Below are 57,671 nucleotides of genomic sequence, written 5' to 3'. Positions count from 1 at the left end.
TATTTAAATCAATACTTACCAAATGATATTAGTATTACTGATGTGGAATTAGTTTCGGAGCGTTTCCATGCCCGTTACAATTCGAAAGCGAAAACGTATTTATATAAGATTTGGAATGAAGAACATACGAATCCATTCATGCGTAAATACAGCATGCATGTTGGGAAAAAGTTAAATATTGAAAGTATGAAAAAAGCAGCTCAATATTTTATCGGTTCGCATGATTTTACAGCTTTCTCTAATGCGAAGTCGAAGAAAAAATCTATGGTTCGTGAAATCTATTCATTAGATGTAACGGAAAAGGATGGCTTCGTTCAAATTAGAGTAAGCGGAAACGGATTTCTTCACAATATGGTGAGAAAAATTGTTGGAGCGTTAATAGAAGTTGGATTAGGTCAGTTAGACGCTGAAGCAATACCACAAATTTTAGAGGAAAAACAACGAAATCAAATCAATTGTCTTGCTGATGCAAGTGGATTGTATTTGGAGAAAGTTGATTTTTAGGGGGAAATAAAGGCCGTTTTTTAAGTTAAGTAATTCAGTTATTATGGAAAAATCCTAAATAACAGACCAAAAAGCTCAGAGCAAAAAAGCTCTGAGCTTTAACAATATTCTTCAAATCATTTCCCCAGTTTGCTATGGGAAAATTGAAATTCGTTCAATAATCTTGTCCTTTAATGGAATACAGTTTAATCATTTCAATGAGCCATATTCCGCAAGCGCCCCCGTTAATTTAATAAAAGTAATAATGTAATTTCCTTGATTACATAATACTAACAAACAAATTATGAAAGGAATGCAATATAATAACCGACCAAAGCGATCTTGTCTTTTTAAATATTAATCCAAAGAATATGCCAATTAGAAAAACATAGATATGACTCCAAAGGTCAAAGAATACACCATCATAGATCCAAATAGCGTAGTGTATGATTAGAAATAAAAAAGAAGTGATTATGTTAGCCTTCCAAAAAGATAATATTTTATTAAGTTCTTGTAAAATGAAGCCTCGAAATACAATTTCTTCAGTAATTCCAACCAACAGAATTCCATTCATATAGTTATTTAAAGATAATTTAAAATTAAAAGATTGATCATTTAAAATGTATACTTCAAAAGCAAAACAAAGACCTAGAAGTAGCGAAAGAGATATTCCCCAAAACATACCTTTATTTACATTTTTTATTTTTAGATACTTAATTGGATTAGCGTGTAAGTAATACTTTATGTATAACCAAACAGGGAATATCCATACTAAACCTTAATCGATGCATTTAAAAATGTGGATGTAGCTTCACTCAATGGTTCAATATACTGTACTAACCATAATTCTTTAAAAATCCAAACAGAGTTGAATAGAAATAGATAAATTAATAATATTTTTACATTATTTTCGATCTGTTTACTTTCTGATTGTAATTTTATTTCCATTATTCCCCTCCTGAAATGTAAGAGACTAATATTGCAACTGTAAAAATTATACTATAATTCACCTATTATTCTGATTTTTTTCTCTTAAATGTCAATTTTAATAGCACCCTAAATACCGTTTGGTAATAACTATTGTCATGATTGTAATCGAAGTGTGATTTTATGTTCACGCATGCATTTAACCCTTATAGAACAAGAAAAAATCGAGTATAAAACCTTTGAGATTTCGTACTCGATTTATACTGTTTCTATTGTTTCTCCACGTTATCTAAACCATTTATCCCGCATTAACGGGCAGTAAGACCCCCACCTCAAGGTTGAGAGAGAATCGAAGAAGATAGGTGGGGGATAACTGCCCGTAAAAGCCCGATTGGGCGGGCTTTCCATCAGTGGGAGATGAAGAAACCCCCCACTGATGGAAGTTTCACTTTATCTTTAAGAATGGTCGCCTGCGCTTCTAGAAACCTCTAAGATTACGTATTCAACCCATACTTTTTTAAGCGATATTGCAGGTTTTGCCTACTTAATCCTAAGTATTTTGCGGCTTGCGAGATATTTCCATTATGTTCGCTAAGAATTTCGATGATATATTCTTTTTCCATTTCTTTTATTGTGTTCTTTAAAGTTTTCGATTGATTGTTTTCCCATCTGGCTAGAGGCGGATGAATGGGAAATTCGTTTTTTGTTAGCTCATAAAAACGGGTTGGGATATGGGATGTTGTAATAACGTCCTCATCTTCAATTAAGTTCATAGAGCCTTCAATGATGTGCTCTAACTCACGTATATTACCGGGCCAGTCGTGTTGATAGAAAAAATTTATTACGCTGTCATCTACACTTTGTACTTGTAAGCCAAACTGCATATTATATTTTTCAATAAAACGATGAAGAAGCGGTAAGATGTCTTCTTTACGCTGTCTTAAAGGTGGGAGAAATAAAGTAACGACGCTTAATCTGTAATATAAATCTTTTCGCAGACGATTATGCGTAATAGCTTCAATCGGATCTTCATTAATTGTAGCTATGATGCGAACGTCTACTTCTTTTTCTTGTGTTCCTCCGATTCTTCGGATTGTTTTATCTTGGATGGCACGCAGCAATTTAGCTTGCAGTGCTGGGCTTAATGAGTTAATTTCATCTAATAATAAAGTTCCTCCATGTGCTTCCTCAAATAAACCTGGTTTATCGATTGCCCCTGTAAAAGCTCCTTTGTTTGTACCGAATAATAAGCTTTCCATTAAAGTTTCAGGTATGGCCGCGCAATTTTGCGAGATAAAAGGCTTTCCAGCACGATGGCTTTCATTATGAATACTTTGTGCAAATAGTTCTTTTCCAGTTCCTGTTTCTCCCACAATCAGTACAGAGGAAGAGGTACGTGTTACTCTTTTTGCTTCTGTAATAACCGATTGAATGGCGCTAGAATGACCTATTATATGATCGAAGGTAAATTTAGTATGATGCCCTCGAATGGCGTTTCCTTTACTAATTTGTTTTAAGGGAGGAATCTCCTTTACTATTTCAATAGCGCCCTTGATTTTTCCATGCTTCACTATAGGAAAGGTATCATTAATCGTTGTAATCTCTTGTCCTTTATTATTAAAATAAGTTTGTTTTATATTTTTCTTCGCTTTTCCAACTGTTAATGCCTCGATAAGAGTACTATTCTGGTTTTCTTCAAATGCAAATACTTCTAAAAGATTTTTATATAGTACATCTTTACGATCCATCGATTCAATCTCCATCATTTTGCGATTATAGATGATTGTTTTGCCTTCTTCATTAATCATGTGAATCCCAATATCAATTTCATTAAGTAAAGTCTCATATAGCATATTCATTTCAATTAATTTTTTGAAATTGATTTCTTCTGTATACATGTTTCATCTTCTCCTTGTTACACCCTGTGAAGACTGATTTTTCTTAATTTTAATAAAATTTTTGCGAGTATGCAAAAAAAATTTGCGCTTTTAAGGTTAAAAGTCTTTAAGAGAAAAGAAAGATTTTGCGTAGAATGAAGGTTTTTTCAGTATGAACTCTTAATCTCAAGTCAGAAATTAGGTTGGTACATATCTTGCATAAATAATAATTGAATTCTAGCAATTTGGAGGTGGGTTAAAAGGCTTACAAGCGCACTTAATAAGGAAGAGAGGTTTAAAAGATGAAAACAGTAGTAGAAAACGTGTACAGTCCTTGTTATGGCAGAGTTGCAAAATTATTTATTGATGAAAGCTCTTATGTTTATGAGTGGGAGAAATTGGCTTTAATTGAAACAATGGATAAACAAAAAGTAGAAGTTAAAGTGGGAATTAGCGGCTATGTGGAATTGCTAGAAGTAGAAGAAGGACAAGCTATCACGAGTGAAACATTATTAATAGCAGTTAGGGATGATTTATTAATCACAGGAAGTGATTGATATATATAAATTAAAAAAAGCGACATAAAAACTTCCTTTCTTTTTAAGGGAGGGCGAGAGCATCTGGCCATGTATAGAAGCGGTCAGGCCTTTTCCTGCCACATGCGAGGTTTGAAACAAAGGGAGAAAGCAGGTAGCGGTTATGTTGTATTGTGCATAGCAGCGACTTACGTGTTGCCAAATGAAATGGATTTATAAAGTCCCTCTGGATAATGTACTGTTTTCTGTTAATCTTTTAAACAATTATGGTAAATGATAAAAAATTTTTCGTAGCAACTATCTATCGGGTTATCGGTATTTCCTTGGATTGGGAGATTTTCTTTTGAAACATCTCCCTCCTGTTACAAATCTATATTAATAATGAGAATGCACTTTATTCTTTTTATATTATTTTTAAAGCGTTTACATCTTTGGGTAAGGGGGATTCATATGGAAAAGCAAAACCAGGAGTTAAAGCGAGAGCTAAAAAGTCGACACATATTTATGATTGCACTTGGAGGGGTTATTGGTACAGGGCTTTTCTTAGGATCTGGCTATACGATTCATGAGGCTGGACCAGGCGGTGCACTTGTCGCGTATCTTGTTGGGGGCTTTGTTATGTATTTAACGATGCTCTGCCTTGGCGAATTAGCAGTTGCCATGCCGAATGCAGGATCTTATCAAATGTATGCTACAAAGAATATTTCGCCTGCGGTAGGTTATGTAGTCGGTTGGATGTCATGGCTAAACTGGTCTGTTACGATAGGTATTGAACTAATCGCAGTGAGCATTTTAATGAAGCGCTGGTTTCCACATGCTCCATCTTGGATTTGGTGCGTTGCTTTTGCAGTACTTCTTTTTGCTATTAATGCATTATCATCACGGAGTTTTGCAGAGGTTGAGTTTTGGTTTGCGAGTATTAAAGTCATTACGATTATTGCGTTTATTATTTTAGGCGGTGCAGCGATGTTTGGTTTTTTACATATGAAAGGAAATGAAGCAGCACCGATGCTTTCAAACTTTACGGATCACGGGGGACTGTTCCCGAATGGACTGAAAGCGATTCTAGTTACAATGATTGCCGTCAACTTCTCCTTTCAGGGAACTGAAATTGTTGGTATTGCGGCTGGGGAGAGTGAAAATCCGGAGAAAACCGTTCCGAAAGCAATTAATAACACGGTTTGGCGTATATTCGTTTTCTTTATACTTTCGATGTTTATACTTGCTGGCTTATTCCCATGGCAACAAGCGGGATTAGTAGAAAGTCCGTTTGTAGTTGTATTTGATAAAATTGGGATTCCATATGCTGCAGATATTATGAACTTCGTTATTATTACAGCGGTGTTATCAGTAGCAAATTCTGGCTTATATGCAACTTCTCGTATGCTTTGGTCTATGTCGAACCAAGGGATGATTAGCCCGATTTTTGGGAAGTTATCTAAAAAGGGTGTTCCAATTTATGCATTAATTACAAGTACGATTGTTGGTTGTCTTTCCTTATTATGTGGTATATATGCAGAGGATACAGTTTATTTATGGCTTCTTTCAATTGCAGGATTCGGTGCAATACTAGTCTGGGCATCTATTGCTTTATCAAATCTTTTAGGTAGAAGAAGGTACGTAAAGCAAGGCGGGGATATTAAGGATCTGAAATTTAAAACGCCGTTGTATCCGTTTGTGCCGCTTCTTTCTTTCATATTAAATATGACGGTAATTGTGAGCATGGCTTTTATTCCAGATCAACGTATGGCATTGTATTGTGGCATTCCGTTTATGTTAGTTTGCTTACTGTTTTATCATTTTTCTAAGAATAAAAAAATGAAACAGGTTGAAGAAACGAATACAAAAGAAGTACATAGTTTATAATAAAAACAAAGAAAATCGGGGCATGTTGCCCCGGTTTTCTTTGTTTTTTATGTGGAATCATTTATTCTTCTTTCTCCGATTTGTTTTTAATCTCAATTAATTTTTCCTTTGCTAATTCTACTGCAATTGCATCATCTAAGTATCCAATGGGAAATACGTAATCTGGAATAATATCTGTTGATAAAACGAAATAGAGCAAGGCACTTCCGATAATTACTCGTTCTTGCGGTGTAATGGCTTTGTTGCAAAATTGATGATACATATCTGTTAATTGATCAATGAAAGGACCTGTACTATCAAGTTGTTGCAATTTTGTTGAGAATCCTTCATGAATAAGGCGTGTGCCTTCTGTTGTTTGTGCATAGCGTTCGTAATTTTCAAGCTCTTGTTTTACACGAGTTGTTGTGTACTTGTAATCAAATAAGTTGGAGGATTGTAATGTGTTTTGAATGGCATCAATTGATGTATACATTTCAGTCTGGGGTTCAGTAGTTTGTTGAGGCTGTTTGGCATACGTTGCATCATATAAGAACTGTATAGGGATTTGTAGACATTCTGCAAATTTTTGAAGATGCTTTTTCTTCACTTGTTGCTTTCCATTAATAATTCGTGAAATGGTGGAAGGATCAATAGCGGTTAGCGTTCCAAACTGCCGCATCGATAATGAACGCTCTTGTAACAATTCTTTTAATACCGTACCGAGTTGATGGTTTATATTTTGAGTAGACATAGTTTTAGGCGCTCCTTTTTGTTTCTGAAATGTTGAGATTTTATTAAAAGTATATGAAACAGACAGGCACAATTGCTCAATATTTGCATACGATGCAATAAAAAGTGCAATAAAGGAGTGCTTATTGGTGTATATAACAAGTTTGCTTTCCATTCTTTTTATTGGGATTGCTTCAAATTTAGATAATGCGGGTGTAGGCATTGCTTATGGGATTCGGAAGATTCATATCTCATGGTTCAACAATTTTATCATAGCTTTCTTTGGCTTTTTCTTTACACTCTTGGCAGGTTTTTTCGGGAATTGGCTTTCCTTGTTTATTTCAAGTGCTGCCGCTAATACGATAGGCGCTATCGTACTTGGAAGTATTGGCGTATTGGTATTATGTCAGCCGCTGCTTAGTAAAGAGGAAGGAGAAAGAAAGCAAAGCAATGTGTTGATGCGTATTTTACGTAATCCAGAAGCAGCTGATTTTGATGAGTCTAAAATAATTGGCTTTTCAGAAGCAATTGTACTTGGCGTTGCATTATCCATTAATAACATTGCAGGTGGTTTTGATGCAGGTGTGACAAATTTGAATTTGTGGATAACGGCTATAATTTCAGGTTGTTTTAGCTTCTTATGTGTTAGGTTCTGTTCGTATATCGGTAAAAAATACTTAGCGCTATATCTAGGGAAATGGGCAACTATCATTGCTGGAGCTTTGCTTATTATCATTGCAGTTAAGCAGCTTTTGTGAAAGCTATATAAGTTAAAGAACGACATAAAACCCCTTTTTTAGGAGGGACGAGAGCATCTGGCCGTGCATAGAAACGGTCAGTGCCTTTTCCTGCCACATGCGAGGTTTAAAAACAAAAGGATTAAGCGAGCAGGAGTCATGGTGTGTTTTGCATAGCAGCAAGTATAGAGTAAAGCGATTCTACTGCTCGTTAAGTAACGAATAAAACAATTTTCTACCATTTCCTCGGAAATACAACAAACTATTGCATATGTCGACGCCCTTTTATTTATACTAACATAGACTTTAGGTAAAGGAAGGTGTTAGTATGGGACGCGGTAAATCCTTTGATCATAAGAAAAAAGGACACGATCATCAACCTCCAAAAGGTGCGTATATTCATAAAGATGTAAATGAACATACGTTAGAAGAGGAAGAATTACCAGTGAATATTGAAACGTATAAAAATAGTTTGAAAAAACATTAAAAAGCACCTAAAAAGGTGCTTTTTCTACATGTAATGGAAGCTTCATCTTACCGAATATCTTCAAATAATTGTTCCGTTTCTTCATACATTTCATAGTCACTTAGTACTTGAATACAGCGCCATTTTAACTCTTCGATATTTTGTTCTAAATCTTCGGGGATTAAATTTTGAATGTCTTCTAATTCAATGCCAAAATGGATAATTTCTAGTACTTTATCATCAATACTTCGATCCATTAACAATTCCAGCACATCTAGATTAAATATGTATCGATAGGCTTCATCAAGGGAGACAACTTTTAATTTTAAACTTTCAACGATACTTAATACAAAAAGAAGGATGGTCTTCTCAAGAACTGCCTGATCTTCTGTTTGAAGGATGAGTTTCATGGGTACCTCCGTTTTATCCAGTTTGTTCACCGAATACTTTCCGTAAGAGCTGATTAGTTTAAAGATATTCCTCGCATGGGAGTTTCATGTTATAAAACATTAGGTTGTACTATACTATTCAAACCTGTACAAAGAATATGCACAATTATAAAGAAAAAAGCGCCTTTTTAGACGCTTTTTAGAAAATACTCCAGCCTTCTTGTTCAGAAAGCAATTCTAATATTTTAAGTCCAGCAAGGCTATTTCCGTTTTCATCTAGTGCAGGGCCGAAAATTCCAATACCCATTTCACCTTTGACGCAGCCTAAGATACCGCCAGCTACACCACTTTTCGCTGGGATCCCAACGCGAATTGCAAATTCTCCAGACTCGTTGTACATACCACATGTCACCATAAATGTTTTACAAATTTTTGTAATATGTTTGGGGATAATTTGTTTATTATAATATGGATCATAACCATCCATTGCAAAGATGAGTCCAATACGAGCTAAGTCGATGCAACTTACTTCGATTGCACATTGACGTGTGTATAGGTCCATTAACTCTTCGATATTCCCATCAATAATGTTGTTTTGTTTCATATAGTAACAAAGAGAACGATTTAAAAAAGCCGTTTCTAATTCAGAGATGGCAACTTTAGAAGAGTAATTAATGGAAGGATTATCTGTTATATCACGAACAAAGTGAAGGATACGTTCCATTTTTTCTTCATTAGAATTTCCTGCAATCATACTTGTAATAGCTAATGCCCCGGCATTAATCATTGGATTTAATGGTTTAGATGGGCTTGTTGTCTCTAGCTTAATAATAGAATTAAAAGGATCACCAGTTGGTTCCATGCCAACTTTAGAAAATACATACTCTTCACCGCAATCTAAAAGTGCGAGTGCAAGGGTAATTACTTTTGAAATACTTTGGAGTGTAAAGAGTGTCTGGGATTTTCCGGCATGAACGTAATGGCCGTCTTTATGATAAATGGTGATTCCTAAATCATCAGGATTTGCGTTTCCTAACTCAGGAATATACGTTGCAAGTTTACCTTGTTTCGTATAGGGCTGAACTTGATCTAATAATTGTTGTAAGTTGTTAGTCTCGATACACTGCATAATAAACACCCCTAGTTGTATTAGTTATTAAATTTAACTTTCCCGACAAGCGTGGAAATAAATAATAACATGAAATTGAGGAATGATAAAATGCAACTTCTATTCATTTCCTTTATATATATAGGAAATGAATAGAAAACCCTCTTTTTAGGCGGTCGAGAGCATCTGGCCGCGCATAGAAGCGGTCATCTTTTATTCTGCATAGCAGAGACTTATATGCCAGAAAATTAAAATGGATATATATAGAATTAAATAAAGGAACATAAATTTATAAAAAAATCGATTATAATAACTACACATCTATACAACTATATGTTATTATGATTTTGTAATAGAAAGCGTTTTCTAAAACTTGTTTACAAATGGTAACGATTTCATAATTTTAGATAGGGGGAATTCACATGTTGCAGTTTTTACAACGTATTGGTAAAGCGTTAATGCTCCCAATTGCAGTATTACCAGCAGCGGGTCTATTACTTCGCTTAGGGCAGCCTGACGTATTTAATATTCCTGTTATGGCACAAGCCGGCGCAGCAATCTTTGATAATTTAGCACTTATTTTTGCAATTGGTGTTGCTGTTGGGTTGTCTGTTGATGGCAGCGGTGCCGCAGGTCTTGCAGGTGCGATTGGCTATCTTGTTTTGAAAAATACGACCGATGCTTTAAGTAAAGGGTATTCAGCGGCAGAATTAAACGATAAATTGAAAAGTGTTCAAGATTTAGTTGGTTCTGTAGATCCAACTAAAGTAGCAGATACTTTAGGAAAGATTTCCAAAGCGGCAACGTTAGCACCAAAAATTAACATGGCTATTTTAGGCGGTATTATTGCTGGTATCGTTGCGGGATTACTATATAACAAATTCTATAAAATTAAATTACCAGAATGGTTAGGATTCTTTGCTGGTAAACGTTTCGTTCCAATTATTACATCTGTAGTGATGCTTCTGTTAGGTTTAGTATTTGGAGAAATTTGGCCAACAATTCAAAGCGGTATCGATGCGGTAGCACATGGTATCGTTAACTTAGGAGCAATTGGTGCAGGACTTTTCGGTTTATTAAACCGTTTATTAATTCCAATTGGTTTACACCATGTAATGAACACGTACTTCTGGTTTGTATTTGGTGAATTTACAAACTCAGCAGGAGCTGTTGTAAATGGCGACATTGCTCGTTTCTTTGCAGGAGATCCAAGTGCGGGTATGTTTATGACAGGTTTCTTCCCAATCATGATGTTTGGTTTACCAGCAGCATGTTTTGCGATGATTGCAGCAGCAAAGCCAGAAAAGCGTAAAGCAGTTACGGGTATGTTAATTGGTCTTGCCTTAACTTCATTTTTAACTGGTATTACAGAACCAATTGAATTCTCATTTATGTTCTTATCACCAGTATTATATGGGATTCATGCTGTATTGACAGGTCTTTCTTTGTTTGTAACAACAAAGCTTGGTATTCACGATGGTTTCTCATTTAGTGCTGGTGCAATTGACTACGGTATTAACTTCGGTATTGCAACAAAACCAGTATTATTAGCAGGTGTAGGCTTAGTTTACGCAGCAATTTACTTCTTTGTATTCTATTTCTTAATTAAGAAATTAAACTTAAAAACGCCTGGTCGTGAAGATGATGAGTTATTAGAAGAAGGAACAATTGCAGCAGGTGAAGCTGGCTCCATCGGTGAAATTTATGTAGCATCGTTAGGCGGAAAAGAAAATTTAACTGTTATCGACAACTGTGCCACTCGTCTTCGTCTGCAAGTCAAAGATGCAAACTTAGTAAATGAACAAGCATTAAAACGTGCTGGTGCAAAAGGTGTTATGAAATTAAGTGATACAAGCATACAAGTTATCGTTGGGACAAATGTTGAGTCTGTTGCTGATGATATGAAGAAGCATGTATAAGGAATATGAAAAAAATCTCTCATTGATAAATGAGGGATTTTTTATTACGAATGTAACGGCTATCTTGCATTTTGGGTGCTCTTTTTTATTTTTTTGCGCATAACGTTGGTAAAATACTGGTTGCGTGATAAAGTAAGATGTGAAATGAGCCACTATGTGAAAAGGCAGGTTTTATTGTTATGAAATCTCGCAGACCGATTGTATATATCAAACGCACGATTATTCTCAGTCTGTTGTTTGCCCTTGTATATTGGGGGTATACGAAAGTTACTTCTAATAATAAAGAAAAGGCAACGCTACAAGCAATAAAAGAAGTAAAACAAGAAGTGAAAAAAGAAGTAAAGCAAGAAGTAAAACAAGAAGTTGTAGAGAAACCAAAAGAAGAATTGATAGCTGAGCAACCTCCGCAAGAAATAAATAATAATGCCGAATTAGATGAGTATGTAAAGAGTAAAAACTTTAGTGGTACAGCGGTTGTTGTAAAAAACGGAAAGGTTCTTTTGAACAAAGGGTATGGACTTGCCAATCAAGAAAAAAATGTCGCTAATAATTCAGAGACATCCTATTATATTGGTTCAATTACAAAAGCTTTCGTCGCAACTTCTATTATGCAATTGAAAGAACAAAATAAATTAAACATAGAAGATACTGTCGCAAAATACATTCCTGACTTTCCAAGGGGAGGAGAAATTAAATTAGTACATCTTCTTACGCATACATCAGGGATTCCGGAGTACAGTGAGGGATCAGAGAATATCACCCATGAGGAACTAATCAAAAGAATAGGAAAGCAAAAATTGGCATTCCCGCCCGGATCAAAATGGAAATACTCCGATTCTAATTATTCTGTGCTTGCGTATATCGCCGAGAAAGTGAGTGGACAATCTCTTGAAGATTATATTCAAAAGAATATCTTTGAAGTAGTCGGTATGAAACATTCAGGGTTCGGTGATAAGTTTCAACAAGGAAAATATCCATCTACTGGTTATAAAATTGTAGATAATAAAATGACAACACCAGCTTTACCAAGTATGTCGCAATTATTTGGCTGTGGTGATATATATACGACTGCATATGATTTATATTTATTTGATCAAGCTTTATTTACAGGAAAGCTTATTTCAAATGAAAGTTATCATCAAATGTTTACAGCATTTAAAAAGGATTATGGTTTCGGCTGGTATGTGGACCCTGGTAGTTATTCAAATCATGGCGTTATGCCAGGATGGAATTGTTTAAATAGTTTTAGTAAAGATGGAAATACGTATGTTGTGTTATTATCTAACATTCAAAATAATATTAAATCGTTTGGTACCGTAAGTAATGATATTTATACGAAGGTACGGCATGTAGAAGGTTAGAAAGCTATCTTACGAGATAGCTTTTTTGTAGTTTTATATGGGGATTTTTGTGAAAAATAAAAATTTAAAAGCCTAAAAACCTAAAAACCTTTTCTTTTTAGGTGGGCGAGAGGATCTGGCCATGGATAGAAGCGGTCAGTGCCTGTTCTTTCCACGTGCGAGGTTTAAAACAAAAGGAGAAAGCGAGGGCAGGTTATGTTGTATTTTTCATAACCGTGATTTGTATGTCGAAAAATTAAAATGGATATATCCCCCCCTTTTTAGGTGGGCGAGAGGATCTGGCCATGGATAGAAGCGGTCAGTGCCTGTTCCTGCCACGTGCGAGGTTTAAAACAAAAGGAGAAAGCGAGGGCAGGTTATGTTGTATTTTTCATAACCGTGATTTGTATGTCGAAAAATTAAAATGGATATATCCCCCCTTTTTAGGTGGGCCAGAGGATCTGGCCATGGATAGAAGCGGTCAGTGCCTGTTCCTGCCACGTGCGAGGTTTGAAACAAAAGGAGAAAGCGAGAGTAGGTCAAGTTGTATTTTGCCTAGCCGCTACTTATATGGTGAAAAATTAAAATGGATGTATACATTTGGAAAAAGTGTTTGGGAATGAGATAATAATAAAAATATGTAAAAAATAAGGAGGTAAAAATGGGGATCCATGAGCACCATGCCCGGAATGGAAAAAGGTTATTTCTTTTTTCTATTTTTATATTTTTAATTGCTATTATAGCGTTTATCCTTGATTATGTTCGAACGCCGCATTTCCAATGGAACAAAGATACGATGACCTTTATTAGTATGATTATAATGGCCTTTCTTTTTATGATTTATAGTTTTGTAGAAAGAGAGAGGGCGAAGAAAATTGGTACAACAATTTGTATCGAAGGAGCAGCGTCGCTCTTGCATCAACATCGATTCGTTGTACGAAGAGAAGTATCTTTAGTGATTACAGTTACATACTTTTCGATGGATGGAAATGCAATGGGGATATTAAGAGAAGAATATAAAACAAAACTACAAAAATTATGGAAGATTTTCATATCGTTTATTTTGAAATCATTAAATGAAAAGCGCTTTGTTTTGTATAACGAACTGGGAGAAGAGATGCTGATTGTAAAGCAAAGAGCAGGCATCCCACTTTCTTATACGTTTTATGACTTAGCAGGGAATAAGATTTGTGAGTTGAAGCAAACATTAAGCTTAAAAAAGTTGAAGTGGCTCTTACTGACTGAGCATGATGAAGAAATTGGCGAAATTAATGGGGATTTGTATGCGAATATCCAAAAGGGACAATGGAAAGATGGGAGTTATATTGAAGTAAAGGAAGATGCAATTCCAGTAGAAGCGATTGAATATTTTTCGGCTAGTGGTGGATCGCTTGTTGATTTATCAATTGTGGAAACCACAAAGTACGAGAAGGCTTTATATTATGCGGTAGCTGCAATACTGACATTGAAAAATAGTTAGATATCTTTTAAATTATGGTAAAGTAAAGAAGGGCAGATGACATAGTGTATCTGCCTTTTTTACTCTGCTAGTGGGCATTGAAATACTTATTTATATATAAATTCATTTTAATTTTTCGTCATAGAAATCACGGTTATGAAAAATACAACATGACCCGCTCTTGCTTTCTCTCTTTGTTTTAAAATCTTGCAAAAGACCCTGACCGCTTCTATGCGCGGCCAGATGCTCTCGTCCCCCCCTAAAAAGAAGAGTGGTTTATCAGCTTTTTAACTTATACAAGTTTTTCTTTATTTAACAACCTCAATTTTCAGCAGATTTGTTGTTCCACGTTCGTTGACAGGGACACCTGCTGTTACAATGACGATATCTTGCGCAGTGATAAGCTGTTGTTCTTTAGCGTTACATAATGCTTGTTCAATTACTTCATCTGTCGTTTGTTTTGGTGCAGTGAAAAATGGATATACGCCCCATACGAGTGCGAGTTGCTGCATAACACATTGTTCAGATGTTGTTGCGATAATCGGAGTGCGCGGACGGTATTTTGAAATCATTTGTGCTGTATAACCGCTTTTCGTTGGTGTTAAAATTGCCTTTGCTTGTAAAGAATAAGCCGCTTGGACAGCAGCAGCACCGATTGTTTCTGTTATTTGTTTGTAGTCATTGTGAAGTGATTGCTTTTGGTTTTGGAATAAAGAAGATTCTTCTACTTGCAGAGCAATTTTATCCATCATTTGTACTGCTTCTATTGGATATTCACCGGCAGCTGTCTCTCCTGAAAGCATAATTGCATCTGTTCCATCAAAGATGGCGTTTGCTACATCTGATGCTTCCGCTCTTGTCGGTCTTGGATTTCTTTGCATAGAATCAAGCATTTGTGTTGCTGTAATGACTGGTTTTCCTAACGTATTACAAGTGTGAATTAATTGTTTTTGAATGATCGGTACATATTCTGCAGGGATTTCAATCCCCATATCACCACGTGCAACCATAATTCCATCCGTAACTTCTACAATTTCTTTTATATTATCAATTCCCTCTTGGTTTTCAATTTTTGCGATAATACGAATATGCGAGGCGTTATGCTCTGCTAATATATTGCGTACTTCTAAAATGTCAGTCGCTTTACGTACAAAAGAGACTGCGATGTAATCAATCTGTTGCCCTATGCCAAAAATAATGTCTTGTTTATCTTTTTCAGTAATACCAGGGAGTCGGATTTTGACATTTGGTACGTTTACACCTTTATGATCTTTAAGTATTCCACCGTGTATAACTTTCGTTTGTAATTCACCATTATCTTTGTTTGTTACTTCTAGCTCTAATAATCCATCATCGAGTAATAGATGAGACCCTACTTCTACATCATCATATAGACCTGCATATGTGACGGAAAATTGTTTAGGTGTTCCGAGAACTTTTTTCATTGAAACAGTGACAGTTGCACCTTCAAGTAATTCTGCTTGTCCTCCCTCAAATTCATCTGTACGAATTTTTGGTCCTTTAATATCTTGTAAGAGCGCAATGGTCTTTTTAGAGGCTACTGCGGCTTTTCGGATTGTATTTATACGTGCTTGATGTTCTTCGTGCGTTCCATGAGAAAAATTTAACCGAGCCACATTCATTCCGGATTCTAGTAAAGAAAGCAATGTCTCGTATTGTTCACTTGCAGGTCCAATTGTACAAACAATTTTTGTTTTTCGCATATAAAATTCCTCCTTTTTAAGTCACCTATTAGTGGATAGTAAGTTCAATACAAGTTTGAAGTTTCACCTTATTATGTTGGCAATTGTATATGCACTTCATGTATAGGTATGTGATTTGTTTTATAAAAAATGTGCAATTTGTTTAGTACCAAAATTAGCATTTCTGTATACCTTGATAAGTGTAGATAAGTTGTCCATACAACAAACTGGATATAGGAGGGAAGGGTAGTGTCTCTATTCAAAAGTTGGCAAAAACTTGCACGGGTTATTCGGGAGCAATTAGATTGCTTTTTTTATGAAAAGTTAATGCCTGCTCTAGAAGAAATATTATTTTCATCACAGTTTGCAAATTATATAGAATTTTATACAAAAAAAGGTGTCAAAGAATATATTGAGTCTGAGGAATTTCAAAACATCATTTGCCTTATTTTAAAAGAATGTAATGTTTCTCCATTTAAAGAAATTGCACAGCAATTGCTAGGAAAAGAAGTTGAAATTACTGTAACAGTTGGCATTTTAACAGGTGTAATTTCACAAGTAGGAGATGATTTTTTAACATTACAAGAATCAGCAGGAAGCATTATTTTATTACCATTTACAAGTATTCTTTCAATTCGTGAATTATAGGGATAGGAGGGAAGAAAATGAAGTTTATTGATGCATTACGGTCTCATGTGGGACAACTTGCTCAAGTTGTACTTGTTGGAGAAGCTGTGACGGGAATTATTTTATCTGTAACAGATGGAGTAGTTATTATACGAACAGCTCCGTCTTATGGTCCACCAGAAGATGTTATTGTAAGAATTCCAATTGTTTCATATGTTCGATTGTATAGTTAGGAGGAAGAAAATGCGTGTGTCTGTTGTGATTCCAGCACATAATGAGGCTCAAACGATAGGAGGTGTGCTAGAAGAAGTAAAAAAGGTACAACCTTATGAAATAATTGTTGTCGATAATGGATCTACCGATCGAACGAAAGAAATCGCAGAGGGCTTCGGATGTAAAGTCATTTATAGTAAGAACTCGTTAGGTAATGATGTTGGCCGGGCAATTGGAGCAAGGGAAGCGAAAGGAGAAATTATTTTATTTTTAGATGGAGATATTATTATTTCGCATCAAGAGTTACTACCATTTATTCAATGTATTAAACAAGGAAAAGATATTGCAGTTAATAATTTAACATGGTCTGTTTATTTGAAGATTCGTCCACATTATACAACAGTGAGTAAACTTATGTTAAATCGTTTTTTAAATCGAAAAGAGCTTGTTGTGGGTTCACTCATTGCCATCCCACATGCGATAAAAAGAACTGTGATTGAGAAAATAGGCTGGTGGAATTTAGCAGATCCAGCATTATTTCAAGCAATGGCCGTTATAAAAGGGATGACCATTGGGGACTTAGGATCTGTAGATGTCATTCATTCTAATAAGGTTCGCCCCGTTCATACAGGGACATCCCCTGGATCACCTTATCCAAAAGCGACAAGCCGTATTATGGGAGACCATTTGCGTGCATTGCATCATATGATTGAAATATATGGCACGCGGGGTGGATTTACAGATGGTGAACGAAATCGGGATGTTGTAAGTGATTACACTTGTTTTATTCCGAAAGAAAAAAAGGCAAAATATAGTGCAGTTATTCCGGCTGGTGCAGAACGAGAAACAATTACAGCTGTTATTAAAGAAGTAAAGCGAGCAGGAATTGATGAAATTATTGTGGTTGCTAATGGTGCAGATAAAGAGACGATTCAAAAGGCTAAAGCAGAACAGGTTATTGTAGTAGAGTTTCGGGAAGCGCTTGGTCATAATGTTGCAAGAGCAATCGGAGCGATGCGTGCAACGGCAGATGTTCTCTTATTTATTGATAGCGATTTTGTTATTCAAGCTGAAGAGCTATTGCCGTTTATACAAGCTATCGATAATGGTGTTGATATAGCATTAAATGACATGCAATGTTTGTTAGAGGAGTTTCATCCAGTGGATCCAATTAGCGCTGGAAAATATTTTGTAAACCTAGCAGTAAAGCGTCCGGACTTATGGAACAACTCTTTAACAGCTGTTCCACATGCGATTCATAGAAAAGTAATAGATACAATTGGCTATAAAGCATTAATCATTCCGCCGTTAGCTCAAGTAAAAGCGACATTAGCAGGTTTTTCTATCCAAGCTATTCATTATGTTGATGTTGTAAAACCGAATCGAATTCGTCCAGAACAACATCATGTTGTGAACGGACGAATACCCGCCTTTGATCGTATTTTCGGGGATCAATTAGAAGCTATAGCTTATTTATTAAAACATACAGATAAACGAGGAAGTTTTACAGATGGTGAACGTGACAGGGTGATTATAGACCAACTTAGAAAGGAAGAGGAGCATGGAAATTAATCATCGCAAAGTGGCGGTTATCGGTTTAGGATATGTCGGTTTGCCGCTGGCGATTCATTTTGCGCAGAAAGGATATAAGGTAGTAGGATTAGACAAAGATCAAGAGAAAATAAAAAGCATTCAAAACGGTTTTAGTTACATCCCTGATGTTACATCTAAAGTGTTGCAGCAATTAGTTAAACAGGGCGGCTTTAGAGCAACAACCCCAGAAAAAGGGGTGAAAGCATTTGAAGAAAGTACTCACATCATTGTAACGGTGCCAACACCGATAGATCAAAATGGTGAACCAGATTTAAGTGCCATCATCTCCGCCTCGCATTATATTCAAAAACATCTTCAAATGGGCCAAACCTTCATTTTTGAAAGTTCAACATATCCAGGTACGTTAGAAGAAGTAGTTATTCCGATTCTATCAAAAGGCGGTAAAAAGGCTGGGATAGATTATTATATCGGATATTCCCCTGAACGTATTGATCCTGCAAATACGACACATACAGTACAATCTATTCCAAAAGTTGTAAGTGGTCAAACAGAGTTGTGTAAGAAAAAAGTTATGGAATTATATGGAGATATATTTGATTATATAGTGCCAGTTAGCACGCCGAAAGTTGCTGAAATGTGCAAGCTCTTTGAAAATATACAACGGCTCGTTAATATTTCATTGGTAAATGAAATGGATTTATTATGTAAGGCGTTACAAATAGATTTTCGTGAGGCTTTAGAAGCAGCAGCGACGAAACCATTTGGATTCACACCGTATTGGCCAGGGCCAGGAATTGGTGGGCATTGTATTCCCGTTGATCCGTTATATTTCCAATGGAAAGTGAAACAATATGGTCTGGTTAGTCATTTTATTGATGTTGCACACCGTATTAATGAGGAAATGCCGAAACATATTGTGAAACAAGTAAAAGAACAAATAACAGAAAAGGCAAACGTGTTGTTAATAGGTCTCGCCTATAAGAAAAATGTAAATGACTTACGCGAATCAGCTGCTCTTATAGTTGCCGACTTGTTACAAAAGGAAGGATATAACCTGTCGTATCATGATCCATATATTCCGGTTGCAAACATTTCTGGTAAAAGTTATGAATCTATTTTATTAACGAAGGAAGCGATTGATCAAGCGGATATTGTAGTTGTTTTAACAGATCATTCTATTATTGATTGGAAGTTAATTAAACAAGCAAAGAAAGTATTAGATACACGTGGCGTATTAAAGCAGGTGAATATATGAAAAAGCGATGTTTAATTACAGGAGGAGCTGGCTTTATTGGCTCTCATTTAGCCGAAGAGCTTTTGCATCGTGGCTATGATGTAACGATTGTAGATAATTTTTATAAAGGAGAACGTAAATATCATTTAGAGTTAATGAAGAAAATTTCAACTGTAAAAGCAAGTGTGTTAGATAAAGAGAAAATTGAAAAACTGGTTCAAAGTCATGATGTCATATTTCATTTAGCGGCTATTTTAGGTGTAAGAAGCACGATGGAAAAAAGCGTTGAGCTCATTGAAACAAACTTTGACGGGACGAGAAATATTTTGCAAGCTGCTTTAAAAGGGAAGAAAAAAGTTGTATTTGCGTCCACATCTGAAGTGTATGGAAAAGCAAAACCACCTTTTTTAGAGGAGGGTGATCGTCTATATGGTGGAACTGCAAAAATTAGATGGAGCTATGCGATTTGTAAAACGTTAGAAGAAACGCTTTGTTTAAGTTACGCTCGCCAAGGATTGGCAGTAACAATTGTCCGGTATTTTAATATATATGGACCACGCGCTAAAGATGGTCCGTATGCAGGGGTTATTCCGAGGTTTATTAGTGCAGCTTTGCAAGATAAAGCAGTTCCTGTATATGGGGACGGTGCACAAACGCGCTGTTTTACGTATGTAACAGATGCAGTAGAAGCAACAATTAGAGCAATGGATGAGAAAGTAAATGGTGAAATTATTAATATTGGTTCTGAACATGAAATTTCTATTCAAGAAGTTGCTGAAATTATTCGAAAGACAATTCAAAGTTCTTCGGAGATTATTTATCTTCCATTTGAGGAAGTATATCCTGATGGATTTGAAGAAATTCCACATCGACGTCCGAGTGTAATGAAGTTAACTACTTTACTGCAATTTCAACCAAAGGTGTCATTTGAAGAAGGATTACAGAAAACCATCACTTGGTTTCGTGAAGAATTATATGGTTAAGTCGTTATCTATTATTATTCCTGTATATAATGAAGCCGATTCTATTCGAGAGGTAATCCTTTCTGCAAAGGAGCTGAATCCGCTTGAAGTTATTGTTGTTGCGAATGGATGTACAGATGATTCGGAACGAATTGCAAAAAAGCTGGGTTGTACAGTATTAAGTAGTAACGAAGTGTTTGGAAATGACGTCGGTCGTGCAGTCGGCGCCAAGTGTGCCAAGGGTGAAGTCTTGCTATTTTTAGACGGTGATTTTCCTATTCCTTCATCTAGCCTCAGTTTTTTTCTCAATCCCATTTTACATGGACAAGCAGACGTGATTCTAAATAATTTTGACGCTTTATTTAAGAAAAAACAACGTCCGTATTCAATTACCGTCTGGCGACAAATTTTGAACGATATAGTGAACCGAGCCGATTTACAAATTGATTCAATTTTATCAGTACCGCATGCGATAACGAAAGAAGCGATAGAAAGTATTGGTTATGATGCATTATGTAATCCGATTGTTGCGCATGTTCGTTTAATAACACAAAAATGGCGAATACAGAGGCACTGTGCAATTGATGTCATTACTCCAAACAAGTTTCGTCCAGCTGAGCATGAAGCATATGGGGATCAACTTGCACATGCAGAGCAACGAATGATAGGGGATCATATAGAAGCATTGGGCGAATGGTTGGCTAATTATGATAGCCGAGGAGTATATACAGATGGAAATAGGAGAAGAGATATTGTATTAGCTTTGCAAAAGCTCGGGGATCAAGCATTGCCGCCGTATTATAAAGGTTGGGGTGTTCAATCTAATTTATATAATGGTAAACAACTTTCTATTATCATTCCTGTTCAAAATGAAGAAATGACAATTGCAATGGTTATTCAAGAAGCACGTAAAATTGAACCGCTTGAAATTATTGTTCTTGTTAATGGATCAAATGATCAAACAGCAACGATTGCAAAGCAGTGCGGAGCTACAACTGTTGTATATGAAGAAAGACTTGGAAATGATGTAGGGCGTTCTATAGGTGCTCAAATGGCTAAGGGGGATATTTTACTATTTATTGATGGTGATTTTGTGATACCTGCAAAAGATTTGTATCCTTTTGCCAAAGCGGTTGCAGACGGGCAAGATGTGGTATTGAATGATTTAAATTACTATTTGGATTTACGAGCGCCATTACACCTTGTTACGGCGCTAAAATATGCTTTAAACTTAGCTTGCAATCGAAAAGATTTAGGGATAGGTTCGCTAGTAGCTGTACCAAATGCGTTTAGTAGGAGTTGTTTAGAGTGTATTGGGTTTGATGCTTTATTATCTCCATGTGTAGCACAGGTAAAGGCGATATTAGCAGGCTTTTTAATTTCTTGTGTGCATCGCGTGGATGTGGATCAGCTGAATCGCATTCGTCCGAGCGAACATTTTGCAGTGAAAGGACATGCTCCTGCTGTACTTCGAATTATAGGGGACCATATAGAAGGTATGTCATGTGTGATAGAGGAACTTGGTGTTCGAGGTGGTTTTCATGATGGAGGGCGTAAGAGGGAATTGGAATGAAAAAAGGTGTGCCGAAACAGGTACACCTTTATTTATTCTGTTTCAAAAAACTATAACAGAATAAAAGAGAAGAGTATTACAGTTTACAATAGGCACGATTCTTATACTACAGAGAAGGATTCCTTTATTTGAATGCCAAAAAAATAAAATTGCTAAAAGAGGGCTAATTTACCAAAGTTTCAAATGATGTTTTCACTATGTAAATAGGGGTTTGCTCAATTATTCACAAACATGTCACAACTTTAACGTTCACTTTTTTTAAAAAGTAGTATCCTAAATACGTAAGCTGTTATATAAAAATTCTTAGTCCTGTACTAATCATAAAATGGAGGAGATTAGGATGACTGAAGTATTAGAAAATGTAAAAAACGCATGGGAAAACTTTAAAGGTGAAAAGTGGAGAGCAGAGATTGATGTTCGCGACTTCATTTTAAATAACATAAACGTTTATGAAGGTGATGATACCTTCTTAGCCGCTGCAACAGAAGCGACGAAACAACTTTGGGATCAAGTAATGGATTTAACAACACAAGAACGTGACAATGGCGGCGTCCTTGACATGGATACAGAAATTGTTTCTACTATTACATCACATGGTCCAGGATATTTAAATAAAGATATTGAAAAAGTAGTTGGTTTCCAAACTGACAAACCATTCAAACGTTCATTACAACCATTCGGTGGTGTTCGTATGGCAGAGCTATCTTGTGAAGCTTACGGATACGAAATGGACAAAGAACTAAGCCGTATTTTCAGAGACTATCGTAAAACGCATAACCAAGGTGTATTCGATGCTTATACTCCAGAAATGAGAGCAGCTCGTAAATCAGGCGTTATTACAGGTCTTCCAGATGCATATGGCCGTGGTCGTATTATTGGTGACTATCGCCGCGTTGCATTATACGGTATTGATCGTTTAATTGAAATGAAAAAAGCAGATTTAAACTTAACGAGCAGTGTAATGAGCGAAGAGACAATTCGTTTACGCGAAGAGTTATCTGAGCAAATGCGTGCCCTTCAAGAATTAAAACAAATGGCAGCTTCTCATGGTTTTGATATTTCTAAACCAGCAACAAATGCACAAGAAGCATTCCAATGGTTATATTTCGGTTATCTTGCAGCAATTAAAGAGCAAAATGGTGCAGCAATGAGTCTTGGCCGTACATCTACTTTCTTAGATATCTATGTTGAAAGAGATTTAGCAAACGGTACATTAACAGAAGAAACAGCACAAGAAATTGTTGACCACTTTATTATGAAATTACGTCTTGTGAAATTCGCAAGAACACCTGATTATAATGATTTATTCTCTGGTGACCCAACTTGGGTAACAGAATCTATCGGTGGTATTTCACTTGATGGTCGTCCATTAGTAACGAAAAACTCATTCCGTTTCTTGCATACATTAGATAACTTAGGACCAGCTCCAGAACCAAACTTAACAGTTCTTTGGTCTAAACAATTACCAGAGAACTTTAAAAACTACTGCGCGAAAATGTCTATCAAAACATCTGCAATTCAATATGAAAATGATGACATTATGCGCCCAGAATATGGTGATGACTACGGTATTGCTTGCTGTGTATCTGCAATGAGAATTGGTAAACAAATGCAATTCTTCGGAGCACGTGCAAACTTAGCGAAAGCATTATTATATGCGATCAACGGTGGTAAAGACGAAAAATCAAAAGCACAAGTTGCACCTGAATATGCACCAATTACTTCTGAAGTATTAGATTATGAAGAAGTTATGCGTAAATTCGATGTGACAATGGAATGGTTAGCAGGTCTTTACTTAAATACATTAAATGTAATTCATTACATGCATGATAAATATAGCTATGAGCGTATCGAAATGGCACTTCATGATACAGAGATTATTCGTACAATGGCAACAGGTATCGCAGGATTATCTGTAGTAGCTGACTCTTTAAGTGCAATTAAATATGCGAAAGTAAAACCAATTCGTGATGAAAACGGTATTGCTGTTGATTTTGAAATCGAAGGAGATTTTCCTAAATACGGTAACAACGATGACCGTGTAGATGAAATGGCAGTAAACCTTGTAAAAACATTTATGAACAAGCTTCGTAAGCATAAAACATATCGTAACTCTGTTCATACAATGTCAATCTTAACAATCACATCTAACGTTGTATACGGTAAGAAAACTGGTAACACACCAGATGGCCGTCGTGCTGGTGAACCATTTGCACCAGGTGCAAACCCAATGCATGGCCGTGATACAAAAGGTGCACTAGCATCATTATTATCTGTTGCGAAATTACCATATGAAGAGGCAAGAGATGGTATTTCTAACACATTCTCTATTATTCCAAAAGCGCTTGGAAAAGAAGAAGATGTACAAATTCGCAACTTAGTATCTATGTTAGATGGGTATGCTGTAAAAGAAGGACATCACTTAAATATTAACGTATTTAACCGTGAAACATTAATGGATGCAATGGAACATCCTGAAAAATATCCACAATTAACAATTCGTGTATCTGGTTACGCTGTTAACTTCATTAAGTTAACTCGTGAACAACAAATTGACGTTATTAACCGTACAATGCACGAAAGCATGTAAGTAAAAAAGTTTCCCTCTGTTTTTCGTAGGGCAGAGGGGAGCTGTTTTAATAGAGGAGGAAGTAACATGGTAAAAGGAAGAATTCATTCTGTTGAGTCTTGTGGTACTGTTGACGGCCCAGGGATTCGTTATATCATCTTTACGCAAGGGTGTTTACTACGTTGTCAATATTGTCATAATGCGGATACGTGGGAAATTGGTAAAGGGAAAGAAATAACAGTCGAAGAAGTGATGCAGGATGTTACATGTTACATTCCTTTTATGGAAGCTTCCGGCGGTGGTATTACTGTAAGTGGCGGTGAGCCGCTATTACAGTTAGACTTTTTGATTGAACTGTTTAAGAAATGTAAAGAGATCGGCATTCATACGACAATTGATTCTTCAGGTGGGTGCTATTCTGAAGATGAAGAATTCCAAAGAAAACTAGATATTTTGATGGAATATACAGATTTGGTATTACTTGACTTAAAACATATTGATTCAAAAAAACATCGCAAATTAACAGGAAAACCGAACGAACATATTTTACAATTTGCTCGTTATTTATCAGATAAAAAGAAACCAATTTGGGTGCGTCATGTACTTGTACCTGGAGTTACTGATAGTACAGAAGACCTAGAGAAATTGGCAGCCTTTATCCAAAGTCTTGATAATGTACAAAAGATAGAAGTATTGCCGTATCATAAGTTAGGGGTCTATAAATGGGAGGCACTAGGTCACAAGTATCCTCTTCAAGGAGTAGAGCCTCCAACGGAAGAATGTGTTCAAAAAGCAAAAAGCATTTTAGGAGCAGTCTAATCCAATTTTGGATTAGGCTTTTTGCTTTCTTTCGATAAATAGTAGAGTAAAAATAAGGAAAAGAGTATACTTAAATTATATAATGACTATTTTTGTAAAGAAATGATATGGATAAATTTACGAAAATGTAAAGGGAAAACGAAACAATAGAAAGAATTAAGAAATAGTATAGTGCGTATCATGGAGTATAGATAAATGTCAAGTTATTGCGAAAGCAGTTATAGGAAAGTATAATGTTAAGATATGAGCAGATGGGATTAAGGGGTCAATAACATATGCTTTGTATATCCACGACAGGTACATATCCAGCGGGAAATCGTTGGAATTCAAACATGCAAAATTATAAGGAAATTGTTTTTTATATTGTGACAGGTACAATATAAAAGACCGAAAAAGCTAGGAGTGGATTTGTTTGATTAAAAACCCCAAGGTTTTAATATTAACAGCACATTACGGTAACGGTCATGTACAAGTGGCAAAAACATTAGAACAAACATTTCGTCAAAGAGGACTTAAGGATGTAATTGTATGCGATCTTTTTAGTGAATCACATCCTGTCATAACAGATATTACAAAATATTTATATTTAAAAAGCTATACAATTGGGAAAGAGCTATACCGCTTATTTTATTACGGCGTTGAAAAAATTTACGATAAAAAAATTGCATCATGGTATGCTAATTTTGGGCGAAAACGTTTAAAAGCGATATTACATGCTGAAAAACCCGATATTGTTATTAATACATTTCCAATCATTGCGGTGCCAGAGCTAAAAAAACAAACAGGTATTTCTATTCCTGTTTATAATGTACTTACTGATTTTTGCTTGCATAAAATATGGATTCACCGAGAAGTGGATCGGTATTTTGTCGCAACAGATTATGTGAAGGACATTATGGTAGAAGTAGGAGTACCTGCTGAGCAAATTGTAGAAACAGGAATTCCGATTCGTAAAAACTTTGAAGCATCTGTTAATGTAGAAGCTTTGTATGATAAGTATGATTTGTCACGAGACAAAAAGACCTTACTTATTGTAGCAGGGGCACATGGAGTGCTAGGAAGTGTAAAAGAGTTATGTCAGTCCTTTCTATCAGTTCCTAATCTACAGATAGCCGTAGTTTGTGGGAAAAATAAAGCATTGCAAGAAGATTTGCTACAACTACAGGAAAGCAACCCAGATGCACTAAAAGTATTCGGTTATGTGGAGAATATTGATGAGCTGTTCCGTATTACCTCTTGTATGATTACAAAACCAGGAGGGATTACATTAAGTGAAGCAGCAGCTTTGCAAGTACCTGTCGTTTTATATAAACCAGTACCAGGACAAGAAAATGAAAATGCGAAGTATTTTGAAAAACAAGGTGCAGCAGTTGTTATTCGTGAAGATCATGAAATCTTTCAGAAAACGAAAGAATTATTACAAGATGATATGAAGTTATTGCAAATGAAAGAAGCGATGAAACGCATTTATCGTCCGGAACCAGCGTTTCATATTGTGGATTCTATTTTAGAGGAAAATCACGTACGGGTACATTCACCAGTACGTTCATCAGCCCTTGTGCAATCTTTTACTTAATATAAGAGCCTCTTTTCTATCTGAGTAGAAGGAGGTTTTTTTCGTTATTTCGGGAACGTTTGTATAGTTGTATCTCACTATTTGTGAGAGTTGATACTTGCATCAAGATTTTGAGAAAAGAAAGAAGGCGAATGTGAATATCACTTTATCCACATAAGAATCCGCTTTCAATATACAGTAAACTTAAAATATTAACAAAATTATCCACAATATCCACAAAAATTAGTAAATATATCCACAAATCAAACAAGCTAACTGTGGTTAAATTCCTCTTTTATAGAAAAGATATTCGAATTTATACACATGTTCAGTAATTTTGTGGATAAAGTTTTCCACAAAAAAAGCTACCTCTTCTGAACGAGAGGTAGCGATATGCTAAAAAATTCCTTTTGGTTTATACCCAGCAGCACGATCTGCTCTTTTGAATTCACGTTGATAGAGAACTTCTTGTGTGCTAGATAATTTACTTTTTGATTTTTCACGTCTTTTCTTATCCATTACAGTTCACCTCGTGTCATAAAGTTATTACCTATCGTTACCAATGACAGAGGGAGATATACATAGATTACGCTTCTTTTAAATGGTGAGCGTCTTGGAATGTTGCTTCGCGCATTGTGTGTAGTGTGTATTGATCTTTTGGAATTTCATATAAGTTATATACTTCACCGTTTGCGTTAATTTGATCGTATACACATTTACGTGTTTCATTTGCTAGATTGACGTATGGTAGTTTTTCGGCAGCTTTAATAGAACGAGTATTTAATTTGCGAATTCGCATGAAAATAGTCTCAATATCTAGTTCATAGAAAAGTTCACTAAAGAAAGCGTCTTTTGCTGGCTTATTATAACCTTTTCCGTGATATGGTTTGCCGAGCCAAGTGCCAAGAAAACCTGCTTTTTCTTCGATGTCAAATAAGGTTATTGTTCCGATTGGATTTCCCCATTCATCAATAATTGTGCGTGAAATTAATTCTCCGCGCTCTTCAGCCTCAATCGTTTGTTTTGTTAAAAACAAAAATTCGTCATAAGAAGATGCCTTTTGACGCACAAAGGGGAAGACATCAGGGTGAATCATCAAATCATATAGAACGTGGCTGTCATGTAGGTCACGTTTTTTTAGCATACTATCTCCTCCTAAAAAGAGGGTAGCATGACGACAAAAAACACCCCACCCTCGAAATTTTTATATAAAACTTAAAAAAATTTCGGGGTGGGAATCGAACCCACTAGAACCAGTCTACAATGCTGGTGGCGCACCATTTGCCTTCCCCATTCATCAATTTGAAATTACTAGTCACGACACAAATTGATCATGGTTTCATTCAGTTTATAATCGTATAATACTTCATCTAATGAAAAAAATAAACTAGTTTTTATGATTTTTTTGTATGGATAATTTTTCCGTCTATCATTGTTAATACAGGCTTGGCTAAATAGTGAAAAGGATGATGAGTCCACAGGACAAGGTCAGCGTCTTTTCTAGGTTCTATGCTACCGATTTTCTTTTCTAAACGTAAGTTGCGGGCAGGTATAATCGTAATTCCTTCTAGAGCCTTATGTTCATCTAATCCTTCTCGCACAGCGATAGCGGCGCAAACATTTAAATATTGAATGGGGGTATAGGGGTGATCTGTCGTAATAGAGACTTCAATCCCATGAGTAGATAGAGTATGATATGTTTGCCAAGATTTGTTTTTAATTTCAATTTTTGAACGGCGTGTTAATGTTGGACCGACAGATACTTTTAAAGCGTGGCCTGCTAATTTATCAGCAATGAGATGGCCTTCTGTACAGTGTTCAATACGTAAATCAAGATTAAATTCCTTAGCAAAGCGAAGAGCAGATAAAATATCATCGGCACGGTGGGCGTGGGCGCGTATAGGAATTTCGCGGCGGAGCGCTTGCAAGATAGGGATCATTCGAAAGTCGGTATCATTCCCATAATGCTTTGCTTCATAAAAGGATTCTCGCAGCATTCCCATAATTCCCATACGGGTAATAGACTCTTTGTTTCCGTTGCTATGCATGCGTTTTGGATTTTCTCCAAACGCAATTTTTAAACCGGCAGGTTCTTGAATGACCATATGATCAATACTATTTCCTGCTGTTTTTATGACGCATGTTGTTCCGCCGATTACATTTTGACTTCCAGGCATAACATGTACGGTTGTAATACCGTTTTGCAGGGCATCTTGAAAAGCAATATCAAAGGGGTGAATGCCGTCTAAAGAACGAATATGAGGAGTTAGGACTTCTGCTGTTTCATTTGCATCATTTCCAGCCCATCCTGTTCCTTCATCATATAAACCAAGGTGTGTATGCACATCGATAAAGCCTGGAAGAAGATGAAGGCCGCGTGCATTAATAACAGTCATATCTTCGCTAACTTCAATAAATCGTTCTAATGCAACAATTTTGTTATTTTCTACTAATACATCACCTTGCAATTTAGGGGATGTAATAGGATAAACAGTCGCTTGCTTAAATAATGTTTTCATAATAACCTCTTTAGTTTTTATGCAAGTTTTTTCTAGGGTAAATTCGGAAATTATTAGTGCAATACAATATTTTGAAGAGCATGTTCTAAAGTAGCATAAGAATGTGTATATCCGTGTTGTATTGCCTTTTGAGGTAATGCTCTTTGTCCTTGTAAAATAAGGATGCTCATTTCGCCGAGCAGGGTTTTAAGTGCAATCGCAGGTACTGACAACCAATGTGGTCGATGCAGCACAGTCGCGATTGTTCTTCCAAATTCCTGCATTGTTACAGGGTGAGGAGCTGTAATATTGAATGCACCGCTTATTTCCTTTGTGTGAATCACAAAATCAATCATTCGAACAACATCTTCAAGGTGAACCCAAGAAAGTAATTGATTTCCCGAACCGATTGTTCCTCCAATCAAGAGTTGATATGGAAGTAACATTTTCGGTAGTGCTCCTCCATCTTTGCCAAGAACAATACCGAAGCGCGTATAAATAGTACGAATACCAAGGTCGGCTGCTTTACTCGCTTCTTCTTCCCATAATTGTACTGTAGTGGCTAAAAAATCATTCCCTTGTTTGGAATGATCTTCTGTAAATGTAACTGTCTCTGATGTACCATAATAGCCAATTGCACTTGCATTGATAAACGTGTTTGGGTATTGGCGTAATGTTTGTAATTGTTTAATTAAGCCCCTTGTCGTGTTTAAACGACTATTTATAATTGTTTCTTTCTGTTTCTTAGTCCAGCGACCATTATTAATAGATTCTCCGGCAAGGTTAATAACGATATCAACGGAAGGAAGCGGGAATTCTGCAGCATTAGCATTCCATTTTATATACTGAATATTTGCAGGGGAATGATTTTCTCTTAATTGACGTGTCAGGATGTATACGGTATGTCCTTTGCTTGTTAAATATAAAGTGAGTGCTTTTCCAATAAAACCTGTTCCTCCAGAAATAGCAATTTCCAAGAGAAATCCCTCCTCATTATATATATTCAAGAAATTCAAATTTGTTTCATGTATGTTAAAATGATATTGAGGTGAAATTTATGGCTGTCATTACAAAAATAGAAGTACAAAAACGAACGAAAGAAAGATTTAATATTTACATTGATAAAGGTCATGGAGAAGAATATGGTTTCAGTGTTGATCAAGTGACCTTAATAAAGCATGGGCTTCAAAAAGGTTTGGAATTTGATGATATTGAATTAACAAATATTTTATATGATGAAGAAGTACAAAAAGCATATTTATATGCAATTACTTATTTATCGCATCAAATGAGAACGAAGCAAGAAGTAGAAGAGCAATTACGGAAAAAAGAAATTGGACAGGCCATCATCTCTGAAGTTATTTCAAAACTATTACGTGACCGTTATATTAATGATAAAGAGTATGCAATTGCATATGTGCGTACGCATAGCAATGTGAGCCAAAAAGGACCAATTGTAATTAGACGTGAACTGTTAAGTAAAGGGATTTCGGATGTAATGATTACCCATAGTTTACAGGAGTATCCCGAGGAGAAGCAAATTGAAAATGCTCTTGTACTTATAGAAAAAAAGAAAAAGTCTTACCAAAAACATTCTTTTCTACAAATGAAACAAAAATTAGAAGAGATGTTAGTACGCAAAGGGTATGGGCGTGATATCATTCAAATTTGTTTAGAAGAACTAAAAGATGAAAAGGATGATAAAAAACAAGAAGAAGCTCTTATATATCATGGTAATAAATATCATGAAAAATATAAGAAATATGATGGTTGGACGTATGAAAATAAGATGAAGCAAGCGTTATATCGAAAGGGATTTTCGATTGATGAAATAGAAGTGTTTATTCAAATGAAACGTGAAGAGAGATGAGGGAGAAAAACATGAGAAATATGCCAAAGCGCTATAGTGAGATGACACCACATGAATTAAGAGAAGAAATTGGCATTTTAAAAGAGCGAGCAGTAAAAGCAGAACAACTTGGCATTGTAAATGAATTTGATGTTTTAATGAGAAAAATTGCGATGGCACGTGCTTATATGACAGATATAAATGAATTTCAGGTTGGCGAAACATATGAACTTGTAGAAGAACCAGGGACATCGTTTACGATTACGTATTTTAATGGGGTATTTGCTTGGGGGCACAAACAAAATGAAACAGAGGAAATTGGAATTCCTATTTCGTTATTGCAAAAGAAGTGAAAACTAGAGAGCCTTGGCTGCTCTAGTTTTCACTTTTTGTAATTGTTAAAGGAGATAGGCAGTTAAAATTGACGTTTTCTCATCTCATTTGCCAAAATAATGAGAGATTGCGTTTGCTGCGTTTGTCCATTTACTTGCGCTTTTGCATGTTTTGGACGAGCCCACGTTGGAGCGAATAATTCAGAATGACGGTCTAAATGGTTACGATAGCTCATTTTATCACCTCGTATAAGAAGTTATCGATAAACATTTATGCTTCTTCTTGATTAGCGGCACGCATTCGCTCTTGTGGATGCGTGTTAATAGTGCCGTTAGGTCGTTTCGAAGCAAAACGAGCTTTTGCTTGTGTAGGACCGTTGATTTTGCTGTTGTTTTTGGATTCAGACCAAATTTCAGATTGTTTGCCCAAGAGGAACTCCCCCTCGCTACAAATTGATACAAAAAGTATCACTTATAGATTGTGCAATGTGAGAGAAAATATTCTAGAGAAATACAAATAAAAAAACGATATAAAAACTATACAAAAAACCCCTTTCTTTTAGGTGGGCGAGAGCAACTGGCCACGCGTAGAAGCGGTCATGTTGTGTTTTGCATAGCCGTGACTTATATATTGAAAAAAATGAATGAATTGACTAAAGGAGATATAACATGAACGATATTTTTGAAAAATTAACGAAAGAACTTCTTGAAAAAAATACTTCTCTTTCTTACTCTCAAGCACGTACTTGGATTGAATTGTTATGGGAGGACTTTGGTGCGACATATGCAAAAGTAGGAACGTATCAAGGAATTGAAATGACAGAAAAAGTTGTGCGAGCGTGGATTAACAACCAAGGGGCGCGTTTACATGAAATACAAACGAATAATCCAAAGTACAGTCATTTAATTAATCAAGAAAATCATGTAAAACATTAAAAAAACGACCAATTTTGGTCGTTTTTTTAATGGGGAATTAATTCTAACTTTTTGCGTAGTTTTTCTTCGCTGAAAATCCATCCTGTGTATGAACTCATAATTTCAAAATCTTTATTCAGCTGAACAATGGCAACAAACGGATAATAATCTTTGCTGCGGTAGCGCAGATCAATAAAGCGAACTTCATAATAATCGTTGTATTCAAAAATATCCCAGCGATAGACAGGAGAAAATGATAAGAATGCTGAAATGTTTTCATCTTTTTGAGCGGCACGAATGACATCGTTATCAGGTAATGGAATGCGCTCGAATTTATCATGAACCATAATACTACCGCGATGCCAACGGGCAACAAAATAATGATCTTTTGTAACAATAGCTAAGTGATAATGATAAAAGCGGTATGACGGTGAAATGATGACTTGTTCAACGTCACGGAACCGTTTCTTTACGACATTCTTTACATTTTGGCGCATCATAATTCGGCCAATATAATAAATGGTCATTAAAATATAAGCAGCTGCTCCGGCATAACCTTTATTTGCACCGACAAGCATACAGGCAATTGCTAATGTATGAATGAAAAAAATCACTACATCAAATGTATTAATAACACCTAGTGCTACCCATTTCTTAGTGAAAGGTCGTAGTGCTTGTGTACCATATGCATTGAAAATATCAACAAAAACATGAAGAAACACAGCAATAAATGTCCATAGAAGAATGTGAAGATAGGGAGGGCTTTGAAATACTGCAAAAGTAATCCCACTAACAAAAAATGACCAAAAAATAACGGCCGGGATAGAATGAGTAATCCCGCGATGATTTCGAATATATTTTGCATTGTTTCTTAATTTTAAAACAGTATCAATATCAGGGATGTTTGAGCCGACAATTGTTGCAAACATCACAGCTTGTGGTCCGAAGTCACTTTGACTGAGCGCTGGATCTAGCGTTGCTAAGCTTCCTAATGTAACGCCCATGACAAGATGAGTGGCTGTGTCCATGAAAACCACCTCCGTTTTTTATTAATGTAACTCTTTTTATTCTATATCACAAGGCATTTGCCTTTTATTTCTTACAACTACTTACTTAAATTTTCTCCTAAATTCTTTATAATAGTACGTATATGCAAAAAATGAGGGGGATCAAGTTTGAAGCTTGAGATATTAGATGACTTTAACATAGAAAAATTTCGGCATGATTTAATCAGTTGGTTTGAAACAGAACAGCGTGATTTACCATGGCGTATGAATAAAGATCCGTATCGTGTTTGGGTTTCGGAAATTATGCTTCAGCAAACGCGGGTTGAAGCTGTAAAACCATATTACGCAAACTTCATGGAAAAGTTTCCAACGTTAGAAGCGTTAGCTAATGCTGAGGATGAAGAAGTGTTAAAAGCGTGGGAAGGACTTGGTTATTACTCGAGAGCACGTAATTTACACACTGCCGTAAAAGAAGTAAAAGAACAATATGGTGGAAAGGTTCCTAGTGATGTAAAACAAATTGAAAAGTTAAAAGGTGTAGGACCCTATACAAAAGGGGCAATTTTAAGTATCGCTTACGGGATTCCAGAGCCGGCTGTTGATGGAAATGTGATGCGTGTATTATCACGTATTTTGTCAATTTGGGATGATATTGCAAAACCAAAAACACGTAAAGTATTTGAAGATGTTGTTCGTCAAATCATTTCAAAAGAAAATCCATCTTATTTTAACCAAGGGCTGATGGAACTAGGGGCACTTATTTGTATTCCTAAAAACCCATCTTGTCTTCTCTGTCCTGTTCGGGAACATTGCCGCGCGTTTGCAGAAGGAGTACAAAAGGAGTTGCCAGTAAAAAGTAAAGCAAAGGCACCGAAAATGGTGCCGCTTGTTGCCGGTGTCCTGCGTACAGAAGATGGTAAATATGTAGTTAATAAAAGAGAGAGTACAGGATTACTTGCTAACATGTGGGAATTTCCTAATGTAGAAATTGGAGAAGGTATCCGTAATCATAAACAACAATTTACAGACTATATGAAAGAGAAGTTTTCTCTTTCCGTTTCTATTGATGAGTATGCCATGAATGTCCAGCATACATTTACTCATAGAATGTGGGATATATTTGTATTTTACGGCACCGTAACAGGAACCATTGCTGAAGCAGATCGTTTAAAGATGATAACGATCCAAGAATTTGAACAATTACCAATTTCGAAATCACATCGAACAATTTTTGAAGAATGTGTCAAAAAACTCCAACCATAATGGCTGGAGTTTTTTGACATAAATATAACAATTTCTTACAAATATTTCATATTTCCTTAACAAATGACAAATACAATGAAAGCTGTAATGAAAAATGTAAAGGGGGATAGAAAATGTTTAAAAAAGCAATCCGTTCAGCAATTGTAGCAACTTTCTTGCTTCAAACATTAGCTGGGTCAGGCTATGTCACTCTTGCTGAGGAGAAGGAACAAAATCAGCAAGCTTTCATTTCAGAAGTTCATTATACAGATGATCTACGCTATATCGAATTGTATAACTTATCGACGAAAGTTATGGATATGAAGAATGTTCAACTGAAGGTCAATGGAAAAGTGCTAAAATTTAAAGAGGAAAATGAAAAGCAATCTGTACAACCAAAAGAGACGAAGTTAATCTTATTTGGAAATAAAACAGTTAATGAGATTAATGAGCGCTATAAGACAGAAATAAAGGAAGATCAAGTTTTATTTGCTACTGAGGATTTAAGTGATGAACAAATTAGGATTGAAGTAACGAATGAGAAAAATAAAACGGTAGATGTCATTGAAACAAGAAAAGAGAATAAAGATATATCAATTCATTCTTTTTGGAAAGAAACAAAGAAAGAAATAAAAAATGAAATACCATCCCCTGGGACTTACACTACATTCCAATCACACAAAAAAGAAAAAGCATCTACAGAATCCACACAAAAAGAGGCAGTCCAGCCAAACTCCAAACAACTAGAGCCTGCACAAAAAGATAATAATCAAAAAGAAAAGCCATTACAAGAAACAGCGCATGTACCTAAAGTGAAAATTAATGCACATGAGGATTTACCGATTGAGCTTCAGTTAGCAAGTACATACGATGAGGCAAAAGTAAACCTTGTATATCGTAGTGCCTCCGGTTTGTTAGTGAAAAAACTGAAAATGAATAAAGGTGAGAATAATCGGTACTCCACTGTTGTTCAAAAGTCAGATATTTGGTCTGATACGTTTACATATTGGTTTGAAATTGAACAGGGTGGAAAGGTTATTACCTTTCCAGAAAAAGAACAATATGTAAGTACTGTTCAGCATCAAGTAGAAGATTATACAAAGAATAGGCCAGTTATGATTACTGAGCTAATGCCAGATACGATAAATGTAAATGGGAAAGATGGATATGAATTTATAGAGATATACAATAATTCAAGTGAAGCAATACAATTGAAAGATTATAAACTTATTTATCAGTATTCAGAAACTGGAAGTGAAGATTGGAATTTCACAGAAAATGCAACAATCCCATCAAAAGAAACGAGAGTGTTTTGGATTAAAAATGAAGGAAATGCAGGGGTATCAAAACAAGATTTTATTCAAGCGTACGGTGGAAATATAACTGAAGAACAAGTACTTCAAATTGAATCAGATGGGATGTCTAATAGTGCTGGAAGAACCATTCAATTTGCTGATAAGTACGGAACAGTTTTATCATCTGCAACATATGAAAAATCGGATGTAAAGGTTGGTCAGAGTGTTGCTTATGCATACAAGCCTGAAAGTGTTGAAATGCAAAAAGTAGGTTTGTTTGAAAAAGGAACACCTGTTGTGCAAATATCATTTCAAGTACCGTTAGAGCCAGTAAAACAATCAGATCAAGTTGGCGTTACGATTGAGCATACAGCATCACCTACTCATACCGAAGCAAAGGATCTAATTATTACTGCAACGATTAAAGGTGGGGAAAATGTAGCCGTTTTATATACTCAAGATGGCAAATTAACACACAAAAAATTGCAGATGAATAAAGAAGGAAATAGCGATATTTATAAGGTGACAATTCCTCAAAAAGAGCTATGGGGAAACTCATTATTCTATAAAATTGTCGTGCAAGGTAATCAAGAAACAATTGAAAAATCCTATGAAACAAAAATAGAGCATAAAAAAATAGATCCGCAAAGCGTACCGCCATTTTTGATTACCGAAGTGACGCCAGACACGACGAATGTTGGGAAAGCAGATGGATATGAATTTATTGAAGTGTATAACAATAGCGAGCAGGATCTTAATTTTAAGGATTATACAATTCGGTATCGTTATCCATCTGAAGGACCAGAGGGGGATCTCATTTGGGGATCCACTCCAGATGATGTTGTAATTCCATCAGGGCAATCTCTCGTATTTTGGATTATAAATGGTGAAAATAATGAGAAGAATGTAGCTGATTTTAATAAACAATTTGGAGTGAACTTAGTAGAAAATAAAAATATTGTTAGAATATACTCAAATGGAATGGCGAATGGAAGTGCCCGTGGCATTGTCGTTGCAACAAAGACGGGGAAAGAAATTGCAGCTGCCTACTACAATGATCAAGCAAACCAAGCTGATGTGAAAGCAAATAAGGGAATTTTATATCGCTATCCTCAAGATGGCTCACAAATGATGCAAAAGATTAGTAGTGCAGAGCATAATGCATCTCCTGGAACTGTATTCGAAGGGCAAGTACCGGCTGAACGAGTTGCTTTGAAGGCAGATGCAATTCCGCCGACAATTTCACATGAACCGGCAGAAGGGCTAATTTCTGAATTTCAAGATCATAAATTGAGTTTTTCTGTTCTTGATAACGAACAAGTTAAAAGTGTGAAATTATATTACAAAACGAATCCTAATGCAGAATATAAAGTTGAAAATTTAGTAGAGAATCGTGTAGATAAAAAATATTATTATACCATTTACTCACCTGAATTAATTGGAAAAGAGAAAATAACATATTACTTGGAAGCTTCTGATGGCTTACATGTAGTAAAAAGTGATATGTACGCAGTGCAAATAGCTAGTGAGAAAGATAAAGGCCCTCTTCGTCTTAATGTAAAAGATGATGAAGTGGTCGCAAATCAAGTTTTATTAAAAGGAACCTCTTCGTCGGTTGGGTCTGAACAGCTTTCTCTTTTAGTGGACGGAAAGAAAGTAGAGACGAACACATATCGTGCTCTAGAGAAGCCTGCCTATTTTGCTTTCGATGTAAAACAAACTGACTTGTATTTTAAAAACGCAGTCACAATTGGAAATGAAGTGTTGCGTGTATTTGATGATACGTATAGTGATTATGTCACATTAACTGTAAAAATTGATCAATCAAAAATTAAATATAATGAACCGTTCAAAATTGATATTCGATCTGGCACAAAAACGTCTCCATTTGATGATCGAGTGGAAGAGAACAAAGATGATTTTTATTTGAAAAATGTTCGCCTTGTATTAGCGGATGGAACGACTTTATATGATCCGAACTTTGCAAATCCAAATCAGGAGTTATCAGTTGGTGATGGAGATACATCAACACCAGTATTTACGTTCGGATTCCAGGTTCCGGAAGACAAATTTATTTCGAACGCGTATTTATGGGATACAAAACAAGAAAAGGATGGAAATCATCGAATTGCAGTGCAAGATGGGGTAAATAAAGAAGTCATTGCGAATGTAAAAGTTGATAACACACCACCACAGATTTCTACTACGGTACAGAACGAAAAAAAATATAAAGGGAAAATTCCAATCGATGTAACAGTTACGGATGATATAGCAGGAGTAAAAAATAAAAAAGTTATATTGGACGGTAAAGAGATTATAACTCCGTACGAAACATCATCTGCACAATTAGCAGCAGGAAAGCATGAGCTACATGTGGAGGCGGAGGACCAAGTAGGGAATCGTCAAGAAAAGACAGTTATGTTTGAAACCTGGGCAGAAAATCCAACAGATCCTACTCCGATTGCACCTAAAGACGGAGAGGAAAATGTGAATACGAGTCCGACACTTGAAGCGAAAGTAATTGATCCAACAAATGATGCAATGAAGGCAACATTTTATAAAGGGTATTCGTATAAGCCGAATGAAACAGATCATATGAAAATTACCGAAAATGCAATAGAGCAAGAGCCACCACAAGCATTTGCTGTAAATGGTGAGAAAAGCTTTGACCAAGATCAGCTAAGTAAAGTTAGTAAAAAAGATGGGAAATATTATACAACGGAATCAACAGAGAAATTCCCGTACCATCGCTTTGATGTAACAGTTGCTGATGATGTGAGAAATGATGATACGGTAGAAGTAAAGTGGTATGGTCGTTCTCTAGAAGGAAGAAAAGTTACAATGTATGCTTGGAACTATATGACAAATAAGTGGACAGAACTTATATCGAAAATTGCTGGAGACAAGGATTTTGAATTAAAAGGTGCTGTATTAGCAAAAGAATATGTAAAAGATCAAAAAGTAAGTGTTATCGTGCAAGACCAAATTCCAAGTTCACCAAATAAGTTTGATTACACATTTGTATGGATGTCTGATACACAGTATTATTCCGAAAGTTATCCACATATTTATAAAAGTCAGGTTGATTGGATTGCTGCGCAAAAAGATCCATTAAATATTAAATATGTGTTCCATACGGGAGACCTTGTTGATAAGTCATATCAAGAATTTCAATGGCAGCGTGCAGATGAATATATGAAAGTACTTGAGAATGCGAAAGTACCGTATGGTGTGTTGGCTGGGAATCATGATGTAAATCATAAAGATGAGGACTATACAGCATACTCAAAATATTTTGGGGACTGGCGTTTTAAAGATAAGGCATTTTACGGTGAAAGTTATAAGGATAACCGTGGACACTATGATTTGATTTCAGCAAAAGGTAACGATTTTATTATGATGTATATGGGATGGGGCATTACAGATGAAGATATTCAATGGATGAAGGAAGTATTGCAGAAATATCCAAATCGAAAAGTAATTTTATCATTCCACGAATATTTACTTGTATCAGGTAATCGTAGTCCGATTGGCGACAAAATTTTTAATGAAGTAGTTAAACCGAATAAAAATGTGTTAGCTGTGTTGAGCGGACATTATCATGATAGTGAGACATTAGTTGATGAAATTGATGATAATGGGGACGGAATCGCAGATCGTAAAGTATATCAAATGTTAGCGGATTATCAAGGTGGTTCAGAGGGTGGACAAGGTTATATGCGTCTTTTGCAATTTGATACAACCGCAAACAAAATGTATATCAAAACGTACTCTCCATATTTAAATGAATATAATTTTTATAAACCAGAAGAGTATCCAGGAAAAGATGAATTTGAATTAGACGTTGATTTGAAACCTGCGATAAAACAAGTTGCAACAGATTATGTAGAAGTAAACGTGTACACGAATGAAGTAATTGGTAAAGATAATTTTGTAGCAAATTGGCGCAACGCAAAAGTAAAATGGGAGAACTTAAAGGAAAATACGACGTATCAATGGTATATGAAAGTCGAAGACCGATATGGTGGTCAAGTAACTTCACCAGTTTGGTCCTTTACAACAGGTAAGAAAGGTAGGAGATGGAACGTGTTCCCAAGTTAGGGAACACGTTTTTTAAAATCGTAAGAAATTTATCCCGCTATTCGTGGGCAGTAATACCCCCACCTCAAAATTCAGCAAAAGCAAAGAAGGTAGGTGGGAGATAAACTGCCCATAAAAGCCCGATTGGTTCAACTAATAATCAGTGGGGGATGAAGAAAACCCCCACTGATTAAAGTTTCACTTTATGTGCCATTGGTCCAACTAGCTTCGTTTTTTTGTAAACCACCGCGTGCTTCAATTTCTTTTACAATTTCTTTATAAATAGTTTGGCCTTCTACATTTAAGTAGGGCATCATTTGTTGTAAGGAATGATGAAAATAAGCGAGTTCTTCTTGATTCCATTGATCTTTCGGAGTCATTGATAACTCTGTCATATCACGTCCAACATGCATTGTGCAGCACCTCCATCATCATTAGTTTGAATGAATGTTTTTGTCTGTATACGTAAAAAATATTTTTCTTTTCGTATTTTTAACGGATAGGTTCAGTCAAGGATGGTTACATTATTTGTTGTGGAGGTGAGAAAGATGAACAAAAAACAACAAAGTTTAGGTAAAACAACTTCTGGTGCTAGCATTCAAAGCGCAGGTTTTGGAACAGAATTTGCTTCTGAAACAAATGCACAAGAAGTAAGACAACAAAATGCACAAGCAGAAGCTAAAAAATCACAAGCTTCTAGCGTTAGCGCTCAAAGTGCAAGTGCTGGCTATGGTACAGAGTTTGCAACTGAAACAAATGTACAAGCAGTAAAACAACAAAATGCAAAATCAGCAGCAAAAAAATCTTAGTACGAATCAATAACAAAAAACACTTCTCTAATGTAAGGGAAGTGTTTTTTCTTTGTTATGTTTTCATAATTTTACTTTTATGTGAGCCGACATAACTTCTAATAAGTCAACAAATGTAGTCAAAGGAGAAGATACGGCTTTATTCGAAAATATGTAATAGTATTTTTAGGGGGGGATGGAATGAAACTGTTTGATGAACTGGTTGAAGAACAATTACGGACGATGGATGAATTATTAAAGTTACAAGTTCATTTAGAAAAATATCAACACCTTGAAAGGAATCAGCAAGATGTGAAGGAACTCTATTTTATTCGCCAAGAAATTCAAAAAACAGAAAGAGCATTAAAAGGTTTACAGTTGAAATTTGAGCAACAAACAGCAGCGGTGATTCATTCTTTTGAAAATGAGAAGATGCTTTCGAACGAAGAGACGATTTCATGAATCGGCTCTTTTGTTTTAAAATTTCGACAGAAACGTTATAATAAAAAGAAAAGTGAATTCGGCTCAATATGTTTGAAAAAGAAATAAAAAAGGCACTGTATCTCAAATAACAACTTTAGAAGAGCTTTCACGACGAAAGAAGGGAGAAAGTATGGGGTTTCCCAAAGAAGGAGAAAAAATACAAATACATAGTTATAAACATAATGGTTCTATTCATAGAATGTGGGAAGAGACAATAGTTTTAAAAGGGACACAAAGTTGTGTTATTGGAGCAAATGATCGCACTGTCGTAACAGAAGCTGATGGGCGCACGTGGATTACTCGTGAACCGGCTGTTTGTTATTTTCATTCAAATTATTGGTTTAATATTATTGGCATGCTAAGGCAGGAAGGTGTGTACTACTATTGTAATTTAAGTTCGCCATTTGCCTATGATTATGAAGCATTAAAATATATTGACTATGATTTAGACATTAAAGTGTATCCAGATATGACCTATACGTTGTTAGATGAAGATGAGTATGAAAAACATCGTGAGCTTATGAATTACCCACCTGTAATTGACACTATATTAAAGAGAAACGTTGAGTATTTAACGCAATGGATTCATCAGCGAAAGGGGCCATTTGCTCCTGATTTTATTGATATGTGGTATGAACGATATTTAATGTATAGAGATTAAAGAAAAACCTGCTCGGGCATCCAGCAGGTTTTGTCCTTTTAACATGAGGGGGAGTGGCATGAAAGGAATAAAACGGTATCTACAATTTGTAAAGCCATATCAGTGGCTCATTACGATTACTATCGTAATAGGTCTTATTAAATTTGGTATTCCGCTTATTATGCCGTGGTTATTAAAGTATATTATTGATGATATTATTCAAGGAGGAAGTTCAATAGAACAGAAAACATCTCAATTATTTGTAGCTACCGGGATTGCATTGTTTATTTTTGCGGTATTACGTCCTCCCATTGAATATTATCGTCAATACTTTGCGCAGCGTATTGGAAATGCAGTGTTGTATGATTTGAGAAAGCATATTTTTGCGCACTTACAAAGATTAAGTTTACGTTATTATTCCAATACGAAGACTGGCGAAATTATTTCACGTGTGATAAATGATGTTGAGCAGACGAAAGACTTCGTTATTACGGGATTAATGAATGTATGGCTTGATACAGCAACGATTTTTATTGCAATTGCGGTTATGTTTTCGATGAATATGAAATTAACGCTTGTTTCTTTACTTGTATTACCCGTTTATGTAGTTGCAGTCAAATATTTTTTTAGTCGCCTTCGAACATTAACACGTGAGCGTTCACAAGCGTTAGCGACGATGCAAGGATATTTACATGAGCGTATTCAAGGTATGCAAGTGACACGAAGTTTTGCTTTAGAGGAGTATGAAAAAGAAAAATTTCAAGAGAAGAACAGCAAGTTCTTAACGAAGGCATTAGCACATACGAGCTGGACAGCAAGGACATTTTCTACCGTAAACACGTTAACGGATCTAGGACCTTTAATCGTAATCGCTTTTTCTGCCTATGAAGTCATTCATGGATCGTTAACGCTCGGTACAATGGTAGCTTTTGTTGGATACATGGATAGTTTATATAGTCCGTTGCGTCGTCTTGTAAACTCTTCGACAACGCTTACACAAGCTTTTGCCTCCATGGATCGTGTTTTTGAATTATTAGATGAAGAATATGATATTATAGATTGTCCAGATGCTATTACGAAGAGGTCCATGCGCGGCGAGGTTGTATTTGAGGGTGTTTCATTTCGCTACAATGAATATGAACAAGATGTACTCCGAAATATTTCTTTGTCTATTTCACCAGGTGAAAAAGTAGCACTTGTCGGTTTAAGCGGGGGTGGAAAGTCGTCACTTGCAAGTTTGATTCCGCGTTTTTACGACGTTTCTAAAGGGACAATTTATGTAGATAAGGTAGATGTTAGAAATTACAATGTTCGGAATTTACGCAGCCATATTGGTCTTGTCTTGCAAGATAACATTTTATTTAGCGATACAATTAGAGCAAATATTTTATATGGAAGGCCTGAAGCAACGGATGAAGAGGTAGTAGAAGCAGCTAAAGCTGCACATATTCATGATTTTATTGTGAATTTACCAGATGGATATGAAACGGTTGTTGGAGAAAGAGGTGTAAAATTGTCTGGTGGGCAAAGGCAGCGCATCGCCATTGCGCGTGTATTTTTAAAAAATCCGTCATTGCTGATTTTAGACGAAGCTACATCTGCGCTGGATTTAGAAAATGAACGTTATATTCAAGAAGCGCTGCAAACGTTAGCTGCTGATCGAACTACAATTATTATTGCGCATCGATTATCGACAATTACACACGTAGATACAATCATTTATTTAGAGGATGGTGAAATAAAAGAAAAAGGTTCGCATCAGCAATTAATGCAAAAACGCGGTTATTATTATAATTTATATCAAATTCAACATATAAAAGAAACGACCCCTTCGTAATAGGAAAGGGTCGTTTTTCATTCGTCCTCTTGTTTTTCATGAATTTGTAGTTCATTTTCTGGGTTATGGTACGTATAGAAACTGTCTACAAGTAAATCTAAATGTTCTACTTCCTCGCTATAATTAATAATAGCTGAAACGAGAGGAAACAGGTGAAGCCATATTCGATAGCTTTCTTCATCATCTTTATTTTGATAGTTCATAAATATATCAATTAATTGTTGTTTACCAACAGAAACTTCGTCAAGAATTTCAACAGATTGTTGTTTCTTTGCTTTCCCAATAAATTTGAGTAATACTTGCTCATGATAATGAGTTAATGAATCCAGCTCATTTTGAATCGATTCTTGAAATGATTCTGGCATATATCGTAACTCGTTCTCTGTTCGATGGAGCGCCTTTAATGTACTTAAAGCGCGACTTGTTGTTGCTAACATTTGTCTAAATAGGACTAGTTTACGAATTTTAGCAACTTGTACTTTTTTGGTATAACTTCTTTCTTCTTTATACAGCAAATAGTAATGATTTAGACGAATCATTTTTTCTTTCATACGGTCAATATCTGTTTTCAATGTTGTGAAATCAGATGCTTGCCTACTACTCATTCGAATCCACTTTACAATTTCTTCTGTATTATCCACGATTTTATGATAAAGCTTTGTTTCGTATTTTGGCGGCATAAATATTAAGTTTACGAGAGATGCCGCAATAATCCCAACCATAATTGTTGCGAATCGTAATAGGGCAAAATCAAAGAAATTTGCTCCTTGATATTCCATAATGGCAATAACAGTTACGAGCGCAATGGAAATTGTATTTTCTAGATGTAATTTTAAAGCGAGTGCAATAACTAATATACACGTTAATCCAATAATAAAAGGATTACTTCCGAAGGCAAACACAAAGACAATGGCAAAAATTGCCCCCATCACATTTGCTTGAATTTGTTCTAGAGCTGTTAAATATGAGCGGTACACAGAAGGCTGTACAGCAAAAATTGCTGAGATTCCCGCAAATACAGGGCTCGGTAATTCAAGCAGCAAACATATAAATAAAGCTAATGTAATGGCAATACCCGTTTTTAAAACGCGAGCACCAAGTTTCATACTTTTTTTTTATATCCTTTCTTCCTTGTCAGAATGAATGTACAATATGATACTATACATTCATTAACTTATGTTAGCAAGTAGTATTTTAATGAAAAAACCTGCTGAACTTCAGCAGGTTTTTTTGATTTGTTATAGAGTACTATGAGAATCAAAAGGCGTCAATGAAAAAACTGTTATCCCACTATTCGTGGGCAGTAATATTCCCACCTCAAAATTCAGCGAAAGCATTGTCCAGCTTCAGTGGCTAGAATGTTCGGTGGCTTCGCTTCTTCCTACGAGGAAAAACCCCCCTCTACGTCAGAAGCTCCATCCTCCTCACATTCTGAACGAGCCACTTCCGCTTTTCTTAAGAAGTTAGGTGGGAGATAAACTGCTGGCATGCGCCCGATTGGTGAGGGCTGATAATTAGTGGGGGATGAAGAAAACCCCCACTGAATAAAGTTTCAATTTATTCTTTTGGTTTACTCTGTTGAAACAGATGGATCGGCTTGCTCTTTTGTTGGAATTACTTCGAAGAAATGAGAATTTAGATTGGTTAACAAAGGTGAGAGAAGAGCGACTTCTTCGTATTGTTCATGTTCATTTAATATACGAAGATAGTCTAATAATAGCTCTTTCACATCAGATTCTCCTATTTTGCTGAGTGGACGAATAGTAACATTCGCTCCTTTTGCAATTCGTCGTCTTAATGATTGTTCTGTTAATCCAAAATCAGGAAGATGACGCAAGTATACAACTCCACCTGTCATTCCGGCACAAATCCACGGTCCAGGGTCACCGAGGACGAGCGCGCGGCCGTTTGTCATATACTCAAAAGCAAATCCTTTTATATTAGCGTGAACACCGATATTTCCATGTTCTTCTTTCGGAAGTGGTTTTGTCATTTTTCCACCAATAATCATATCAGCTCCTGATAGACGAATCCCTGCTCTAGCGTCAGCGTTTCCTTGTATATATAATGCGCCTTTTTGTGCTCCGTATCCGAATCCCTTTCCAACAGAACCGTTATAGTATTTACCATCTTTTCCTTTTGTTTTTGTAATGTAAATACCACCGCCAAAAGCTGTTTTTCCAATGCCATCTTGTGCGCCGCCATTGACGTGAATGAAGAGATTTTCACTATTATAGGCGCCTAGACCATTTCCGGGAACAGATCCATTTGTGTATTTTAATGTGACGGGATCTAATACACGATTTTCATATAGTTTACTGCGAATACGGTAGCAAGATTCCATGCCCCCCATAACACGTTGATCGACGCCGACATGAATAAGTTCTTTAGATGCAATGGAATAATGAGCCTTGCTACATTCTTGATGCGCTGTTGTTTGCACGGCATTGTATGTTACATCTTCTAATGTTTGTAATAAGTAATGTAAATTTAGTAAATGCTGGCCGTGTGTTTGTTCCAATAAATCAGAACGACCGACAATTTCTTGTAAGTTGATATGGCCAAGCTGTCCCGTTAATCGTTTTAGTTCTGTTCCGAAAGCTGTGAATAAATGTAACAATCCTTCTACAGCACTTTCGAAATTTCGTGGTACGAAGCGGCGCAGGCCATGTTCTTTCGCTTGTGCTTCTGATTCGATTTGCGTTGCAATCCCGACATGACAAGTATCTAAATGACAGCCGCGGCATGTCGTACAACCGATTGCAATCATAGAAAGTGTACCGAAGCCAATGCGGTTTGCACCAAGAAGCATAATTTTTAATGCATCTGCAGCGCTGCGGATGCCGCCGTCAGCCCAAATTTCTACACGCTCTCTCATCCCAGCTTCTAACAGCGCGTTATGAGCAGCTTTTACACCAATTTCAACAGGAAGACCAACGTGCTGCAGGGCATGAATACGTGCGGCACCTGTCCCGCCATCGAAACCGCTAATGTTAATAAAGTCAGCACCAGCTTTAGCGATACCTACTGCAATGGTTCCGATATTAGGGACAACAGGAACTTTAACAGCTACTTTCGCATGTTGGTTGGCAGTTTTAATTTCAGTAATGATTTGGGCTAAATCTTCAATTGAATAAATGTCATGGTTATTGGAAGGAGAGATTAAATCCGAACCAATTGTTGCATTTCGCGCTTCTGCAATTTTTGCTGTTACTTTTGACCCCGGTAAATGTCCGCCTTCTCCTGGTTTTGCTCCTTGCCCAATTTTAATTTCAATTAAGTTAGATGAATTGAGGAGTTCAGCGTTGACACCAAAACGTCCTGATGCAATCTGTTGCCCGCGTGTATGTGGATATTTACCGATCATATCTTTAATTTCGCCGCCTTCACCGTTTAAACTAATCATATTTAATCGATCAGCGGCTTCGGCATATGCGCGGAAGGCAATTTCATTTTGTGAGCCAAATGACATCGAACTAATAATAAATGGTAGACTATGATTTTTTACTGCAATTGAGACTTTTTCAATTGGTGTTTTATGATTTGTTTCTTTTATTTTTATAAGGTGACGAATTGCTGTTGGATTTTTTTCTTCTAATTCATCCAGTTTTTCACGGTAGTCATCGTATGCATTTCCCTTGGAAATATCTCCAATCGCTTTCCAAATGCGCGGGAATAGATGAAATGTTTTTCGTATGTTTGCTTTTTCATTTGTATAATCGATTGCCCGGACTTTTGCATCTTCTGCTAGTGCTTGTAGCGAAAAAGCCAACCTACTAGATCCAAGGAAATTCGTAATATCCAATATCTGTGCAATTTCTTCGTGTAGACCAATGGAAGAGAAGAGGCGACCATAGCCGCGTAATTCATGAATTCCAAGTGTTGAAATCACTTTTTCAATTCCTTTATTCAATGCGTTATATAAATTGAGAAGAGGCGTTTCTGTTTCATCGTTTACTGTTGCAAATGTAAGGTATGGATTGATAACATCTGCTCCTAAACCATATAAAGTTACAATGTCGTGTAAAGAGCGAAGTGCTCCCGAACGTACGGCAATTGCACAATTACGGCGGAGTTTATGCTTCACGAGCTCTTGATGAACTTTGGCTGTAATTAAGTGCGGATCAATCCATAACTGATTGTTTTGATGAGCTTTTGCATCATCAATGATAAGAAGTGATGTACCTTTTTTTATTGCTGCTACAGCTTCTGTCCCAAGGCGATTGAGTGCCGCACCTAAAGTTTCATCTTCTGTAAACGTTCCAGATACTTTATAAACCGTGCTGTGTAGAGCAAATAGCCGTATGAGTTGTTCATAAGATACTGTGTCTAGATGCCCTGCAGCTTGTTGCCCCAATGTGCCTTCTAAGATAATAGGGCTTGGAAGTTCTACAATGAATGGTTGTTCGTTTGCTGTATACAGAGTTGGTCGTTTCCCTACAATTGTACGCGTCGAAAAATGCTCTACTTCCCGGTCGCGATCAATTGCAGGATTTGTTACAACAGCAACGCTTTCCTTTATAAAATCAGCAATATTTTGTCTTCCTGTATCGAGTGCTGCAAGGGGGGCATCATGCCCGAGGGAACGAATTGGTTCAGCGCCTTTTTTAGCCATTTGTTCGAGAAGCTGAATATGTTCTCGGTCCCAGCCAAAAGCCGCGTATTGCTCTGTTTTTACTTCTGTAATTGAAACAAGGTTATCTAATTCATCTGTTGGCGGAACATGTAGGTGGTAGCGATAATCGGTAAATTCAATTCGTTGTTTCATACGTGCATATACTTCTTTTTGGTATGCATCGTATTCGTATAAAATAAGATCACCCTTCGCGTTTCGCTTTAGGCCTACTTTTTCCCCTGGAGCAAGTGATTTTGGTTCTGCCATGTATTCAGCCGGAGAAATAACACCTGGTTCAGAGGAAAAAATATAAGAGCTTTCCGTTTCTACTTTCCAAACGGGGCGTAAACCAAGGGAGTCGACGCTAAAAACAGCTTCATCTTTATGTCGTGAAATAATTCCAGCCGGTCCTTGAGCAAAATGTCCCCATGCTTCACGTATATACGTATATAAGTCTTGCATATGCGGCTTGTATAATTTAATTTCATTAATAATTGGTGGAAATAATATATCCATTGCTTCGAATAAACTATAGTTGTAATGGGTGAGAAGTGTTTCTAGCGTACGATTTAAGTCTTGAGAGTCGCTGCCTCCAATTGCAAGGGACACATCAATCATTTCAGCTTGATCTCGCAGCTTAGCAATAGTATTAATTTCTCCATTATGTCCAAGGATGCTAAATGGTTGAACACGAAAAAAATTAGATAATGTATTAGTAGAATAGCGGTTATGTCCAAGAGTCATTGTAGATGCAATAAGTGGATGACGCAGGTCAGCGTAATATGATATAAGTGTATCCCCAGCTCCGAGTACCTTATAAACAACATAATTAGGACTAAATGACGCAACATGAATTGCTTCATTTTTTTCGATTTCTATCGTTAGCGAGAATAGTAATTGATCAATCTGTTCATGTTGATTTTTTGGAATAACAGCAATTTGCCAAAATAGCGGTTCTTCTTGTTTACCAAGAGGTCCAAGGGCATTAGAGTTAGTTACGGCGCTAGTTTCAAATATAATCGTTAAATTTTCTCTCTGTAGTAAGGAACGGATATCATTTTGTGAGGCATGTGTGTCTTGTTTTTGATGTAGAAAAAAATGTCCAACGATAAAGTGAGGATGGTTCACTAATGTTGGGTTATAACCATATTTAGTTAATTTTTCTTCCCAAAGTGCTTTAGGAAGATCGATATGAATTCCGATTCCATCGCCTTCGTTATTAATAAATCCAGCACGGTGATTCATTTTTACAAGAGATTGTATACAAAGATCGATGTTTTCTTTCGTTGGAATATTTTGTTTTTCCATTACGGAAACGATTCCACATGCATCATGTTCTGCATTTGCATAATTTTGAAATGAAGACGGTGTCCATTTATTTGTTGTACCCGGCATCCGTCAATCCCTCCTCTTTTTGAATTTGGAATAATCAAAATATTCAAGGTGTACAACACCTTGTATTAAACATAATAAAGTGAAACTTCCATCAGTGAGGGGTTCTTCATCCCCACTATTGATTAGTTGAACCAATTTGTATCTGAAATTAAAACAGATAATTATGAATAATTATACTATTGATGTGTGATTTATGAAATAGTAAAAATAAAAAAACAGAGTGTTACCTCTGTTTTTTTATTTTATTCCTATTAAAGAGGGTAGTGTATTTTGTTGTTTATGAAAAATTTTATTTTAAAGCAGCAAATGCTCTGCCAACAGCTTCAATTGTGTATTCAATGTCTTCTTTTGTATGTTCTGTAGTTAAGAACCATGCTTCATATTTAGATGGTGCTAAGTTAATTCCTTCGTGAAGCATGAGTTTGAAAAACTTACCAAACGTTTCACCATCTGTATTTTGTGCAGCATCGTAGTCTTCGATCTTATCTTTTGTAAAGTATACTGTTAAAGCACCTTTTAGGCGATTTACTGTAATATCGATGTTATGTGCAGTTGCTTGTTCTAGAATACCTTTTTCAAGCATTGCTCCAAGTTCATCTAGTTTTTCATATACTCCTTCTTGCTTAAGTACCTCTAAGCATGCGATACCAGCAGCCATAGAAGCTGGGTTTCCGGCCATTGTACCTGCTTGATACGCAGGACCGAGCGGCGCAACTTGCTCCATAATTTCTTTTTTCCCGCCGTAAGCACCAATTGGAAGGCCACCGCCGATTATTTTGCCAAGTGCAGTTAAGTCTGGTGTTACTTCAAGTAAATCTTGAGCGCCGCCATACATAAAGCGGAAAGCTGTAATAACCTCATCATAAATAACTAACGCACCTGCTGCATGAACAAGTTCATTCACTTTTTCAAGGAAGCCTGGTTTTGGTTCAACGATACCGAAGTTTCCAACGATTGGCTCTACAAGAATTGCGGCAACTTCATGTCCCCATTTATCTAAAGCTTCTTTTAATGTATCTACATTATTAAAAGGAACTGTAATCACTTCTTGGGCAATACTTTGTGGTACACCAGCAGAATCAGGAGTACCAAGTGTAGAAGGACCAGAGCCTGCTGCTACAAGAACTAAGTCCGAATGTCCATGGTAGCAACCCGCAAATTTCATAATTTTTGTGCGTCCTGTATAAGCGCGAGCAACGCGGATTGTTGTCATAACAGCTTCTGTTCCTGAGTTTACAAAACGTACTTTATCCATCGCGGGTATAGCTTCTTTTAGCATTTTTGCAAATTTTACTTCTAAAGCTGTTGGTGTTCCGTATAACACCCCATTTTCGGCAGCGACTTTAATCGCTTCTGTTACATGTGGATGAGCATGACCTGTAATAATCGGTCCGTATGCTGCTAAATAATCGATATATTTGTTGCCGTCCACGTCCCAAAAGTAAGCACCTTGACCGCGCTCCATTGCAACTGGTGAACCGCCGCCAACTGCTTTATAAGAGCGAGAAGGACTGTTTACACCACCAACGATATGTTCTAAAGCATCTTTATGTAGTTCTTCTGACTTTGTGAACTTCATGAAAATTCATCTCCTTACAAAAATCTATGTATTATTTTAACACGTTTTTGGAAAAGACGTATTGTTTGTACAAGTTGCTACTGTTGGGTAAACTATTCGTTGTGCTAAACAGAAACTTTCACTATCGAATTGATGATTATATAAAAAACCTTTCTTTTTAGAGGAGGACGAGAGCATCTGGCTGTGCATAGAAGCGGTCAGGGCCTTTTTCTGCCACATGCCTGGTTTAAAACAAAGGGATCAAGCGAGTGGGAGTCATTTTGCATTGCTATATAGCAATGATTTATATGTCGAAAAATATATAGTTAGGCGTATAACAAGGAAAGATATTGTTTACTAGAGTGGAAGATAGAAAGGAGAATCGTAATGGAGACGGTTATTGAAGTAAAAGATTTACGAAAAGAATTTATATCGTATTCAAGCCGCTCAGGATTAAAAGGAGCGTTTCGAGATTTATTAAATCGTAATTATAAAATTGTCCCAGCAGTAAATGATATTTCGTTTACTGTAAAGCAAGGAGAGATGGTTGGGTATATTGGAGAAAATGGCGCTGGTAAGTCCACTACGATTAAAATGCTAACAGGTATTTTGACACCGACTGCTGGACAAATTACTGTGAATGGCATGAATCCTCACAAACAAAGGGAAGAGTTTGTGAAAACAATTGGTGTTGTGTTTGGTCAACGCTCGCAGCTTTGGTGGGATATTGCTGTGCAAGAATCATTTCGTTTGTTAAAAAAAGTATATGGTGTATCTGATGCAGAGTATAAAGAACATATGGAGCATGTAATTGAAACATTAGATATTGGTCCTTTATTGGATAAACCAGTTCGGAAGTTATCGCTCGGACAACGGATGCGCTGTGAACTAGCGGCAGCTTTAATTCATAATCCGCCGCTATTGTTTTTAGATGAACCGACAATCGGTCTTGATGTCCTCGTTAAATTAAAAATCCGTGATTTTCTAAAAGAAATGAATGAACGATATAAAACAACAATTTTATTAACGACGCATGACATTACGGATATTGAAGCACTTTGTGATCGTGTTGTCATGTTAGATGAAGGAAAAATAATGTATGACGGATCTTTAGACAAGCTTCGTTCGCAATGGGGAGCAGAAAAAGAAATTCATTTTCAATTTGTAACCTCTGTTTCTTATCAGCAACTTGCGATGTTAATGCCTGATAATAATGTAGTTTGGTCACAAGGAAAAGAACAAAATACATGGATTGCTAAGATCCCAAATGAAGAAGTTATGATTTCAACTCTTATATCAAAAGTTGTGCAATCTTTTGCAATTAAAGACTTAAAAATTAATGAAGTTTCTACAGAAGAAATCATTCGTAATATTTATGAAGAGGGCATGATTCATGGGTAAGTATATTGAAATGATTCGCGTTCGGTTTTTAATGATGCTTGCGTATCGAACAAATTATTATAGCGGTATTATTATTTATACAATTAATATCGGAGCATATTATTTCTTATGGCAAGCCATTTATAGCGGAAAAGAAAATATTGAAAGTTTATCGGTTACACAAATGACGACATACATTGCAATTGCCTGGATGGCCCGTGCATTTTATTTTAATAATATTGATCGGGAGATTGCGATGGAAATTAAGGAAGGACGGGTTGCAGTTGAATTAATTCGTCCATATAACTATTTAGGTATGAAAGTAATGCAAGGATTAGGAGAAGGGATTTTTCGATTTGCTTTCTTCTCTATCCCAGGTATGGTCATCGTTACATTGTTATTTTCACTGCAAATTACAACAAATTTCCAAACGTGGTTGTACTTTTTCCTATCATTATTATTTAGTTTTATCATCAATACACAAATTAATTTAATGACAGGAATGTTAACATTTTTCTTATTTAATAATAATGGAATTATGTATGCAAAACGCGTTGTTATTGACTTGTTTTCAGGGTTATTACTTCCGATTAGCTTCTATCCGCTATGGGCGCAAAAAGTAATGACGTTTTTGCCGTTTCAAGCGATTAGTTATATTCCTAGTATGATTTTCTCAGAAGGAATGCAAGGTGAGGCGATTTATAAAGCTTTACTATTTCAAATCATATGGGCAGTGCTTCTCATTATTCCAATTGTTATGATGTGGAAAACAGCGAGAAAACGGCTGATTGTGCAAGGGGGATGATGAAGTCATGTTATATTTTAATTTGTTTTTACAATATGCAAGTCAATATATAAAAACGAAGTTGGAATATCGCGGGGATTTTATTGTTGGTTTGCTATCTGATTTATTGTTACAAGCAGTAAACTTAATTTTTATCCTTGTTGTATTTGGACATACGCAAGCGCTAAAAGGATGGAACAGGGAAGAAGTTATCTTTATTTATGGTTTTTTCTTGGTTCCGTTTGCGATTTTCTCTTCGTTCTTTAATATATGGGATTTTAATGATCGTTATATTGTAAAAGGGGAAATGGACCGAATTTTAACACGTCCTATTCATAGTTTGTTTCAAGTGATCTTAGAACGAATGGAATTGGAATCGCTTCTTGGTGCAATAACCGGTTTTGGCGTAATGGGATATGCTGCACTGCAGCTTCAATTAACATTTCATTGGTATGATTTCTTTCTATTTATATTGATGGTAATAGGCGGTGCACTCGTGTATGGTGGGATTTTCGTAACGCTTGCAAGCATTGGCTTTTGGTCAGATGCAAGAAGTTCTATTATGCCGCTCATGTATAACATCGGAAACTACGGACGTTATCCTGTTAATATTTATAATCGCGTTATTCGTTTTGTTTTAACGTTTGTATTACCGTTTGCTTTTGTTGGTGTGTATCCGGCATCTTACTTTTTAGGAAAAACTGAATGGAACTCCTATGCATTTGTAACACCGATTGTTGGGTTTATTTGTTTTTTAATCGGGTTTTCCGTTTGGAATTTAGGGGTAAAGCGATATCGCGGTGCTGGAAATTAATCTATTTCATCTTTAGACTAAGAGGGTTCATATGGGATAAATCATCTTTTGTCCTCATACAAATAAAATGAGGTGGAGGACATGTTGTGGGTGATTATTTTATTGATTGCTGCGATTGCTGTATTACGAAGTATACAATTGCTATGGAGTTCGGCAGGAGAATCAAACCGTTTTTTCTCTTTGTATAATCTGATTTCGTTATTTCTTATTTATACAACGGTACTAATTGCATTTGCGCTTAGTTATGTTGTTTTAGAAGAAAGTGGATTTTCGGTATTAGAAGAAGACGGGAAGATAGTAATGAATCACTCATTTGCACTTGTAGAAATATGTTTATATTTTAGTGCAATTACGTTGTTATCAGTTGGATATGGTGATGTAACTCCTATTGGAATTGGCCGTTGGATTGCAATTGTAGAAGCGTTAATTGGATATACGATGCCATTTGCATTTGTTGTGCGGACAGTTATGGAAAATGAAAAATGATAGGATATTTGATATAGTGGAAGCAAAAGAGAAGGAGTGATTTTACATGGTTGCAGTAGGACAAATGGCACCGGATTTCACGCTAACAGCAAGTAACGGAGAGCAAGTAAAATTAGCTGATTTTCGAGGGAAACACGTTGTAATTTACTTTTATCCGAAAGATATGACACCAGGGTGTACAACTGAAGCGTGTGATTTTCGTAATCATCATGTAGCCTTTGGAGAGTTAGAGTGTGTAATTTTAGGGATAAGTACAGACTCTTTGCAGCGACACGAGAAATTTATCGAAAAATATAATTTGCCATTTTTGCTGTTAGCTGATGAAGATCATACAGTTGCAGAAATGTATGATGTGTGGAAGCTTAAGAGAAACTTTGGAAAAGAGTACATGGGAATTGAAAGATCGACATTTATAGTTGATAAAGAAGGACAGTTAGTGAAAGAATGGAGAAAAGTTAAAGTTAAGGGCCATGTAGAAGAAGCGTTGGAATTTGTTAAAGAAAATTTATAATGGGCCTGTAAATGCTAAAGTAAACGAGACAGTAGGTACAAATAGAAATTTACGCAGAATAAAATAATTAATGAAATATTACAAGGCATATGACTATACACTTTTGGGAATTTTTCATATGTTAACAGTGTAGGGCATACCTCCTCAGATGATAGTTTTTCATGTGCGAGTTTTTCTCGCACTTTTTTCGTGTAAGTGTATAAAAAGAAGTAGGATCATCTAAAAATAAAGTGAAACTTTATTCTTTAATTAATCTTTTTTCTTTTTGGATATCTTTGAAGTGGGAGGTGGCTGCTGCTGGCGCCCACATTAACTATGTTTACACTGTTTATTAAATTTGAAATAAGTTAAAGAATAAAATACATAGTTATAGTAGAAATGTTGACGAGTGGAAGGAAAAGGAGTACACTCTTTATAAGAATTATAAAATAATAATCCGTATAGAATCGGGGTGCATGACGGTGGTCAAAGAAGAATTAAAAGAAGCGCTGGAAATGTTGAAAAATACGGGTGTACGCATTACTCCACAGCGTCATGCTATTTTAGAGTACCTTGTGGAATCTATGATGCATCCAACAGCGGATGAGATTTATAAAGCATTAGAAGGTAAGTTTCCAAATATGAGTGTTGCAACAGTTTATAATAACTTACGCGTATTTAAAGAAGTAGGGCTTGTAAAAGAGCTTACCTATGGTGATGCCTCTAGCAGATTTGATTACGTTACAAGTCAACATTATCACGTGATTTGCGAAAAATGTGGCAAAATTGTTGATTTTCCGTATGCAGATCTAGAGGAGATTGAGAACGAAGCCGCGAAAGCAACGGGTTTTGTAATCAATAGTCACCGTTTAGAAATTTACGGTGTTTGTCAAGATTGTAATAAGATTGATTAAGGAGCTGACGTTTCAAGTCAGCTCTTTTTTTTATAAAAGGCTCTGTTAAAGACTGCTGTTGATTTTTTTGTTAAGCTAACGATGTAGTTTAATACAATAAAAAAGAATTAATAAACTTTTATTTAAATGAAGATATAATGCGATTAACAGTAACGGGGTGCCATTATGGATGAACGAAAGGCGCGTTTAAAACAAAAGTTAAAAATAGCTCAACAAAAGAGCCAGAGATATAAATTAATGAGTTTACTAACCAAAGATATGTCAACTGTTATAGAAAAAAGTGATGTAATTACATCTCCGGAATTAGAAACAATCCTTAATAAGGTCCACGAGAAATGGAACTTTGAATTACATAAATGGGATTTTGTAATTAATTATAGTAATTTCAGAAAGGAATTTAGTTGGGAACAAGAGGTTATTCATTATGTGGAAGGGATAGATATTGAAGAAAACCTAGTTTATTTATTTTTGGGGATAGATGACAGTCCAATATTTCTTGTTAACGGAAAATGGGCGATAAAGAACTTTAGTATTCTATGGCAATGTATTAACAATGATGATATATGGATTATTAGTCAAGATTTTAGCTATGGTGTTCTAGTTTTTCGCTATGGAGGATATTTGGAACACGACCCCAATCCAAAAGAAATTTTTTATGCAATTACTAAATGGGATGATTAATTAAAAGGCTACTTCAACTAAAGCGTCGGTTAGTTGAAGTAGAAATCAGAAAAGGGCTGAATCGATCCTTTTCCTTTTCATCAGATATCAACATTATCATTTAATAAAGCCTTATAGAAAATAAATGTAGGCTTTCCGTTACATTTTGTAACCCTTTCGATTGTATTTTTCATCGAATTCTTTTCCTTCTAACCTTCGATCAAGTGTGAGCGGCTGGTTACAATGCATACAAGCATCAACTCGTCCAAGTATTTTTGTTGGTTTGTTACAAGACGGACAAACAACTTGAACGGTTTTTGTTGATAGCATACCAATCCAAAAATAAACAACAGTACTAGCGATGACGGAGAAAAACCCGACCATCATAAAAATTGTCATAACAAGAATGTTTTCTCGAAAAAAAACGCCTAAGTATGCAATGAAAAGTCCAATAAATACTAAACTTAATGCAAAAGTTCTAATCTTATTGATTTTATTTGAGTATTTAATGCTCATCTCTTTCACCTTCCTATAATGATAATATAACATAGAATTCTGAATTTTTGGATGATTAAAGGTATCTAGGCCTTTTTTATGTATTTTGAGGTGTTTAATTAGGATGTAGAATTTTTTATAAAAGGTATTGACCATCTATAAGGAGCATGCTATATTAATAAACGTCGCTGCTGCACAAGAGCAGAAAGCGAAATGAAAAAGAAGTGAAAAACAGTGTTGACATCAAAAAATAAAGATGTTAACATGAGGAAGTCGCAATTGAGCGGCGGATAAGTTCTTTGAAAACTGAACGAAACAAACAACGTGAAACGTCAATTTTTATTTATGATGCTAGACAAACTAACTTTATTGGAGAGTTTGATCCTGGCTCAGGATGAACGCTGGCGGCGTGCCTAATACATGCAAGTCGAGCGAACCGATTAAGAGCTTGCTCTTAAGAAGTTAGCGGCGGACGGGTGAGTAACACGTA

The 57,671-nt window shown here is 36.0% G+C and carries 52 protein-coding genes, 1 rRNA gene and 1 pseudogene (1 of these 54 running past the window's edge); 35 read left to right on the top strand and 19 right to left on the bottom strand.

All coding sequences use genetic code 11. The features are described 5' to 3' along the window. On the top strand, positions 1–504 hold the 3' portion of the coding sequence (gene truA / locus WAZ07_RS13360; RefSeq protein WP_336472849.1) for a tRNA pseudouridine(38-40) synthase TruA. It extends 234 nt beyond the left edge of the window; 504 of the gene's 738 nt are visible here — the last part of the coding sequence; its start codon lies beyond the left edge, outside the window; it ends in the stop codon at positions 502–504. 259 nt (positions 505–763) lie between these two features. On the opposite strand, the gene WAZ07_RS13355 is transcribed toward truA, so the two are convergent. The 3 genes from WAZ07_RS13355 to WAZ07_RS13345 all read right to left on the bottom strand — a co-directional run bounded on the left by WAZ07_RS13355 (position 764) and on the right by WAZ07_RS13345 (position 3,308). Further along, on the bottom strand, positions 764–1,057 hold the full coding sequence (locus WAZ07_RS13355; protein WP_336472971.1) for a CPBP family intramembrane glutamic endopeptidase: 294 nt from the start codon (positions 1,055–1,057) through the stop codon (positions 764–766). Between the two features lie 197 nt (positions 1,058–1,254). Then, entirely contained in the window at positions 1,255–1,431 is a 177-nt protein-coding gene (locus WAZ07_RS13350; protein ID WP_336472848.1) for a hypothetical protein, read from the bottom strand. Positions 1,432–1,904: 473 nt separating this feature from the next. Next, on the bottom strand, positions 1,905–3,308 hold the full coding sequence (locus WAZ07_RS13345; protein WP_336472847.1) for a sigma-54 interaction domain-containing protein: 1,404 nt from the start codon (positions 3,306–3,308) through the stop codon (positions 1,905–1,907). 281 nt (positions 3,309–3,589) lie between these two features. On the opposite strand from WAZ07_RS13345, the gene WAZ07_RS13340 reads away from it, so the two are divergent. Both WAZ07_RS13340 and WAZ07_RS13335 read left to right on the top strand, forming a co-directional pair. After that, positions 3,590–3,844: a biotin/lipoyl-containing protein gene (locus tag WAZ07_RS13340; protein WP_090916918.1), complete on the top strand. Its 255-nt coding sequence runs from the start codon at positions 3,590–3,592 to the stop codon at positions 3,842–3,844. Positions 3,845–4,273: 429 nt separating this feature from the next. After that, positions 4,274–5,689 (top strand): amino acid permease, encoded by a 1,416-nt coding sequence (locus WAZ07_RS13335; protein ID WP_336472846.1) that lies wholly within the window; start codon positions 4,274–4,276, stop codon positions 5,687–5,689. A gap of 61 nt (positions 5,690–5,750) precedes the next feature. Here WAZ07_RS13335 and WAZ07_RS13330 read toward each other — a convergent pair whose 3' ends face one another. Continuing rightward, the gene (locus tag WAZ07_RS13330) at positions 5,751–6,419 is read right to left on the bottom strand and encodes a DUF1232 domain-containing protein (RefSeq protein WP_336472845.1); all 669 of its coding nucleotides are present in this window, start codon (positions 6,417–6,419) and stop codon (positions 5,751–5,753) included. Between the two features lie 97 nt (positions 6,420–6,516). Between WAZ07_RS13330 and ytaF the strand changes: the two genes are divergently transcribed. Continuing rightward, entirely contained in the window at positions 6,517–7,155 is a 639-nt protein-coding gene (ytaF, locus tag WAZ07_RS13325) for a sporulation membrane protein YtaF (RefSeq protein ID WP_396548618.1), read from the top strand. Positions 7,156–7,462: 307 nt separating this feature from the next. Beyond that, positions 7,463–7,621 carry a hypothetical protein gene (locus tag WAZ07_RS13320; RefSeq protein ID WP_020061179.1) on the top strand — a complete coding sequence of 53 codons (159 nt, stop codon included), beginning with the start codon at positions 7,463–7,465 and terminating at the stop codon, positions 7,619–7,621. Positions 7,622–7,668: 47 nt separating this feature from the next. Here WAZ07_RS13320 and WAZ07_RS13315 read toward each other — a convergent pair whose 3' ends face one another. Beyond that, positions 7,669–8,010 (bottom strand): DUF3969 family protein, encoded by a 342-nt coding sequence (locus WAZ07_RS13315; RefSeq protein WP_336472844.1) that lies wholly within the window; start codon positions 8,008–8,010, stop codon positions 7,669–7,671. Between the two features lie 178 nt (positions 8,011–8,188). Continuing rightward, entirely contained in the window at positions 8,189–9,118 is a 930-nt protein-coding gene (gene glsA / locus WAZ07_RS13310; RefSeq protein WP_336472843.1) for a glutaminase A, read from the bottom strand. A gap of 401 nt (positions 9,119–9,519) precedes the next feature. Between glsA and nagE the strand changes: the two genes are divergently transcribed. The 4 genes from nagE (at position 9,520) to WAZ07_RS13290 (ending at position 13,836) form a co-directional block, all read left to right on the top strand. After that, a complete protein-coding gene (gene nagE, locus WAZ07_RS13305; protein WP_336472842.1) occupies positions 9,520–11,016 on the top strand; it encodes an N-acetylglucosamine-specific PTS transporter subunit IIBC in 1,497 nt (498 codons plus the stop codon). Positions 11,017–11,195: 179 nt separating this feature from the next. Next, positions 11,196–12,377 (top strand): serine hydrolase domain-containing protein, encoded by a 1,182-nt coding sequence (locus WAZ07_RS13300; protein ID WP_336472841.1) that lies wholly within the window; start codon positions 11,196–11,198, stop codon positions 12,375–12,377. Between the two features lie 284 nt (positions 12,378–12,661). After that, positions 12,662–12,979 (top strand): hypothetical protein, encoded by a 318-nt coding sequence (locus tag WAZ07_RS13295; protein ID WP_336472840.1) that lies wholly within the window; start codon positions 12,662–12,664, stop codon positions 12,977–12,979. A gap of 38 nt (positions 12,980–13,017) precedes the next feature. Next, a complete protein-coding gene (locus WAZ07_RS13290; protein ID WP_336472839.1) occupies positions 13,018–13,836 on the top strand; it encodes a sugar ABC transporter ATP-binding protein in 819 nt (272 codons plus the stop codon). Positions 13,837–14,129: 293 nt separating this feature from the next. Here WAZ07_RS13290 and pyk read toward each other — a convergent pair. Further along, positions 14,130–15,539, bottom strand: a pseudogene (pyk, locus tag WAZ07_RS13285) (pyruvate kinase); the annotation flags it as partial. 228 nt (positions 15,540–15,767) lie between these two features. Here pyk and WAZ07_RS13280 point away from each other — a divergent pair. From WAZ07_RS13280 to WAZ07_RS13240, 9 genes are all read left to right on the top strand, one after another. Then, complete coding sequence (locus WAZ07_RS13280; protein WP_336472838.1) at positions 15,768–16,166, top strand: DUF2642 domain-containing protein; 399 nt, start codon at positions 15,768–15,770, stop codon at positions 16,164–16,166. A gap of 17 nt (positions 16,167–16,183) precedes the next feature. Further along, complete coding sequence (locus WAZ07_RS13275; RefSeq protein WP_090916937.1) at positions 16,184–16,378, top strand: hypothetical protein; 195 nt, start codon at positions 16,184–16,186, stop codon at positions 16,376–16,378. A gap of 10 nt (positions 16,379–16,388) precedes the next feature. Then, positions 16,389–17,930: a glycosyltransferase family 2 protein gene (locus WAZ07_RS13270; RefSeq protein WP_336472837.1), complete on the top strand. Its 1,542-nt coding sequence runs from the start codon at positions 16,389–16,391 to the stop codon at positions 17,928–17,930. Then, positions 17,920–19,167 carry a nucleotide sugar dehydrogenase gene (locus tag WAZ07_RS13265; protein WP_336472836.1) on the top strand — a complete coding sequence of 416 codons (1,248 nt, stop codon included), beginning with the start codon at positions 17,920–17,922 and terminating at the stop codon, positions 19,165–19,167. Before WAZ07_RS13270 ends, WAZ07_RS13265 begins: the two co-directional genes overlap by 11 nt. Beyond that, entirely contained in the window at positions 19,164–20,129 is a 966-nt protein-coding gene (locus tag WAZ07_RS13260; RefSeq protein ID WP_336472835.1) for an NAD-dependent epimerase/dehydratase family protein, read from the top strand. The genes WAZ07_RS13265 and WAZ07_RS13260 overlap by 4 nt, the downstream gene beginning before the upstream one ends. Next, positions 20,122–21,681 (top strand): glycosyltransferase family 2 protein, encoded by a 1,560-nt coding sequence (locus WAZ07_RS13255; RefSeq protein ID WP_336472834.1) that lies wholly within the window; start codon positions 20,122–20,124, stop codon positions 21,679–21,681. Before WAZ07_RS13260 ends, WAZ07_RS13255 begins: the two co-directional genes overlap by 8 nt. A gap of 340 nt (positions 21,682–22,021) precedes the next feature. Continuing rightward, complete coding sequence (gene pflB, locus WAZ07_RS13250; RefSeq protein ID WP_336472833.1) at positions 22,022–24,271, top strand: formate C-acetyltransferase; 2,250 nt, start codon at positions 22,022–22,024, stop codon at positions 24,269–24,271. Between the two features lie 66 nt (positions 24,272–24,337). Further along, entirely contained in the window at positions 24,338–25,069 is a 732-nt protein-coding gene (gene pflA, locus WAZ07_RS13245; RefSeq protein ID WP_336472832.1) for a pyruvate formate-lyase-activating protein, read from the top strand. A gap of 412 nt (positions 25,070–25,481) precedes the next feature. Continuing rightward, positions 25,482–26,645 carry a diglucosyl diacylglycerol synthase gene (locus tag WAZ07_RS13240; protein WP_090916951.1) on the top strand — a complete coding sequence of 388 codons (1,164 nt, stop codon included), beginning with the start codon at positions 25,482–25,484 and terminating at the stop codon, positions 26,643–26,645. 375 nt (positions 26,646–27,020) lie between these two features. On the opposite strand, the gene WAZ07_RS13235 is transcribed toward WAZ07_RS13240, so the two are convergent. The 4 genes from WAZ07_RS13235 to WAZ07_RS13220 form a co-directional block, all read right to left on the bottom strand. Next, positions 27,021–27,143, bottom strand: a complete 123-nt coding sequence (locus WAZ07_RS13235; RefSeq protein WP_090916953.1) for a YfhE family protein — start codon at positions 27,141–27,143, stop codon at positions 27,021–27,023. Between the two features lie 67 nt (positions 27,144–27,210). Further along, positions 27,211–27,768, bottom strand: a complete 558-nt coding sequence (locus tag WAZ07_RS13230; protein WP_336472831.1) for a GNAT family N-acetyltransferase — start codon at positions 27,766–27,768, stop codon at positions 27,211–27,213. 250 nt (positions 27,769–28,018) lie between these two features. After that, entirely contained in the window at positions 28,019–29,143 is a 1,125-nt protein-coding gene (locus tag WAZ07_RS13225; RefSeq protein WP_090916956.1) for an amidohydrolase, read from the bottom strand. A gap of 53 nt (positions 29,144–29,196) precedes the next feature. Then, positions 29,197–30,099, bottom strand: a complete 903-nt coding sequence (locus WAZ07_RS13220; protein ID WP_336472830.1) for a TIGR01777 family oxidoreductase — start codon at positions 30,097–30,099, stop codon at positions 29,197–29,199. Positions 30,100–30,179: 80 nt separating this feature from the next. Between WAZ07_RS13220 and recX the strand changes: the two genes are divergently transcribed. Both recX and WAZ07_RS13210 read left to right on the top strand, forming a co-directional pair. After that, positions 30,180–30,992: a recombination regulator RecX gene (recX, locus tag WAZ07_RS13215; RefSeq protein WP_336472829.1), complete on the top strand. Its 813-nt coding sequence runs from the start codon at positions 30,180–30,182 to the stop codon at positions 30,990–30,992. A gap of 11 nt (positions 30,993–31,003) precedes the next feature. Beyond that, positions 31,004–31,324 (top strand): YfhH family protein, encoded by a 321-nt coding sequence (locus WAZ07_RS13210; protein WP_336472828.1) that lies wholly within the window; start codon positions 31,004–31,006, stop codon positions 31,322–31,324. A gap of 62 nt (positions 31,325–31,386) precedes the next feature. On the opposite strand, the gene WAZ07_RS13205 is transcribed toward WAZ07_RS13210, so the two are convergent. Both WAZ07_RS13205 and sspK read right to left on the bottom strand, forming a co-directional pair. Beyond that, a complete protein-coding gene (locus tag WAZ07_RS13205) occupies positions 31,387–31,539 on the bottom strand; it encodes a YpzG family protein (protein WP_090916962.1) in 153 nt (50 codons plus the stop codon). Between the two features lie 35 nt (positions 31,540–31,574). Further along, complete coding sequence (gene sspK, locus WAZ07_RS13200; protein WP_090916964.1) at positions 31,575–31,733, bottom strand: small, acid-soluble spore protein K; 159 nt, start codon at positions 31,731–31,733, stop codon at positions 31,575–31,577. Between the two features lie 239 nt (positions 31,734–31,972). Between sspK and WAZ07_RS13195 the strand changes: the two genes are divergently transcribed. Continuing rightward, positions 31,973–32,239, top strand: a complete 267-nt coding sequence (locus WAZ07_RS13195; protein ID WP_090916965.1) for a YfhJ family protein — start codon at positions 31,973–31,975, stop codon at positions 32,237–32,239. A gap of 26 nt (positions 32,240–32,265) precedes the next feature. Here the strand turns inward: WAZ07_RS13195 and WAZ07_RS13190 are convergent, their stop codons facing one another. Further along, positions 32,266–33,246: a metal-dependent hydrolase gene (locus WAZ07_RS13190; protein WP_090916967.1), complete on the bottom strand. Its 981-nt coding sequence runs from the start codon at positions 33,244–33,246 to the stop codon at positions 32,266–32,268. Between the two features lie 147 nt (positions 33,247–33,393). Here WAZ07_RS13190 and mutY point away from each other — a divergent pair, with 147 nt between their 5' ends. Continuing rightward, positions 33,394–34,488, top strand: coding sequence for an A/G-specific adenine glycosylase (gene mutY, locus WAZ07_RS13185; protein ID WP_336472827.1), 1,095 nt, complete (start codon positions 33,394–33,396; stop codon positions 34,486–34,488). Between the two features lie 113 nt (positions 34,489–34,601). Then, a complete protein-coding gene (locus tag WAZ07_RS13180; protein ID WP_336472826.1) occupies positions 34,602–39,863 on the top strand; it encodes a lamin tail domain-containing metallophosphoesterase family protein in 5,262 nt (1,753 codons plus the stop codon). 182 nt (positions 39,864–40,045) lie between these two features. Here the strand turns inward: WAZ07_RS13180 and WAZ07_RS13175 are convergent, their stop codons facing one another. After that, on the bottom strand, positions 40,046–40,255 hold the full coding sequence (locus tag WAZ07_RS13175; RefSeq protein ID WP_336472825.1) for a hypothetical protein: 210 nt from the start codon (positions 40,253–40,255) through the stop codon (positions 40,046–40,048). Positions 40,256–40,375: 120 nt separating this feature from the next. Here WAZ07_RS13175 and WAZ07_RS13170 point away from each other — a divergent pair, with 120 nt between their 5' ends. The 4 genes from WAZ07_RS13170 to WAZ07_RS13155 all read left to right on the top strand — a co-directional run bounded on the left by WAZ07_RS13170 (position 40,376) and on the right by WAZ07_RS13155 (position 43,590). Beyond that, a complete protein-coding gene (locus WAZ07_RS13170) occupies positions 40,376–40,651 on the top strand; it encodes a gamma-type small acid-soluble spore protein (protein WP_336472970.1) in 276 nt (91 codons plus the stop codon). Positions 40,652–40,831: 180 nt separating this feature from the next. Next, positions 40,832–41,092: a YgaB family protein gene (locus WAZ07_RS13165; protein WP_090916976.1), complete on the top strand. Its 261-nt coding sequence runs from the start codon at positions 40,832–40,834 to the stop codon at positions 41,090–41,092. A 151-nt stretch (positions 41,093–41,243) separates the two neighbouring features. After that, on the top strand, positions 41,244–41,774 hold the full coding sequence (gene ntdP / locus WAZ07_RS13160) for a nucleoside tri-diphosphate phosphatase (RefSeq protein WP_090916978.1): 531 nt from the start codon (positions 41,244–41,246) through the stop codon (positions 41,772–41,774). Between the two features lie 58 nt (positions 41,775–41,832). Further along, positions 41,833–43,590 carry an ABC transporter ATP-binding protein gene (locus tag WAZ07_RS13155; RefSeq protein ID WP_336472824.1) on the top strand — a complete coding sequence of 586 codons (1,758 nt, stop codon included), beginning with the start codon at positions 41,833–41,835 and terminating at the stop codon, positions 43,588–43,590. A 17-nt stretch (positions 43,591–43,607) separates the two neighbouring features. Here the strand turns inward: WAZ07_RS13155 and WAZ07_RS13150 are convergent, their stop codons facing one another. The 3 genes from WAZ07_RS13150 to WAZ07_RS13140 all read right to left on the bottom strand — a co-directional run bounded on the left by WAZ07_RS13150 (position 43,608) and on the right by WAZ07_RS13140 (position 51,179). Next, on the bottom strand, positions 43,608–44,696 hold the full coding sequence (locus tag WAZ07_RS13150) for an FUSC family protein (protein ID WP_090916981.1): 1,089 nt from the start codon (positions 44,694–44,696) through the stop codon (positions 43,608–43,610). Positions 44,697–45,160: 464 nt separating this feature from the next. Next, entirely contained in the window at positions 45,161–49,600 is a 4,440-nt protein-coding gene (locus WAZ07_RS13145; RefSeq protein ID WP_336472823.1) for a glutamate synthase-related protein, read from the bottom strand. Positions 49,601–49,889: 289 nt separating this feature from the next. Continuing rightward, on the bottom strand, positions 49,890–51,179 hold the full coding sequence (locus tag WAZ07_RS13140; protein WP_336472822.1) for a glutamate-1-semialdehyde 2,1-aminomutase: 1,290 nt from the start codon (positions 51,177–51,179) through the stop codon (positions 49,890–49,892). Positions 51,180–51,545: 366 nt separating this feature from the next. Here WAZ07_RS13140 and WAZ07_RS13135 point away from each other — a divergent pair, with 366 nt between their 5' ends. From WAZ07_RS13135 to WAZ07_RS13105, 7 genes are all read left to right on the top strand, one after another. Then, on the top strand, positions 51,546–52,559 hold the full coding sequence (locus WAZ07_RS13135) for an ABC transporter ATP-binding protein (protein WP_336472821.1): 1,014 nt from the start codon (positions 51,546–51,548) through the stop codon (positions 52,557–52,559). Beyond that, positions 52,552–53,343, top strand: coding sequence for an ABC transporter permease (locus WAZ07_RS13130; protein ID WP_090916989.1), 792 nt, complete (start codon positions 52,552–52,554; stop codon positions 53,341–53,343). The genes WAZ07_RS13135 and WAZ07_RS13130 overlap by 8 nt, the downstream gene beginning before the upstream one ends. Before the next feature lie 7 nt (positions 53,344–53,350). Further along, positions 53,351–54,136 carry an ABC transporter permease gene (locus tag WAZ07_RS13125; RefSeq protein ID WP_336472820.1) on the top strand — a complete coding sequence of 262 codons (786 nt, stop codon included), beginning with the start codon at positions 53,351–53,353 and terminating at the stop codon, positions 54,134–54,136. Between the two features lie 81 nt (positions 54,137–54,217). Beyond that, on the top strand, positions 54,218–54,622 hold the full coding sequence (locus WAZ07_RS13120; protein WP_336472819.1) for a potassium channel family protein: 405 nt from the start codon (positions 54,218–54,220) through the stop codon (positions 54,620–54,622). Positions 54,623–54,668: 46 nt separating this feature from the next. Further along, the gene (bcp, locus tag WAZ07_RS13115; protein ID WP_336472818.1) at positions 54,669–55,133 is read left to right on the top strand and encodes a thioredoxin-dependent thiol peroxidase; all 465 of its coding nucleotides are present in this window, start codon (positions 54,669–54,671) and stop codon (positions 55,131–55,133) included. A 461-nt stretch (positions 55,134–55,594) separates the two neighbouring features. Then, positions 55,595–56,026: a peroxide-responsive transcriptional repressor PerR gene (perR, locus tag WAZ07_RS13110; RefSeq protein WP_336472817.1), complete on the top strand. Its 432-nt coding sequence runs from the start codon at positions 55,595–55,597 to the stop codon at positions 56,024–56,026. A gap of 165 nt (positions 56,027–56,191) precedes the next feature. After that, a complete protein-coding gene (locus WAZ07_RS13105; RefSeq protein WP_336472816.1) occupies positions 56,192–56,707 on the top strand; it encodes a hypothetical protein in 516 nt (171 codons plus the stop codon). 138 nt (positions 56,708–56,845) lie between these two features. Here the strand turns inward: WAZ07_RS13105 and WAZ07_RS13100 are convergent, their stop codons facing one another. Next, positions 56,846–57,202, bottom strand: a complete 357-nt coding sequence (locus WAZ07_RS13100; protein WP_090917001.1) for a YgzB family protein — start codon at positions 57,200–57,202, stop codon at positions 56,846–56,848. Positions 57,203–57,547: 345 nt separating this feature from the next. Between WAZ07_RS13100 and WAZ07_RS13095 the strand changes: the two genes are divergently transcribed. Further along, positions 57,548–57,671, top strand: a 16S ribosomal RNA gene (locus WAZ07_RS13095); the annotation flags it as partial.

Source organism: Bacillus bruguierae (assembly GCF_037104725.1).
GTDB lineage: Bacteria > Bacillota > Bacilli > Bacillales > Bacillaceae_G > Bacillus_A > Bacillus_A bruguierae.
This window is presented reverse-complemented; position numbering and strand designations above follow the sequence as displayed.

Excerpts from the sequence above, each read along its gene's own strand:
- WAZ07_RS13175 (WP_336472825.1), bottom strand. The coding sequence starts at position 40,255 with ATGCATGTTGGACGTGATATGACAGAGTTATCAATGACTCCGAAAGAT.
- WAZ07_RS13155 (WP_336472824.1), top strand. The coding sequence starts at position 41,833 with ATGAAAGGAATAAAACGGTATCTACAATTTGTAAAGCCATATCAGTGG.
- WAZ07_RS13150 (WP_090916981.1), bottom strand. The coding sequence starts at position 44,696 with ATGAAACTTGGTGCTCGCGTTTTAAAAACGGGTATTGCCATTACATTA.
- WAZ07_RS13190 (WP_090916967.1), bottom strand. The coding sequence starts at position 33,246 with ATGGACACAGCCACTCATCTTGTCATGGGCGTTACATTAGGAAGCTTA.
- WAZ07_RS13295 (WP_336472840.1), top strand. The coding sequence starts at position 12,662 with ATGGATAGAAGCGGTCAGTGCCTGTTCCTGCCACGTGCGAGGTTTAAA.
- WAZ07_RS13145 (WP_336472823.1), bottom strand. The coding sequence starts at position 49,600 with ATGCCGGGTACAACAAATAAATGGACACCGTCTTCATTTCAAAATTAT.
- WAZ07_RS13270 (WP_336472837.1), top strand. The coding sequence starts at position 16,389 with ATGCGTGTGTCTGTTGTGATTCCAGCACATAATGAGGCTCAAACGATA.
- glsA (WP_336472843.1), bottom strand. The coding sequence starts at position 9,118 with ATGCAGTGTATCGAGACTAACAACTTACAACAATTATTAGATCAAGTT.
- WAZ07_RS13340 (WP_090916918.1), top strand. The coding sequence starts at position 3,590 with ATGAAAACAGTAGTAGAAAACGTGTACAGTCCTTGTTATGGCAGAGTT.
- nagE (WP_336472842.1), top strand. The coding sequence starts at position 9,520 with ATGTTGCAGTTTTTACAACGTATTGGTAAAGCGTTAATGCTCCCAATT.
- WAZ07_RS13225 (WP_090916956.1), bottom strand. The coding sequence starts at position 29,143 with ATGAAAACATTATTTAAGCAAGCGACTGTTTATCCTATTACATCCCCT.
- ntdP (WP_090916978.1), top strand. The coding sequence starts at position 41,244 with ATGGGGTTTCCCAAAGAAGGAGAAAAAATACAAATACATAGTTATAAA.
- WAZ07_RS13135 (WP_336472821.1), top strand. The coding sequence starts at position 51,546 with ATGGAGACGGTTATTGAAGTAAAAGATTTACGAAAAGAATTTATATCG.
- WAZ07_RS13300 (WP_336472841.1), top strand. The coding sequence starts at position 11,196 with ATGAAATCTCGCAGACCGATTGTATATATCAAACGCACGATTATTCTC.
- WAZ07_RS13120 (WP_336472819.1), top strand. The coding sequence starts at position 54,218 with ATGTTGTGGGTGATTATTTTATTGATTGCTGCGATTGCTGTATTACGA.
- WAZ07_RS13350 (WP_336472848.1), bottom strand. The coding sequence starts at position 1,431 with ATGGAAATAAAATTACAATCAGAAAGTAAACAGATCGAAAATAATGTA.
- WAZ07_RS13260 (WP_336472835.1), top strand. The coding sequence starts at position 19,164 with ATGAAAAAGCGATGTTTAATTACAGGAGGAGCTGGCTTTATTGGCTCT.
- WAZ07_RS13265 (WP_336472836.1), top strand. The coding sequence starts at position 17,920 with ATGGAAATTAATCATCGCAAAGTGGCGGTTATCGGTTTAGGATATGTC.
- WAZ07_RS13100 (WP_090917001.1), bottom strand. The coding sequence starts at position 57,202 with ATGAGCATTAAATACTCAAATAAAATCAATAAGATTAGAACTTTTGCA.
- WAZ07_RS13195 (WP_090916965.1), top strand. The coding sequence starts at position 31,973 with ATGAACGATATTTTTGAAAAATTAACGAAAGAACTTCTTGAAAAAAAT.
- WAZ07_RS13210 (WP_336472828.1), top strand. The coding sequence starts at position 31,004 with ATGAGAAATATGCCAAAGCGCTATAGTGAGATGACACCACATGAATTA.
- WAZ07_RS13315 (WP_336472844.1), bottom strand. The coding sequence starts at position 8,010 with ATGAAACTCATCCTTCAAACAGAAGATCAGGCAGTTCTTGAGAAGACC.
- WAZ07_RS13275 (WP_090916937.1), top strand. The coding sequence starts at position 16,184 with ATGAAGTTTATTGATGCATTACGGTCTCATGTGGGACAACTTGCTCAA.
- WAZ07_RS13330 (WP_336472845.1), bottom strand. The coding sequence starts at position 6,419 with ATGTCTACTCAAAATATAAACCATCAACTCGGTACGGTATTAAAAGAA.
- WAZ07_RS13140 (WP_336472822.1), bottom strand. The coding sequence starts at position 51,179 with ATGAAGTTCACAAAGTCAGAAGAACTACATAAAGATGCTTTAGAACAT.
- WAZ07_RS13205 (WP_090916962.1), bottom strand. The coding sequence starts at position 31,539 with ATGAGCTATCGTAACCATTTAGACCGTCATTCTGAATTATTCGCTCCA.
- WAZ07_RS13290 (WP_336472839.1), top strand. The coding sequence starts at position 13,018 with ATGGGGATCCATGAGCACCATGCCCGGAATGGAAAAAGGTTATTTCTT.
- WAZ07_RS13355 (WP_336472971.1), bottom strand. The coding sequence starts at position 1,057 with ATGAATGGAATTCTGTTGGTTGGAATTACTGAAGAAATTGTATTTCGA.
- WAZ07_RS13105 (WP_336472816.1), top strand. The coding sequence starts at position 56,192 with ATGGATGAACGAAAGGCGCGTTTAAAACAAAAGTTAAAAATAGCTCAA.
- WAZ07_RS13130 (WP_090916989.1), top strand. The coding sequence starts at position 52,552 with ATGGGTAAGTATATTGAAATGATTCGCGTTCGGTTTTTAATGATGCTT.
- bcp (WP_336472818.1), top strand. The coding sequence starts at position 54,669 with ATGGTTGCAGTAGGACAAATGGCACCGGATTTCACGCTAACAGCAAGT.
- WAZ07_RS13180 (WP_336472826.1), top strand. The coding sequence starts at position 34,602 with ATGTTTAAAAAAGCAATCCGTTCAGCAATTGTAGCAACTTTCTTGCTT.
- WAZ07_RS13345 (WP_336472847.1), bottom strand. The coding sequence starts at position 3,308 with ATGTATACAGAAGAAATCAATTTCAAAAAATTAATTGAAATGAATATG.
- WAZ07_RS13320 (WP_020061179.1), top strand. The coding sequence starts at position 7,463 with ATGGGACGCGGTAAATCCTTTGATCATAAGAAAAAAGGACACGATCAT.
- pflB (WP_336472833.1), top strand. The coding sequence starts at position 22,022 with ATGACTGAAGTATTAGAAAATGTAAAAAACGCATGGGAAAACTTTAAA.
- WAZ07_RS13165 (WP_090916976.1), top strand. The coding sequence starts at position 40,832 with ATGAAACTGTTTGATGAACTGGTTGAAGAACAATTACGGACGATGGAT.
- WAZ07_RS13230 (WP_336472831.1), bottom strand. The coding sequence starts at position 27,768 with ATGCTAAAAAAACGTGACCTACATGACAGCCACGTTCTATATGATTTG.
- WAZ07_RS13255 (WP_336472834.1), top strand. The coding sequence starts at position 20,122 with ATGGTTAAGTCGTTATCTATTATTATTCCTGTATATAATGAAGCCGAT.
- pflA (WP_336472832.1), top strand. The coding sequence starts at position 24,338 with ATGGTAAAAGGAAGAATTCATTCTGTTGAGTCTTGTGGTACTGTTGAC.
- WAZ07_RS13235 (WP_090916953.1), bottom strand. The coding sequence starts at position 27,143 with ATGGATAAGAAAAGACGTGAAAAATCAAAAAGTAAATTATCTAGCACA.
- recX (WP_336472829.1), top strand. The coding sequence starts at position 30,180 with ATGGCTGTCATTACAAAAATAGAAGTACAAAAACGAACGAAAGAAAGA.
- WAZ07_RS13335 (WP_336472846.1), top strand. The coding sequence starts at position 4,274 with ATGGAAAAGCAAAACCAGGAGTTAAAGCGAGAGCTAAAAAGTCGACAC.
- WAZ07_RS13125 (WP_336472820.1), top strand. The coding sequence starts at position 53,351 with ATGTTATATTTTAATTTGTTTTTACAATATGCAAGTCAATATATAAAA.